This window comes from Achromobacter sp. SLBN-14, from assembly GCF_006715415.1.
In the GTDB taxonomy this organism is placed as follows: Bacteria; Pseudomonadota; Gammaproteobacteria; order Burkholderiales; family Burkholderiaceae_B; genus Achromobacter; species Achromobacter mucicolens.
On record NZ_VFNE01000001.1, the window covers coordinates 4159772 to 4215542 of the forward strand.

Below are 55771 nucleotides of genomic sequence, written 5' to 3' on the forward strand. Positions count from 1 at the left end.
CAGGCCTTGCTCGCGCAGGAAATTGGCCAGCCAGTACAGGCCTGCCTTGGGGCGGTCGTTCGGGTGGATGCCCGCGTGCTGCTCGACTTCAACGCCATCGACCGTCAACGTGATGGTCATGCAGCCGGGGGCTGCGTCGGGCGATGAAATCCGCGGGCCCAGGACGAGGCCTTGGTTGAACATGTGGTCCGCCAGCAGCTCGGGCAGGCTTGCATGTTCGGGGGCGGCGTAGCGGCAGCCCAGGACTTCGAGCGCCAGGCGGGCGCCGCCGACGGCGGCATCGATCTCGGCTTCGGTGTAGGGTGTGTCGCGCGGCGGCAGGTCGCGGACGATTTCGAACGCGATTTCGGGTTCGATGCGAACGAGGGCATCGCGGGTGGCGACCGGCCCGGCCGCGGCGTCAGCCGTGCCCGAGGCATAGATGGGCGCCACGACGGTTTTTTCGGGCGAGGGTAGCGCGCTTTTCCAGGCCGCGATGGTGTCCTGGCGCGTTTCGCGCAGAAGTTCAGCGGTGCGCTGCTGCACGGCGAAGGCCTGGCCCAGGGACTGCGGCCGGCATTCCGCAGGCAGGCGGGGGCCGGCCACGCCTGCCTGGCGCGCGGCGATCAGAAAGCGCGCGGCGTCGATGCTGCCGGGATAGTCTTCAAATCTGATTTGCATGCGTTCAGGCTCCGACGAACAGCATGATCCACAAGACGATCATGGCGATCAGGCCCAGCCAGCACGAACCCCAGAAGCCGACGATCGGCCATTTGAGGGACAGCGGAACCTTCTTGGGATCGACGTGGGCAAGCAGGTCGTTGGCATTGCCGATCAACCACATGCGCGTGCCGGGAAACATCAGGCGGAAGAAATAATCGAGCATGATCGCAGCCTGGATCGCCAGCGGGAATTGCTTGAACGGCCGATGCTGTAGATAGGGGTGCTTGAGGGCCGCATTGACCTGCTGGGTCTTGAAGAAGAACAGCACGATGCCGCTGATCGTGCAGGTGATGAAACACAGCACAAACAGGCTGAAGGCCGTTGCCATGACGGGTGAATGCATGGGGGATCTCAACGATGCGCGGCGGGACCGCGTGGGATGGACAAATTCAGGCAAAAAAAGCTGGCCCTATTGTAGAGGGCTTGGCGCGGCCCCGTGTTCAGGGCCGCGTCAGTAGCGCCGGTCGGGCGCTTGGGCTGGGTCAGCCGCGGGTCTGGCCTTCGCCGTTCAAGACCCACTTGAGCGTGGTCAGGCCTTCCAGACCGACCGGACCGCGCGCGTGCAGGCGATTGGTGGAAATGCCGATTTCGGCGCCCAGCCCGTATTCGAAGCCGTCTGCAAAGCAGGTGGGAAGGTTGACGTACACGGAGCTGGAGTCGACTTCACGCTGGAAGCGCTGGGCCGCAGACAGGTCTTGCGTCACGATCGCGTCGGTGTGGCCCGAGCCATAGCGCGCGATATGTTCGATGGCGTCGTCCAGCGTGTCGACGATGCGCACGGCCAGGATGGGCGCCAGGTATTCGGTGGCCCAGTCTTCCTCGGTGGCGGGCGTGGCGTGCGGCAGCAGCGCCAGCGTGCGCGGGCAGCCGCGCAGTTCGACGCCGTGTTCGGCGAAGGCGGCGGCCAGGCTGGGCAAGATGGACACGGCGGCCACGGCGTCGATCAGCAGCGTTTCCATGGCGCCGCAGATGCCATAGCGGTAGGTCTTGGCGTTCAGGGCGATGGCGTGGGCCTTGTCGGGGTCTGCCGCCGCGTCGATGTAGATGTGGCAGTTGCCGTCCAGATGCTTGATGAGCGGCACGCGCGCTTCCTGGGACAGCCGGGCGATGAGGCCCTTGCCGCCGCGCGGCACGATGACGTCGATGTGCTCGGTCATGGTGATGAGCGCGCCCACGGCCGCGCGGTCGGTCGTGGCGACGACCTGCACGGCATCCTGCGGCAGGCCGGCGGCGGCCAGGCCGGTCTGCACGATGCGGCCGAGCGCCACGTTCGAGTGCAGGGCTTCGCTGCCGCCGCGCAGGATGGCGGCGTTGCCGGACTTCAGGCACAGGGCCGCCGCGTCGATGGTGACGTTGGGGCGCGATTCATAAATGATGCCGATCACGCCCAATGGCACGCGCATCTGGGCGACACGCATGCCGTTGGGCCGCACGGTGGTGGCGGTGATGCTGCCGATCGGGTCGGGCAGGGCGGCGATTTGGCGCAGGCCTTCGGCCATGTGCGCCAGCGTCTTGTCCGACAGGGTCAGGCGGTCGAGCAGGGCGGGCTCCAGGCCATTTGCCCGGGCGGCGGCCACGTCCTTTTCGTTCGCGGCTTTCAGTTCGTCGTGGCTGGCGGCCAGCGCGTCGGCCATGGCGATCAGCGCCCGGTTCTTGGCGGCGCTGTCGGCGCGCATCATGGCGCGCGAGGCGCGGCGGGCGTTTTCGCCCAGGGTCAGCATGGCTTGTTCGATGGAGGACGAGGACATGGCGGCGTCGATCTTGTGGAGAAGGCGGCGCGGGCGCCGCCTGAAGAGTCAGTGTATATCCGGCGGGAGGGCCGGGCGAGATCCGGTCGGCGGACCGGATGGGGGCGGGAGGCAGGCGGCGAAGCCGCCTTCACGGTCGGCCGCCGGCGGCGGCCACGCGCAGGGCCAGCCGGGTCATTTCTTCCCAGGGGTCCGACAGGCGTCCGGGCACCGACAGGCCCTTGATCAGGCGGTCGACTTCGTGGGCGTGCTGCACGGCAGCGGGCCAGACGTTGGGCTGCACCCGGTTCAGGGCCTGCAGCGCAAGGCGTTCATGCGCGCCGAAAATGCGCAGGCGGCGCATGAGGCCGCCCGCGTCCTGGCCCAGCGCGCGTGCTTCGGCAATGCGGGCCAGCAAGCGGATTTCTTCGCCGACTGCCCACAGCACCAGCGGCAGCGCCTCGCCTTCGGCGCGCAGGCCGTCGATCATGCGGATGGTGCGGCCGATGTCGCCGGCCAGCATGGCATCGCGCAGACCGAAGACGTCGTAGCGGGCGACGTTCAGCACGGCGCGCTCGACGTCCTCGGGGGCAAGCTGGCCTTCGGGGTAGAGCAGGCCCAGCTTCTGGATTTCCTGGTGGGCGGCGAGCAGGTTGCCTTCGACCTTGTCCGCCATCCATTGCAGGGTGGCGCTGTCGGCGCGCTGGTTCTGGCGCGCCAGGCGCATGCCGACCCAGGCGGGCAGGCGGCCGCGTTCGATGTTGGCGATATCGACAGACATGCCGGCGCGGGCAAGCGCCTGCATCCAGCGGCTTTCGCGGGTGGCCTTGTCCAGACGGGGCAGCGCGATCAGCACCAGGGTGTCGGCGTCTGGCTGCTTTTCGGCCTGTTCGGCCAGTTTGGTCAGGGTGTCGGCGCCGGATTTGCCCGGCTTGCCGGTGGGTATCTTGATTTCAAGGATGCGGCGGTCGCCAAAGAGCGACACGCTCTGGGTGGCGGCAATGACCGCGCTCCAGTCGCTGCGCGCGTCCATCACCATGGACAGCCGCTCGGTGTAGCCAGCGTTGCGCGCGGCGGCGCGAAGGGAGTCGACGGCTTCGGTCACCAGCAGCGGCTCGTCGCCCGACACCGTGTACAGCGGCGCCAGGCGGTTGCCGGGCCGCTGCAGGTGTTCGGCCAGCCGATCCGCGTCCAGAGGCTGTGCCATGGACTAGCGGACGATGGCCGGATCGGTGACGGACGGCGTCTGCCAGGGCGTGGGCACGCGCGGTCGTTGCTGCTCGTTGGGGTCGAACAACGGCGCGTTTGCGTCGTCGCCGCCCGCTTGCGCGGCTTCGAATGCCTTGTGCACGTCCGGCGCGGTGATGCGGCGCAGCACGCGCGAGACGAGGTCCCGCTGCATGGCCTTGTACAGCGTTTCGATCTGGCCTTGCTTGGCCTGCACGACCTGGTCGTCGTACGGCATTTCGCGGTAGATGGACAGCGTCGTGTCGGGGACCAGGGCGCGGCCCTTGGCGTCGATCAGGCGGAACGTGTAGTTGATGCCGAGTTCGTAGGATTCGACACGGCCTTGCGCGTTCAGCGAGACCTCACGCAGCGTGCGCGTGTCGTTGACCTGCTGGAGGATCGCCTGGGCTTCCTTGCGCGAATCCACCAGTCTGGTGTTGGGCGAGGCCGCGCGCAGCGCGCGGCGCAGGTCTGCGCCGAACTGGATGTTGTCGGGAATGCCCACGTACAGTGTGTCGAAGGGCATCGGGGTGGTGCCGCGCAGCGCGAAGCCGCAGGCGGAGAGCAGCATGAACAGCGCCAGGCAGGCGCCGCGCAGCAGCCAGGTTTGGCGGGAGACTTGCGATTGTTGCCCGGCGAAGTGCATGCTTGACCTCATCAGCCTACGACGTTGACCAGTTTGCCCGGAACCACGATGACGCGCTTGGGCGGACGGCCCTCCAGGAATCGGGCGACCTCTTCCTGGCTGGCTGCCAGTTTTTCGATATCTTCCTTGGCCGCCTTGGCCGCCACGCGGATCGAGCCGCGCAGCTTGCCATTGACCTGCAGCATCAGCTCGATCTCGTCGGCGACGAGGGCGGCTTCGTCCACATGCGGCCACGGCGCGTCGAGCAGGTCGCCGAGTTCCTTGGCGTAGCCCAGATCCTGCCACAGGTGCCAGGTGATGTGCGGCACGACCGGGTAGAGCACGCGCAGCAGGACGCCGACGGTTTCGGCATAGGCGGCATCGGCCTCGGCGCCTTCGGGCAGCTTGGCATCGTCGATGGCGTTCAGCATCTTCATGCAGGCGGACACGACGGTGTTGTACTGGATGCGCTGGTAGTCGTAGTCGGCCTGCTTGAGCAGACCGTAGACCTCGCGGCGCAGGTCCTTGACCGCGGCGGGCGCTTGCGCCCAGTCCGCGCCGTGGGCCAGGCCGCGGGCGATGGCTTCGCGGCGGTTGTAGCTGATGGACCAGAGACGGCGCAGGAAGCGGTTGGAGCCTTCGACGCCGGAATCGGACCATTCGAGGGTCTGCTCGGGCGGGCTGGCGAACATGACGAACAGGCGGGCCGTGTCGGCGCCCAGCGTGTCGATCAGCGATTGCGGATCGACGCCGTTGTTCTTGGACTTGGACATCGTGCCCACGCCGCCGTAGTTGATGGCCGAACCGTCCGACTTCAGCTTGGCGCCGACGATGGCGCCGCGGTCGTCGTAGACGTTGTCGACGTCTTCGGGCCAGAAGTACTCGATGCCGCCCTGGGGCGTCTTGCGGGAATAGATGTGGTTCAGCACCATGCCCTGGCACAGCAGCTTGGTGAAGGGCTCGTCGAAGTTGAGCAGGCCCATGTCGCGCATGACCTTGGTCCAGAAGCGCGCGTACAGCAGGTGCAGCACGGCGTGCTCGATGCCGCCGATGTACTGGTCCATCGGCATCCAGTAGTCATTGCGCTGGTCGACCATGGCGTTGTCGTTGCCGGGCGAGGTGTAGCGCATGAAGTACCAGGACGAGTCCACGAACGTGTCCATCGTGTCCGTTTCGCGGCGGGCGGGCTTGCCGCACTTGGGGCAGGCGCAGGACAGGAAGGCTTCGTTCTTGGCCAGCGGGTTGCCGCTGCCGTCGGGGATGAGGTCGTCGGGCAGGACCACGGGCAGGTCCTTTTCGGGCACCGGCACCGGGCCGCAGTCGGCGCAGTGGATGATCGGGATCGGGGTGCCCCAGTAGCGCTGGCGCGAAATGCCCCAGTCGCGCAGGCGCCAGGTGGTCTGCTTTTCGCCCAGGCCCTTTTCGCCCAGGTCGGCCGCGATGGCGTCCACGGCTTCCCTGTAGGACAGGCCGTCGTACTTGCCGGAATTGATGGTGCGGCCCGACTGCTTGTCGCCGTACCATTCCTGCCAGGCGTCGGTGGAGTATTCCTTGCCGGGCACGTCCACGACTTGCACGATGGGCAGGCCGTATTTCTTGGCGAAGGCGAAGTCGCGCTCGTCGTGCGACGGCACGCCCATGACGGCGCCGTCGCCGTAGGTCATGAGCACGTAGTTGCCGACCCAGACTTCAACCTGCGCGCCGGTGATGGGGTGCGTGACGAACAGGCCCGTGGGCATGCCTTCTTTTTCGCGCGTGGCCATTTCGGCCTCGGTCGTGCCGCCGAGCTTGCACTGCTCGATGAACGCGGCCAGCGGCGCATTGTTGGCGGCGGCGTGCGTGGCCAGGGGGTGTTCCGGCGCCACGGCGCAGAAGGTCACGCCCATGATCGTGTCGGCGCGGGTGGTGAAGACGTACAGCTTGCCGTCCTGGATCAGTTGGCCATCCTGGCCGGCGATCTGGTGCGGGAAGGCAAAGCGCAGGCCCTCGGACTTGCCGATCCAGTTTTCCTGCATCAGGCGAACGCGCTCGGGCCAGCCGGGCAGGTCGTTCTGGACCGCGCCCAGCAGTTCGTCGGCGTAGTCGGTGATGCGCAGGTAGTAACCCGGGATTTCGCGCTTTTCGACGAGCGCGCCTGAACGCCAGCCGCGGCCGTCGATGACCTGTTCGTTGGCCAGCACGGTCTGGTCGACCGGGTCCCAGTTGACGACCTGGGTCTTGCGGTAGGCGACGCCCTTTTCGAGCATCTTCAGGAACAGCCACTGGTTCCACTTGTAATACTGCGGATCGCAGGCGCACATTTCGCGCGTCCAGTCGATTGCCAGACCCATCGCCTTCATCTGCTTCTTCATGTAGGCGATGTTGTCGTAGGTCCACTTGGCGGGCGGGACCTTGGACTTGATGGCTGCGTTTTCCGCCGGCATGCCGAACGCGTCCCAGCCCATGGGCATCAGGACGTTGTAGCCGCGCATGCGCAGCTGGCGGGCCATCATGTCGTTGATGGTGTAGTTGCGCACGTGGCCCATGTGCAGCTTGCCGCTGGGATAGGGCAGCATGGAGCAGGCGTAGAACTTGGGCTTTTCGGAGCCGTCGGGGTTCTTTGCGTGTTCTTGGACCAGATAGACGTCGCGGGCCTGCCAGTCTTGTTGGGCGGCCGCTTCGACGGTAGTGGGGAGGTAGCGTTCCTGCATGGGCTCGTGCGCGGTGGCGAAAAAGGGGTGAGCCGCCCCATCGCGCCGGGGCGCGGTGGCGGTCAAAACCCCTGATTATAGGAGGTGCTAGGGGCGGGCAGGGGGCGAGGGCATTTCCGGGATGCGCGCACTGGGCGCAAGGGCGCCATAAGCCAGCGTGAGGGCTGCCAGGACGGCGCCCGCCGTGACCACCGCCGGCCAGCCGAAATGGGCGTACAGCCAGGACGATACCAGCGAACCCGATGCGCCGCCGATGAAGTAGCAGGTGACGTATCCGGCGGTCAGGCGGCTGCGCGCTTCGGGCCGCAGCCGGTAGATGGAACTGGTGTTGGTGACGTGAACGCCCTGGATCGCCAGATCCTGCACCAGGATGCCCGCCAGCAGCGCAACGACCGACACCTGGCCGAACGCCATCAGTCCCCAGGAACCCAGGAGCAGCAGCAGGCCCACGCGGGTGGCGAGGTTGCCCAGTCCGCGGTCGGCAAGGCGGCCGAAGCGGTTGGCGGCGTAGGCCCCGGCGGCGCCGGCCAGGCCGAAAAGGCCAATGGTGGTGTTGCTGTATTCATAAGGCGGGCCGGCCAACAGGAAGGTCAGCGGGGTCCACAGCATGCTGAAGGCGGCGAACAGCAGTCCGCCAATCAGGGACCGGGCGCGGAACAACGGTTCCTCGACGAACATGCGCAGGATCGACCCCAGCAGACGCGGATAGCTCATTGCCGTGGGGCTTTGGTAGCGGGGCAGCACGCGCCACAGGACGGCGGACATGCACAGCATCAGGATGGCGGCCACCCAGTACACCGTGCGCCAGCTGCCCACGTCGGCCAGCGCGCCGGCCGCGGTGCGGGCCAGCAGGATGCCCAGGAGCAGCCCGCTCATGACGGTGCCGACGGCCTTGCCCCGCTCGTGGGGCGCGGCCAGCGTGGCGGCGAAGGGCACGAGGATCTGGGCGACGACGGACAGCATGCCGGTCAGGGCGGTGCCCAGGATCAGCACCGCGATGTTGCTGGCAAAGGCCGAGATCAGCAGGCCGCCCGCGGCCAGCAGGTTCATCAGCACGATCAGCGCGCGGCGCTCGAACATGTCGCCCAGCGGCACCAGCAACATCAGGCCCACCGCGTAGCTGAGCTGCGCCGTTGTGACGATGGTGCCGGCGGCGGCGTTCGAAATCGAGAACTGCTGACCGATCGTGTGCAGCAGGGGTTGCGCGTAGTAGTTGCTGGCAACTGCCAGGCCGGTCGCCACGGACATCAGGAGGATGATGGGCGCGGTGAGCGTGGGCGTGGATTGCGTAGGAGAAGTCACTGATCTGAGGCTGAAAAGGGTGATGACGGTGGGCGGCAGGCAGCTCAGGCGTCGACGCTGCCGGGCGTTTCCTGGTCCTGCTTGATCAGCAGCTTTTTCAGAAGGCCCGCCAATTGGCGGCGTTCCGCGGCGGACAGCGGTTCCAGCAGGTCGTTCAGGTCGCTCAGATAGTCCTTGAGCAGGATCTTGATCGTGCGCAGCCCATCGGCGGTGAGCGACACAATGACGCCGCGCCGGTCGTCGGGATTGGGACTGCGCACGAGCAGCCCGGCCTCTTCCAGCCGGTCCAGGCGGTTGGTCATGGCGCCGGACGTCAGCAGAAGGGCTTGCACGAGTTTTTGCGGATTCATCGCATACGGCGCGCCGGTGCGGTAGAGCGTGGCGAGCACGTCGAATTCGCCCTGATGCAGGTTGTACTGGCGAAAGGTGCGATTGACGTTGCGGGCGGCGAATGCGTTCAGGCGGAAGAGGCGGGCGACCACCGACATGGCGGCGAAGTCCTGCGCAGGGCATTCCTGCGTCCATTGCGAGATCACGAGATCGACAAGGTCATTCATGGCGGCGGGCTAGTGTGTCAATGTGAAGTATCTTCACGTAAAGACAAAATTCTAGCAGCGGCTTGCCGCCGATGCAAAGCGCGCGCCACCTGCCGAGCCAAAGACGCGCGCAAATGAAGAAGGGCCCGCCTCTTGCGAGGCGGGCCCTTCCCGGCTTGACCGGATACTGCGCGTAATGAAATTACTGCGCGGCGTCCTTCAGCTTCTTGAGCGGGCGAACCTTAACCTTGACCGAAGCCGGCTTGGCGGGGAACCAACGCTCTTCGCCCGTGAACGGATCCTTGCCGAAGCGCTTGGCCTTGGCGGGAACCTTCTGCACGGCGACCTTGAACAGGCCGGGCATCGTGAATTCGCCAGCGCCCTTCTTGTCCACGGAGCCCAGCACCGAGGTTTCCAGGCTGGCCAGGACGGCCTTGACCGACTTGGCTTCGACGCCGGATTGCTCAACGATGTAGGCGATGAGCTGGGTCTTGTTCATCGCGGCCTTGATGGCCTTGGGGGCGGCAGCGACCTTCTTGGCGGCGACGGCCTTCTTGGCAGCCGGCTTCACGGCGGGCTTGGCGGCAGTTGCCTTCTTTGCGGGCGCCTTGACGGCGGTCTTGGTGACTTTCTTGGCAGGAGCTTTAGCTTTCGTGGCCATGGTCAAAATCCGTATGTTGAGGACATGGAGCAGCGCGTGCCGGATATCGGCATTTGACGCTACGCGCCCGATGATAGCGGAAGAGTGGCGGTAAAAGCGGCTTTGCAGCGGGTTTTAAGCCACTGTTTGTTGTTTCCACGCAGAAAAGTGCCTTCTGCAAGGGGTTTCGCAAGAAGTCGTGACGTTCGCTGACGTTCTGACGGCTCGCGTTTGCGGGACGCGCACGTGGGCCAATCCAGGGCGCCACGTGCGCGCTCAGGGACCCTTGCCGCGCGTGCGGATGAACCTATCTTGTGGCGCATGTTCCAATTGCGGGCGGCGCGCGCGGCGGGCATGGGCGGAACGTCCCGTGATTCGGACTTGTCCCAAGCGCGTTGCGCGCGCCCGAAGAAAACAGAACATGGAAGTGAAGCAGCTATATGTTGATGAAGAAGTTGGCGGCGAGCCTGCTCGTTGCGACCGCCTGTATATCCAGCGCCATGGCGCAATCGATGCCGGCGCCGGCGCTTTCGGCCAAGGCGTGGCTGCTGCTGGATGAGACCAGCGGCCAGGTCATCGCGTCGCACGCGGCCACCACCCGCATCGAGCCGGCGTCCCTGACCAAGATCATGACGGCTTACGTCGTGTTCGATGCGATGACGAAGAAGGAGCTGACCGCCAGCCAGCTGGTCACCATCTCGACGCGGGCCTGGAAGGTGCCGGCAGGCAGCTCCAAGATGTTCCTGGAGCCCAACTCCAAGGTGTCGGTGGACGACCTGCTGCGCGGCCTGATGATCCAGTCGGGCAATGACGCGGCGGTTGCGCTGGCCGAGGCGGTGTCTGGCAGCGTCGAAGCCTTTGTCGCGCGGATGAACGACACCGCCGCCCGGCTGGGCTTGCACGCCACGCACTTTGCCAGCCCGCACGGGCTGCCGGATCCGAACACGTATTCCACCGCCAGCGACCTGTCGATCCTGGCCACGCGGTTCATCCGGGACTTTCCGCAGCTCTACAAGACCTACGATTCGGCCAGGCAGTTCACGTTCAACAAGATCACTCAGCCCAACCGGAACCGGCTGCTTTGGCTGGATCCCAGTGTGGACGGGCTGAAGACGGGCCATACGGCTTCGGCCGGCTATTGCATCATTGCCACGGCGCAGCGGCCCAATGGCAAGGATCAGCGGCGGCTGATCACGGTGGTGGTGGGCACTGCGTCGGACAAGCTGCGCACGCAGGAAAGCCGCGAGTTGCTGGAATGGGGCTTCCAGGGGTTCAATACCATCAAGCTGTATGCGCGCGGACAGGCCGTGGCCACGCCCGAGGTCTGGAAGGGCGAGACCGACAGCCTGAAGGTGGGATTCTCGCGCGACGCCTACGTGACGGTGCCGGCCGGCGCGAAGGTCGAATCGGCCTGGGCGCCGCAGGCGCCGTTGATCGCGCCCATTGCCGCGCAGTCGACGGTGGGCGAACTGAAGGTGACGGTGGACGGCAAGCCCGCCATGCACTTTCCGGTGGTGGCGCTGGAGCCCGTGGCCGAGGCGGGCATCGCCGGGCGCGCGTGGGATTCCATCCGTTTGTGGTGGCGCGGCACAGCGGGTTAACGCAACACGATTCGGAGGCAGGCGATGGCAGTGAGTTTTCCAGGCGGTCCGGCTGCGGCGCCGGGCCCAGACGATCCGCTGGCGCTGCTGTCGGCCTGTCATGGGCGCATCGCACGCCAATGCGCGACGCTGGCGCGGCTGGCGGCGCACCTGCCATCGCACGGCAGCGACACGGCGGCGCAAACCGCCGCTACCAGCGTCCGCCGGTATTTCGACACCGCGGCCGCGCATCATCATGAAGACGAAGAAGAAGACCTCTTTCCGGCCTTGATCGACTCGATGGCGGGGTCGGACGCGGTGTGCCTGCACGCGCTGGTGGACGGCCTGATGGCCGATCATCGCCGCTTGGCGGGCCTGTGGGAACCCTTGCGCCAGACGCTGTCCGAGATCGCGGCGGGGCGGCCGGCGCAATTGCCGCCGCAGCAGGTCCAAACCTTCACCGAGGCCTACGAAGCGCACATCCGGCGCGAAGAGGACGAGTTGCTGCCGATGGCGGCGCGGCTGATACCGGACGACGCGCTGGCTGCGATCGGTCAGGCCATGAAAGCGCGGCGCGGCGGCGAGGCCGGCTGAAAAGGCGCGTTGCGCGGGCGGGGGCGAGCGTTTACCCTTGCCGGACAGGCGGGAACGCCGATGTCAGGGAACAAGACAGGATGATGCTGGGGGGAATGAACGTCGCGCGCCGGCTGTTCGGTTCGTGGGTCGAGGACGTCAACCGGGTGACGCTGCGCGCCGACCTGGCGGCGGGGTTGTTGGGCGCGTTGCTGGTGCTGCCGCAGGGCGTCGCGTTCGCGACGCTGGCGGGCCTGCCTCCTGAATACGGCCTGTATTCGGCCATCGTGCCCTGTATCGTGGCGGCGTTGTTCGGCTCCAGCCGCCATGTGATGTCCGGACCGACCAACGCCAATTCGCTGGCGCTGTTTGCGGTGCTGGCGCCGCTGGCAGCCGCGGGCACCCCCGCCTACATCCAGCTTGCCCTTGCCGTGACCGTGCTGGTCGGGATCATGCAGTGGCTGGTGGGCACCTTGCGGCTGGGATCGCTGGCGCACTTCATTTCGCCGTCGGCGTTGTTTGGTTTTACCAGCGGTGCGGCCGTGCTGATCGCCGTGCATGCGCTCAAGGACGCGCTGGGTTTGCCGTCGACGGAGGCGCATGGTGCGGGCGCGGTGCTGGAAAGCATCGCCACGCATATCGGCCAGGCGCATCCGGGCGCCTTGCTGGTGACGCTGGTCACGCTGGGCACCGCGCTGCTGGCGCGCAGGCTGGACAAGCGCAAGCCATACATGCTGCTGGGCCTGGCGGCGGGGACATTCGCGGCGTGGGTCTTCAATTCGGTGGTCCCGCCGCAGGCAGGCACGCCGGTGCCTGTGCTGGGCGCAATCGCCCAACCGTGGCCGCCTTTTCATGTGCCCAGCGTCGACTGGCGCGCGCTGCCCGATCTCTTGAGCCTGGCATTTGCGTTGACCATCGTCGCATTGGCGCAATCCATCTCGATTGCCAAGGCGGTTGCGACGCGATCTGGCCAGCGCATCGACGCGAACCGGGAGTTCGTGGGACAGGGCCTGTCCAACATCGTGGGCGGCTTCTTTTCGTGCTACCTGTCCTGCGGCTCGCTCAATCGTTCCATTCCAAACTTCGAGGCGGGCGCGAAAACGCCGCTGGCGTCGGTGTTTTCCGCGCTGCTGCTGATGCTGCTGGTGGCGGTGTCCGCGCCGCTCCTGGCGTTGATCCCGCATGCGGCGATCTCGGGGCTGCTGTTGCTGGTGGCCTGGACGCTGCTGGACATTCCCCGCTGGCGTCACCTGTTGCGCACGCAACGCGGCGAATGCGCAATCGCCGCGGCCACGCTGGCCGCCACGATCGCCATCCGCATGGAGGTCGCGATCCTGCTGGGCACGGTGCTGTCGCTCATGGTGTACCTGCACCGCACGTCGCGGCCGGCGATGCGCACGATGGGCTTTGATTCGCGCGGGCCGGATCGCCGCTTCGTCGTCCTCGAGCACCACCCGGACGCCTTGCCGGAATGCCCGCAGCTCAAGCTGCTGCGCATGGAGGGGTCAGTCTATTTCGGGGCGGCCGCGCACGTGGCGCAGCGGCTGCACGATCTGCGTTCGGCGCCGGGCGCGCCGCGCCATCTGCTGGTGATGGCCAAGAGCATGAACTTCATCGACCTGGCCGGCGCGCAGGTCTGGGACGACGAGTTGGCGGCGCGGCGCGCGATGGGCGGAGATCTGTATTTCCATCGGCCGCGGCCCGAGGTGATGGACATGTGGCGCCGCACCGGATTTCTGGCCCGGCTGGGCGAGGACCACATCTTTCCGGACAAGGCGACGGCGTTGCACGAGATCTACGCCAAGCTGGACCGGAACATCTGCGCAGGGTGCACGGCCCGGATTTTCTGGGAATGCCAGCCGGACCGCCCGCAGCGCGACGGTTGAGGCGTTTGGCGGGTCAGGCTTTCTGCGGCGTCTCGGTGCCCAGATAAGCGGCCTTGACCCGCTCGTCGGCCGCGATGGCGGCCGGCGCGCCTTCGGCCAGCAGGCCGCCCCGTACCAGCACCGCGATGCGATCCGCGTGCTTGAACACGACATCCAGACTGTGTTCCGTGAAAAGCACCGCAATGCGCTGCGTGTCCGCCAACTGGCGGGTCAGGCGCATCAGCGCATGGCGTTCGTTGGTGGCCATGCCGGCGGTGGGCTCGTCCATCAAGAGCAGACGCGGCTGGTGCGCCAGCGCCATCGCAAGCTCCACCCGCTTGACGTCGCCATAGGCCAGCGTGCCGCACGCCTCGCTGGCCTTGTCCGCCATCTGCACTTGCGACAGCAGGGTCTTCGCTTCTTCAGCCGCATGGCGGTCGGCGCGCCGCCATGGGTTGAACAGCAACCGGTCGCGCGACAGCAGGGCGGTCTGAACGTTTTCCAGCACGGTCATCGAGCGGAACGTGGCGGCGGTCTGGAAGCTGCGGCCCACGCCCAGCCGGCAGATCTTGCCGGCGGACATGCCGACCAGTTCGCGCCCGTCCAGCCGCACCGAACCCGAGTCGGGGCGCAACTGGCCGCCCAACACATTGAAGCAGGTCGACTTGCCCGCGCCGTTCGGGCCGATCAGGGCCAGCATGTGGCCCGCGTCCAGGTCGAACGACACATCGGCCAGCGCGTCGATGCCGCCGAAGGATTTGCGCAGGTTGCGCACCTGCAGCAGGGGGGCGGCCGGGGTCATGCGGACCTCCTGCGCAGCCGGGCGGCAGCGCCCGCCAGGCCTTCGGGGAAGGCCATGACGAGGGCCAGGATCGCCAGGCCCAGCACCGCGTGCCAGTACTCGGTGCTGCGCGCCGCGGCATCCTGCAGCCAGGTGTAGGATGCCGCGCCGACAAGCGGGCCGGCCAGCGTCTGGATGCCGCCCAGCAGCACCATCACCAGTCCATCGACCGAGCGGCTGACGGCCAGCACGTCGGGTGCGATGCTGCCCTTGGAAAATGCGTACAGGGAGCCCGCCAGGCCCGCGGCGAACGAGGCGGCCACGAATCCGGCCCACTGGATGCGGCGCGTGTCCATGCCCAGCGCTTCGGCGCGCAAGGCCGAATCGCGCACGCCGCGCAGCGCGAACCCCAGCGGCGAAAACGCCAGCCGGCGCAGCCACCAGACGCCGGCCGCGCACAGCGCCAGCGTGAGGTAGTAGAACCAGGGCCCCTGCGCCAGCCAGGCCGACGGCCACAAGCCCGTCAGGCCGTTGCTGCCGCCGGTCACGTCATCCCATTGATAGGTCAGGGCCCACAGGATCTGCGCGACCGCCAGCGTCAGCATCGCCAGATACACGCCGGACAGCCGCACGCAGAACCACCCGAACACCAGGGCGCCGAACGCGGCGGCAAACGGGCCCAGCAGCAGCGCCGCCTCCATGGGGATTGCGGCCAGTTTCAGGAGCAGCGCCGCGCCGTAGGCGCCCAGTCCGAACCAGGCGGCGTGGCCGAACGAGGTCATGCCCGCCAGCCCGGTCAGAAAGTGCAGGCTGGCGGCGAACAGGGCGGCGATCAGGATCTCGGTCATGAGGATGCTGAGGTAGGGCCAGTACAGCGTCGCGACGGGCACCAGCGCCAGCAAGGCCAGCAGCACGCCGTAGGCCAGACGCAGGCGCGGACCCGCCGGGGATATGGGGCGCTCCGGCATGCCCGCGTGCGAAGTAGGGGCGGGGGGCTTGCCCATCAGGCCCCACGGCCGCACGACCAGCACCACGGCCATCACGGCGAATTCGGCCAGCAGCGTGAGCTTGGACAGGTTGAATACCCACGGGCCGATGGCGACCTGGCCCAGGAACACGAACAGCGCCTTGACCGAGCAGATCAGCACGGCCGCCAGGAACGCGCCCGGCACCGATCCCAAGCCGCCCACGACCACCACGACAAAGGCGCTGGCGATGATTTCAAGGTCCAGGCCGAGGGTGGCGGGCACGCGCGGCGCCGCTAGCGCGCCGCCCAGGCCGGCGAGGAACGCGCCCAGCGTGAAGGCGGACGTGAACAGCCAGGCCTGATTCACGCCCAGCGCCGCCAGCATGGTGCGGTTTTCAGCGGCGGCGCGCAGCAGCCGGCCCCAGCGGGTGCGCATGAGCAGCAGCCACAAGAGCCCCAGCACGATGGGGCCGGCGGCAATCAGCAGGAGGTCGTATTCAGGGTAACGGCGGCCCAGGATCTGCACGGCGCCCGACAGGCCCGGCGCGCGTGCCGAGAACAGGTCTTCGGGGCCCCAGATGGCCAGGGCCGCGTCGCCGATGATGAGGACGAGGGCGAAGGTCGCCAGCAGCTGGAAGAGTTCGGGGGCGCGGTAAAGGCGCTTGAGCACCAGAAGCTCGGCCGCCGCGCCGATCAGGCCGGTCGCCAGCGCCGCCAGCAGCAGGCCGAACCAGTAACCCGCGCCGCTGCCGAAATGGCTGGTGAAGGTCCAGGCCAGGTAGATGCCCAGCATGTAGAACGAGCCGTGCGCGAAGTTGACCACGCGGGTTACGCCAAAGATCAGCGACAGGCCCGCGGCGACCAGGAACAGCGCGCTGGCGTCGGCCAGGCCATTGAGCAGCTGCAGCAGCAGCCCGGATACATTCATCAGTGTGCCGGCCGCATCTTGCGCACCTGTTCGTCGGGCGGCTGCAGCCGCGCGCCGTCGATGTAGGCAAAGTCCTTCATGATGCCCTTGCCGTCCTCGACCGCGGTCACGCCCACGTAGACGCCCATCGTGGATTGATGGTCGATCTTGCGGTACTGGATCGGGCCGTAGGGCGTGTCCACCTTCAGGCCGGCAAAGGCGTCGACGAGCTTTTCCGTGTCCACGGAACCGGCGGCCTTCAGGCCCTGTGCGATCGACATCAACGATGCATAGCCGACCACCGACCCGACCTTGGGCGTTTCGTTGAAGCGCTTCTTGTAGGCCTCGACAAAGGTCTTGTTGGCCGGCGTGTCGATGGCATACCAGGGGTAGCCGGTGACGATCCAGCCGGTGGGGGTGTCGGCGCCCAGCGGTTCCAGATATTCGGGTTCGCCTGACAGCAGCGAGACGACCGGCATGTTTTCAAAGAGGCCGCGCGTGTTGCCTTCGCGCACGAAGCGCGTCAGGTCGGCGGCGAACAGCACGTTGAAAATGGCGTCGGGTTTGGCGTCGGCCAACGCCTGCACCACCGCGCCGGCATCCACCTTGCCCAGCGGCACGGCCTGTTCCGCGACGAATTCCACGTCGGATTGGAACGACTGCATCATGGCCTTGAACGTGGCCACGGCGGATTGCCCGTATTCGTAATTGGGGTAGACGATGGCCCAGCGCTTCTTGCGCAGGGCCAGCGCCTTGGGCGCCACTGCCGCCACGTGCATCCACGTGGACGGACGCAAGCGGTAGGTGTAGCGGTTGCCTTCCTGCCAGGTGATCTTGTCGGTCAGCGGTTCGGCGGCCAGGAAGAACACCTCTTGCTGCTTGGCGAAATCGGTCAGCGCCAGGCCGGTGTTGGAAAGGAACCCGCCGAACAGCAGCTCGACTTTTTCGCGCGCCAGCAGTTCCTGCGCGGCGCGGACCGAATCACCCGGATTGCCGTTGTCGTCGCGCGAGATGACTTCGAGTTTTCGGCCCAGGACGCCACCCGCGGCGTTGACCTCTTCAAGCGCCAGTTGCCAACCCTTTTTGTACGGGCCCAGGAAGGCGGGAATGGCCTTGTAGCTGTTGATCTCGCCGATGCGGATGGGCGGTTCCTTGTCTTTGGCGGCGGCGGGGGCGGCCGGAGCCAGGGCCAGGGCCAGGATCGCGGGCGCAAGCGCGCGGCGCAGCAAAGTGAGGCAGGGACGGATCATGGTGGAGTAATCGCAGGCTGAAGATGAATCGGGCCTCGCGCGCGCCTGGGGCGCCGCCGGTGCGGCCTAATTGAAACATGGGCCTTGGCGCAGCGGCAAATTAATGGCAATAAAAAGCCGGCAACAAAAAGCGGGCGACAAGAAGCCGGCAATAAAAATGGCCGGCAATAAAAAAGGCCCTGCATGACAGGGCCTTTTTTGCGGGATACCGGCTGAATTACTTCAGCTTGGTTTCCTTGTAGTCGACGTGCTTGCGAGCGACCGGATCAAATTTCTTGATCAGCATCTTCTCGGGCATGTTGCGCTTGTTCTTGGTGGTCGTGTAGAAATGACCCGTGCCGGCGGTCGACTCGAGCTTGATCTTTTCGCGGATACCTTTGGCCATGTCGTGCTCCTAGTATGTAGATTGGCGGGGCGGCCGATTAGGCCATTTCGCCGCGGGCACGCATTTCGGCCAGCACGGCTTCGATGCCGTTCTTGTCGATCGTGCGGATGGCCTTGGCAGAAACACGCAGGCGAACCCAGCGGTTTTCGCTTTCAACCCAGAACCGGCGCGATTGCAGGTTGGGCAGGAAGCGACGCTTGGTCTTGTTGTTTGCGTGCGAAACATTGTTGCCCACCATCGGGCCTTTGCCGGTCACTTGGCATACGCGTGCCATGGATGCACCTCTTTAGTGTCGTTCTTGCCGCGCATCGCTTCGGGGGAGTAGACGGGGGTTTAGCCGCCGGGCTGTGAAGGCTGCTGTACGCTGCCTTGGCCGGCCACCCAGTCTTAGTGGATGAGGGGGAAAGTGATTTCACCCCAGTGCTTATACCCGCTGCCTGCCGCCCGCTTGCATTCACAACACGCGGTTGGGGGTCAGAGTGCTGAACTACAAAGCATAGTAGTCCTGCACGGGAAACTTCATGTGAAGACCGCGATTCTAATACGAAAATCTTAAGTAAATCAAGCTGCAGGGCTACGCGGTGTGCGAACGCGCCACACGCCCGGCCGTCCAGGACAGGCATGCGCAGGCCGCCAGGGTGGTGGTCAGGGGCAGGGCGGTGTCGGATTGCCAGGCGCTGACGGCGAAACCCGCGAGGGCGCCGCACGACAACTGAAGCGTCCCCAATAGCGCAGACGCCGCGCCCAGCCGCTTGCCCTGGTCCGCCAGCGCAAGCGCCGCCGAGTTGGGGTTCACGAAGCCCTGGCTGCCCATGTAGCAGATCAGGCACAACATCAGCAGCGGCAGCGTCAGCAGCCCGGCCAGCGTCAGCGCGACGGCGGCGAGGCTGGCGCAGGCCAGCGTGACCAGCGCGCGGCTTTGCAGCTGGCGCGGGGTGTAGGTGCGCAGCAGCCGCGCGCTGATCTGCGAGCAGATGATGAGCGACAGCGCATTGGTGCCGAACAGCAGGCCGTAGTATTGCGGCGGCACGCCGTAGAGTTCGATGAAGACGCGGGGCGAGCCGATGATGTAGGCAAACATGCCGGCCTGGCCAAAACCGCCCGCCAGGCTGTGCGACATGAAGCCGCGGTGCGCGAACAGGCCGCGATAGTTCTGCAGGATGGTGCTCCAGCGCAGCGGCACCACGCGCTCGGGCGTGAGCGATTCCTTCATGATGAGGATGACGGCCGTCATCAGCATCGCGCCGCCCGCGAGCATCACCCAGAAGAGGCTGCGCCACGAGGTGATGGCCAGCAACTGGCCCCCGATCAGCGGCGCGAGGATCGGCGCCAGGCCCATGATGAGCATCAGCAGCGACATGGCGCGCGCCGCTTCGTGGGTCTCGTAGTGGTCGCGGATGACCGCGCGCGGAATCACGATGCCGGCCGCGCCACCCATTGCCTGCACGACGCGCCAGCCGGTCAGGGCTTCGACCGATCCCGACAGCGCGCACCCCAGCGAGGCGATCATGAACAGGGTCAGGCCCACCAGCAGCGGCGGCTTGCGGCCGTAGCGGTCGGCCATCGGGCCGTAGAACACCTGCGCCATCGCCAGGCCGATCAGGTACGCCGCCAACGTGCGCTCGACATCGCCGCGGGAGACGCCGAGATTGGCCGCGATCGTGGGGAACGCGGGCAGGTACATATCGATGGCGAACGGGCCGATGGCCGTCAGCGCGCCCATGAGGATGAGCCAACCGGGCAGGCTGCTGCGGGATGTCTGTGATGGGGGCATGTAGATCGCGATGAAGCGCAGGGACAGGGCGCGTGGCGGTGCAGGAGCTGTACTGGCCGCGCCAAGCCGGGGACTTTATCATGGGCGGGCTTACAGGAAAATTGCGGGTGCTTTCCGAAAGCGTCCCTGGCGCCACTACGCATCCGGAGGAGAAGCCGTGAATCCTTTGCTATCTGTCGTGGAACGCAAACTTCAGGCCCTGCCTGTCCCTGTGCAGCTTGTGCTGCCCGATGGCGCCGTGCTCGGCGCGCCGGCGCCCCGCGTGCGGTTCGTGACGCACGACAAGAGCGCGCTGGCCCATCTTGCCGAAGGGGCCGTCGGCGTGCTGGGCCAGGATTACGTCGAAGGCCGCATCGATATCGAAGGGCGCATGCGCGACGTCATGGCGGCCGCGGCAAAGCTGCTGCCCGGTTCGCCCATGGACGCCGCGCGGGGCGGATGGCTGACCGAGCTGGTGCGCAAGGTGATGTCCGTGTGGCGGCATTCGGTCGAGCGCGACGCCAAACAGATTCAGTTCCACTACGACCTGTCCGACGACTTCTACGCGCTGTGGCTGGATCCGCGCCGCGTCTATTCGTGCGCCTACTACCGCGAACCGGGTATGACGCTGGCGCAGGCGCAGGAGGCCAAGCTCGATCTCATTTGCCGCAAGCTGCGTCTGTCGGCCGGCGAGCGGTTCCTGGACGTGGGCGCGGGATGGGGCGGGCTGCTGCTGTGGGCCGCCGAGAACTATGGCGTCGACGCCACCGGCATCACGCTGTCGCGCAACCAGCATGCGCACGTCAGCCGGCTGATCGAAGAGAAGGGGTTGTCCGGGCGGGTCCGCATGATGCTGCTGGATTACCGCCAGCTGGACGAATCCCAGCCCTACGACAAGATCGCATCGGTCGGCATGTTCGAGCACGTGGGGCGCGCGCAACTGGAAAGCTACTTCGCCAAGCTGCGGAGGCTGCTCCGTCCGGGCGGGCTGATCATGAATCACGGCATCACCGCGGCCGGCGTGTACAACGCCGAACTGGGCAATGGCATGGGCGAGTTCATCGAGAAATACATCTTCCCAGGCGGCGAGCTGACGCACGTCAGCGTGGTGATGCAGGCGCTGGCCAATGGCGGGCTGGAAGACCTGGACGTGGAGAACCTGCGGCCGCACTATGCGCGCACGCTCTGGGCCTGGAGCGATGGACTGGAGGCACGGTTGCCCGAAGCGGCCCGCATCCTGGGCGGGGACCAGGGCGAGCGGTCGCTGCGCGCGTACCGGCTGTATCTGGCCGGCTGCGCCATGGCCTTCGAACATGGGTGGATCGCACTGCATCAGATTCTTGTCCAGCATCCGGCGTCGGGCCGCGCGGACGAACTGGATGGGCCTGGGGATCTGTCTTATCCGTGGCGGCGGGACTATATGTATGGATCGCGGTCCGGGGAGTGAGGGGCCGCGGTGTCAATTGGAGCCATCGTAATAGCATAAAAGTTCGCAATTTCTGGAACCAATTCCCGTGTTGCAGTGCACTCTGGAACGCGCTGAACGTATTAATAGGCACATAATATTAACTAAATGTATCGGCTTTTTCGGGTTTGGTCTTCCTAGGAGAAATCTGCCGTTTCCCCCTGATCTACTGGGGTTTTCCCGGAGCAATTTGGCCGCGAATGTATCTGTTTCATTCACCCTTGGGGTTGGGCAGCGCAGCAATTTCGTTTAAGATGCTGCCTTCTTCGTTCAGTTTGTTCTCTTTCTGTGAGTATTCAAAAACCCGTTTTTGAAGCTCCCTGTCTTGCAAGACGCCGCATCCCTCGCGGGCAGTCTTGTTGCTAGTGTCGGTTTGTATTGGCGGTTCAGCCCGTCTTCCGCACAACCCCCTTAGCTCCACGGTGCCGCCCAGGCTTTCATCCTGGCGTGAGTGCCTGAACCTATGGAGGCAAAAGCCAATGCGTTTTACCCCTGTCAAGTCCCTGGCCGCCGCGGCCGTTTTGTTTGCGTTTGCTGGCACGGCTCAAGCCGCCGACGCTCCGCAATGTGAACTCAAGCGTCCGGTCATGTTCGGCGCCATGAACTGGGAATCCAACCTGGTCCTGGTCGACGTCGAGCGATTCATCATGGAAAAGGGCTACGGTTGCAAGACCGAAACCCTGCCCACCGAGACCTTGCCCGCCCTGGCCGCCCTTGAGCGCGGCGATCTGGACATCAACACCGAGATCTGGCTGAACAGCGTGGCCGATCCCTGGGCCCGCGCCGAAAAGACCGGCAAGGTCAAGCGCATTGGCGACCTGTACATGGGCGCCGAAGGCTGGTACATCCCCAAGTACACGGCCGAGCGTCTGCCCGAGCTAAAGTCGGCGGCGGACCTGCCCAAGTTCAAGGATGAATTCAAGGATCCGGAAGAACCCGGCAAGGGCCGCTTCTATGGCTGCCCGGCCGGCTGGGGTTGCGAAGTCACCAGCAACAACCTGTTCCACGCCTTGAAGCTGGACGACACCTACACGCTGTACTCGCCCGGCACGGGCGCGGCGCAGAAGGCGGCCCTGATGTCGGCCTACAAGCGCAAGCAGAACGTGGTCTTCTATTACTGGTCGCCCACGCCGCTGGTCGGCGCCATGGATCTGGTCAAGCTGGACCTGCCGGCCTACGATGCTGAAAAGCACAAGTGCCTGACGTCGCCCAAGTGCGCCAAGCCCGAGCCCAGCGCCTACCCCGACAACCCTGTCTTTACCGCGGTGAACACCAAGTTCTCCGAAGATGCGCCCAAGCTGACCGAATTCCTGTCCAAGGTCTCGGTGCCGCTGCCGGTCATCAATGAAACCCTGGCCCACATGGAAGAGTCCGGCGATGAGTCCAACGCCGTGGCCAAGTGGTTCCTGAAGAACAAACCCGACGTCTGGACCAAGTGGGTCCCCGCCGACGTCGCCGGGCGCGTCCAAAGCGCGCTGTAAAGCACTGTGATCCTGGCTGCGCGCCGCGGTGGCGCGTACCGGCCCGTCAAGGGGCCGGAACTCTTTGCCGGGATGGCCGCCGGCCGGGCGCATGCGTCCGGCCCGGCAAGCGTGCTTGTGCCGCCACCCGCGGTGGCAGTGATTCCGGTGCCGGGCACCGATGCGGAATGGATTTGCGCAATCAGCGGTCCTTCCGGGTGCCTGGCGCCAGTCTCAGTCTCGATGTCTTGTCCTGCGCCAGCGTGCCCGGTGGCGACACGGGCGGCGAGCGCGCCAGAATGGAGTCGAATGTATGTTTCCTGAAATTATTCCCGCCCGTCAGGTACGGGGGGCGATCGACGGTTTCGTCGATCACCTGGTCACCAACTACGCGGACACGCTGGAAAAGATGTCCCAGCCCGTGCTGCACGCGTTGGTGTGGCTGGAGCAACTGCTGCGCAATTCGCCCTGGTGGGCGGTGGTCGCGGTCACCATCGCGATCGCCTACGGCGTGAGCCGCCGCATCGGCCTGAGCCTGGCGATGGGCGCGCTGCTGTGCGTCATCGGGGTGCTGGGCTTGTGGGACGCCGGCATGCAGACGCTGGCGCTGATGATCATGGCCGCCGGCCTGTCGGTGCTGATCGGCATTCCGCTGGGCGTGCTGATGGCACGGGTGAACTGGCTGCGCTCGGGCATGCTGCCCGTGCTGGACGTGATGCAGACGATGCCCAGCTTCGTGTATCTGATTCCTGTCGTGATGCTGTTCGGCCTGGGCAAGATCCCCGCCATCATCGCAACCGTCATCTACGCCGTGCCGCCGCTCATCCGCCTGACCGACCTGGGCATCCGCCTGGTCGACCGCGAAGTGCTGGAAGCGTCGCGCGCCTTTGGCGCCAACCCGCGCCAGCAGCTGTTCGGCGTGCAGCTGCCCCTGGCGCTGCCCAACATCATGGCCGGTATCAACCAGACCACGATGATGGCGCTGTCGATGGTGGTGATTGCGTCGATGATCGGCGCGCGCGGCCTGGGTTATGAAGTGCTTCTGGGCATCAACCGCCTGGAAGTGGGCCGGGGCCTGCTCGCCGGCCTGGGTATCGTGGTGCTGGCCGTGCTGTTCGACCGGATCACGCAATCGTATGGACAGCGCATGCGCACGGGAGGCCAGCGATGAGCAAGATCGAAGTCAAGAACATCTACAAGATTTTCGGTGCGCATCCGAAGAAATGGCTGCAAGCCGCGCAGGGCGGCATGAGCAAGGAAGAGCTGCTGGCCAAGAGCGGCCACACGCTCGGCCTGCGCGACATCAGCCTGTCCATCGAAGAAGGCAGCATCTACGTCATCATGGGGCTGTCCGGTTCGGGCAAGTCCACGCTGATCCGCCACTTCAACCGCCTGATCGAGCCCAGCGCGGGCCACATCCTGGTCGACGGCGTGGACGTGGTCAGCCTGAACAAGCGCGACCTGGAAATCTTCCGCCAAAAGAAGATGAGCATGGTGTTCCAGCGTTTTGGCCTGTTTCCGCACCGCACCGTGCTGGACAACGCCGCGTACGGCCTGACCGTGCAGGGCGTTGGCAAGGCCGAACGCGAGAAGCGTGCCCGCGAATGGCTGGAACAGGTGGGCCTGTCGGGCTTCGAGAACCAGTATCCGCACCAACTGTCGGGCGGCATGCAGCAGCGTGTCGGCCTGGCGCGGGCGCTGGCCACCGATGCCGAGATCCTGCTGATGGACGAAGCGTTTTCCGCGCTGGATCCGCTGATTCGCCGCGAAATGCAGGATCAGCTCCTGCAGCTTCAGGCCAAGCTGAACAAGACCATCGTCTTCATCACGCACGATCTGGACGAAGCGCTGCGCCTGGGCAACCGCATCGCCATCCTGAAGGACGGCGAACTGGTGCAGGAGGGCACGCCGGAAGACATCCTGCTGAACCCGGCCAACGATTACGTGCAGTCGTTCCTGCAGGACGTGAACCGCACCAAGGTGCTCAACGCCACGCACGCCGTGAATCCGGCGCGCCTGACGCTGACGATGCGCTCGCGCCCGGCGCACGCCGTGGACCGCATGAAGGCGCTGAACTACGAGTATGCGCCGGTGCTGGATGGCAAGCGTCTGGCTGGCGTGCTGACCGCCGAGGCCGCCGAGAAGGCGATGCAGGAAGGCGTGCGCGACGTGTCCCGCTTCGTCGAGGACCTGGCGTCGGTGCCCGCAACCGCGGGACTGGGCGAGGTGCTGGCGCAACTGGTGCACAGCGACCAGCCGGTCGCCGTGACGGGCGAGGACGACGAGTTCCTGGGGATGCTGTCGCGCAAGAAGGTCGTGGAGCTGGTGACCCCGGCCCTGACCGAGACGCAGGTGGCGGGCGACACCGCCGCCACGCCCGATGCCGCTGCGTTGACGGCCCAGCCCGAACAGGAAAGCGAGGGCAAGGCCGCCGCCTGATCCCCGCATCGTCGGCATGACCCCATGCGCCCGCGTGCACCCGCTTGCATGCGGGCGCAGTCACGATATGATGGCTTGCCGGCCGGTTTGGCCGGCTTTCCTCGTCATGCACCCTCGGAACCTGCCATGCCCCTCTTGAACGTCCAGATCATGCAAGGCCACTCGGCCGCCCAGAAAGCCGCCCTGTTGAAGGCGGCGTCCAACGCGGTGGTCGAAAGCATCGCGGCCCCGGTGCCCAGCGTGCGCGCCGTGCTGCACGAAATCCCGGCGGAACACGTGATCGTGGCGGGCGAGATCGGCAAGCGCATGGCGCGCGTGGACGTGGACCTGATCGAAGGGCGCGACGAGGCCAAGAAGGCGGCGCTGATCGCGGCGCTGAACCAGGCCGTGTGCGCCAGCCTCGACATGTCGGGCGAAGACGTGCGCGTGATCCTGCGCGACGTGCCCAAGACGGACATGGGCGTGGCCAATGGACTGAGCGCCAAGGCCGCCGGACGCTGATCCGGCCCGCCCTCAGAACAGGAAACGCCCGCTTGCCGCGGGCGTTTCTCATGGGCGAATACGTGGGCTGTGCAGTCAGTCCAGCTTCACGTTTGCCGCCTTCACCACCTCGCCCCACCGCGCGATCTCGCTCTTGATGTAGGCGGCGTACTCCTGCGGTGTCGACCCCAGCGCCTGCGCGCCCTGCACCTTGAGCTGCTTCTGCATTTCCGGGGATTTGAGCGCGCGCAGGATCTCGGCGTTGAGCTTGTCGATGATGGGCGCGGGCGTGCCTGCCGGCACGACGACGCCTTGCCAGGCGCCCATGCCAAAGCCCGGCGCCACCGTCTCAGCCACCGTCGGCACGTTGGGCAACTGGTCGCTGCGGGTCTCGCTGGTCACCGCCAGGGCGCGCAGCTTGCCTTCGCGGATGAATCCCAGCGAGTCGTTCAGCGTGTTGGTCATCACCTGGACCTGGCCGCCGACCAGGTCGGTCATGGCCGGAGCGCTGCCGCGATAGGGCACGTGGACCGCGTCGATGTTCAGCGACTTCAGGAGCAGCAACGCGCCCAGGTGCGTGACGTTGCCCGCGCCCGCCGATCCATACGACAGCTTGCCGGGATGCTTGCGGGCGTAGTCGACAAACGCGGATGCGGTGTCGGCGGGCACCGAGGGATGCACCAGGAGGACGAGTGGAATGACGGCCGTGCTGGAGACGGGCGCAAAGTCCTTGACCGGGTCGAACGCGAGCGAGCGGTACAGGTTGGGGCTGAGTGCGATGGACGAGGTGTTGTACAGCACCGTGTAGCCGTCTGGCTTGGCCGCGGCTGCGTATAGCATGCCGATGTTGCCGTTGGCGCCGCCCTTGTTTTCGACGACGACGGTCTGGCCGAGCTGGTCGGTGAGCTGTTTGGCCAGCACGCGCGCCACCAGGTCGGTCGGCCCGCCGGGCGGGAAGGGCACCACCATCGTGATCGGGCGGTCGGGCCATGCGGCCTGGGCGCTTGCGGCGCCTCCCAGCGCCAGGATGGCCAGCGTCGCGGCCAGCATTGCTTTTTTCATGGTTGTCTCCTTGTGCTGTTATGGATACTGCGAACTGGCGGCCGCGTCCTCTGGCGGGACCCGTGCCGCCGCAGGGCATTCAGCCGGGTCTGCCGGCCAGCATGCGCACGGCCGTGTAGGCCATCACCGGCTGGCCATGCTGGTTGCGGACGTCGATCTCGGACGTGACCACCGCGCGGTTGTGCTGCGAGGTGGGGCGCACGCCGGTCACTTCGATCTCGGCCCAGATCGTGTCGCCGGCCACCACGGGCGCGATCATTTTCTTGTGGACTTCCAGCAGCGCCAGGCCCGTTCCTTGCACCATGCCCTGCATGATCAGCCCTTCGATCAGGCCGTAGGTAAGCGCGCCGGGGGCGGGCCGGCCCTTTATCGCGCCGTGGCTGTAGGTGGCGTCGATGAAGATGGTCTCCAGCATGCCCGTGACGCTGATGAAGTTCACGATGTCGGTCTCGGTGACCGTGCGGCGAAACGTCTGGAAGCGCTGGCCGACGGTAAGGTCCTGCCAGTAGTAGCCCTGGCCCAGTTGGGCGGCGGGCGCGGCGTTGCGGTCTTGGGTCATGCGGTGTCCTTGGCGTTGTCGGAAGAGGGGGAGGGCGCTTGGCCGGCGGCGCCCGCTTGCAGCAGGGCGTCGATGGCGGCCGGTGCAAGGCCGGCCTGGCGAAGCACTTCGTGGGTGTGCTCGCCCAGGCGCGGCGGCATGGCGGGCGGCACGCTGGACTGCTGCAGGCGCACCGGGTTGCGGGGAAAGCGGTATTGGCTGCCGGACGCGCTTTGCAGCGGCACGAAGAAGCCGACGCTCTCCAGGTGCGGATCGGTCTCCAGGTCTTCCAGCCGGTTCACGGGTGCGGCCGGAATCTCCAGCCGCTCGCACAGGGCAAGCCAGTACGCGGTGTCGTGGGCCGCGACGATGCCGGCCTGCAGTTCGTACAGCGTCTCGATGTGCCGGGTGCGCGCCGAGATGTCGGCAAAGCGCGGATCCCGCGCCAGGTCGGGGCGGCCTGCGGCGTTGAAGAAATCGCGCCAATGGGCGTCCGTATAGGGCATCAGGCAGACGTGTCCATCGGCGGTCTGGCAGGGCCGGCGCCACGGCGTCAGCACCCGCGGATAACCGGCGGGGCCGGGCGCATCGGCCAGATGGCGGCCGTAGTAATGCTCCACCAGCGCAAACGACGCCATGCTTTCGAACATGGGCACTTCCAGCTGCTGGCCGCGGCCCGTGCGCTCGCGCTGGAACAGCGCGGCCAGGATGGCGTGCGCGGCGATGAGGCCGCAAGTCTTGTCGGCGGCGACGGTGGGCAGGTAGCGCGGCGCGCCGGTCTGGCGGCCCACCAGGTCGGCAAATCCGGACAGGCCCTGGATGATGTCGTCGTAAGCCGGGCGGCCGTCGTAGGCGCCGCCTTCGCCAAAGCCATACAGGCCGGCATACACCAGCCGCGGATGGCGGGCGCACAGCGTGGCGGGGTCCAGCCCCAGCGCGGCCATCTTGGCCGGCCGCATGCTGTGCATCAGCACGTCGGCCTGGTCCACCAGCGTCAGCAGCGCCTCGCGCGCGGCCGGCTGCTTCAGGTCCAGCACGATGCTGCGCTTGTTGCGGTTCAGCCCCAGGAAGATCGCGGACAGGCCGGGCTCCTGCGCGGGGCCGGTGTGCCGGGTGGAATCGCCGCCGGGCGCTTCGACCTTGATGACGTCCGCCCCGTAGTCGGCCAGGATCTGCGAGGCATAGGGGCCGAACACGACGGAGGTCAGGTCCAGGATGCGGATGCCGTCCAGCGCGGAGGCGGTCGGGGAGGGAGGCGTGGTCATGGCGGAAATCCTATCGGTGCCGCACATACGCGTCTAATATGGCTTCGGTATTGCTTGATACGGAATCTGTTATGGCTATAGATTTGCGCCAGCTTCGGCAGTTCGTCACGATTGCCGAACTGGGCAGTTACCGCCGCGCGGCCGACGCGCTGCACATCGCGCAGCCGGCGCTGTCGGTGTCGATCCAGAAACTGGAGCACGCGGTGGGCGTTCCGCTGCTGGTGCGGGGCGCCAAGGGCGTCTCGACGACGCCGGCGGGCGATGCGCTGATGGCGGACGCGCGCCGCGCGCTGTTTCATACCGACCAGGCGCGCCAGGCCGCCCGCCGGGTGGCGCTGGGCGAATGGGGGACGTTGCGGCTGGGCTTCGTGGGCTCGGCCACCTACATGCTGCTGCCGCGTTGCCTGCCCGCCTTCCGGACGCAATACCCGGACGTGCAGCTGGATCTGCGCGAGGACAGCACGGTCGGCCTGGTGGCGATGCTGCGCGCCAACGAAATTGACGCCGGCCTGGTGCGCGGTCCGCTGGCCGAAGACAACGAACTGGATTCGTGGGTGGTCGAGCGCGACGACCTGATCCTGGCCGTGCCCGCCGGGCATCCGCTGGCCGGCGCCGGCCCGATCGCGCTGGAACGCATGCGGTCCGAGAACTTCGTGCTGTATTCGCCGGCCAAGGTGCCGGGGCTGAACGGGGTGACGCTGGCGCTATGCCACAAGGCGGGGTTTTCGCCCCGCATCAGCCAGGAAGCGATCCAGGTGCAGACGCTGGTCAGCCTGGTCGCCAGCGGCCTGGGTGTGGCGCTGGTGCCCGGCGTGACCCGCGCCTATTCGACGCCGCATGTGGCCTTTGTGCCCTTGACCGACGCGGACGCGCAGGGTGCGTTGTCCCTGTCTCTGGTGACGCATCGCGACACCTCCTGCGCGTCCGTGCTGCGGCTGCGGGACAGCATGCTGGCGCCGGCCCCAGCCTGACCGGCGCTACACCGCGTAGACGACGCGGTGCGCCTCGGTCGGCAGCGGCAGGTCCCAGCGGTGCAGCATGCCCGTCAGCGTCTTGTTGGACAACGACGTGTCGCGCCGGGCATTGCGCCGCAGCAGCTCGGCGCGCGGCTTTTCCAGATACACCAGCTCAACGTCGGCCTGATACGCGTACAGCAGGTCCAGCGTCTTCTTGCGCATCAGTTCGCTGAGGTTGGTGGCGTTCCACACGAAGGGCGCGCGGGCGCGCAGCAGGGCCTTCGCGCGGTCGACGGCCAGGTGCGCCACCATGCCCTCGTTCTTGCCATGGCGCAGCCCCAGTTCCTCGCGCGCATCGTCGAACGACACCACCGGCAGGTCGGGATGATGCGCCGCCACCCAGGTGTTCTTGCCGGAAGCGGGCAGGCCCGACATTACGATGACGCGCGAACCGGGCTCCTGGAACAAGGCGTAGTCCGGATGCACGTCCGCGCCGCGGAAATAGCTGACGGCGGTGTGCGCATCGGCAAAGGCGCGGGGCTGGCCGAAGCACGCTTCGTCGCGCGCCAGTTCGCAAAAGAGGGCGATGTTGTCCAGCACGCGGCCCGCGTCTGCGCAGAGGCGGCCGCGCATGTCGGCCTCGGCCAGCATGGCAAGCAGCGGAAGGGACACCTGCCAGGACAGCTCGCGCACGATGAATTCGGGCGAGCGGCCGCGGCGCGAGCCTTCCAGCGCAAAAAACGGCACCTGATGCGTGGCAATCAGCCGGCAGATGGCTTCGCGCACCGCGAAGGGGACGCCGGCGTCCCACAAGGCGATGCGCGCATCGATCGCGCCCTTGCGCGAATGGCCGGGCTGGCCGATGGCCCCCGTCACCGGGTCGATCACCGTGGTGCTGTGCTTGGCCACGTCGTGCAGCAGCGCCGCCAGGAACACGATCTCCTGGTCGGCGCGAGACGCAGCCTGGTACTGCGGCAGCGCGAGCAGCGCGTCCACGACCATCTGCGTGTGCGTCCATACGTCGCCCTCGCCGTGATAGCGCGGGTCCTGCGGCGTGGTCTTGGCCAGCTCCAGCGCGGGAAAGGCCGCCAGGCACGCGGCATAGTCCGCACCGCGCGCAGGCGTGGGAACCAGTGCCCGGATCTGTTCGTAATTCATGATGTCTCTCCGTCGCGGGTGGCGCCGCGCAAGGTGTCCCAGTCCACCGCAAGGCGCGGCGCGTACAGGTCGACGCCGTCGGCGAGCAGATTGGGGATGTAGGGCTGCTCCGAATGGTGCATGTCCGAATCCAGGATGGCCTGCACGAAGTCGCGGCGCACCCACTTGTAGCGGGCGAGCGTCTTGCCGTCGGCTTCGGCCTTGATGTAGAGGCCTTCTGACAGATCCGACTTGTCGCACTGCTTCCAGGCGCGCGCCAGGTCCAGGCCTTCGCGCAGCACGGTGGCCTCGAACGCGTCGCGCCAGCCGGTCGTCTTGGCCAGCGAGGGCTTTAGCAGGGCCTTCAGATCGGCCAGCCGCGCGGGCGCCGGGCCTTCGTACAGCACGGGCACGGACAGCACCGGGCCGCCGGCCAGCAGCGCGCGGCGCGCGCCGGTCGACAGGAATTGGCCGGTGCGGCGGTCCAGTACATCGAATTCAAAGAAGTGATGCGGCAGCGCGTCGTAGAACACGGAGTGCTTTTTCGACAGGGTTTCGCCGTACATCACGTAGCGGTCTTCCAGCCGGTCCAGCAGCCAGTCCGCATGCGCGGCGGCCCAGGCCTTGATGAAGCTGAACTGCCGTTCGCGCCCGCCGCCCACCAGATAGTGGCCGCGCGATTGCAGCAGCAGTTCGCCCGACGGGCTGAAACTGATGCCCGTGTTCGCGCCGTCGAGCTTTTCTTCAACGACAAGGGTCTGGCCCGCCAGCGTGCGATAGGGCACGTGGCCGTGGCCTTCGTCGCCTTCCTGCAGGCGCGAGCCTTCCAGGTGGGGCGTTCGGGGATATCGGAACAGGTCCAGCGATTGCGCGTAGGCGCAGAAATCCAGCGTCATGGGTCTTCTCCAGCAGATGGGAAAAGCCGACAACGCAGTCTTTACGGGAGGGGAAGCAGAGATGGGGTGGTGTTGCGCTTCCTGGATCCGCGCCTGCCGGGCGGGGTGTGCTCATGACATGGCGTTGAGCAGCGAATGCGGGCAGGCTGACCGCGGTACCAGGACGGTACTCGTCGGCGTTCAGGCGAATTGACGAATGGCAGACACGGTTGCACCCAGAAAATGGCAAGGATTGAAAAAGCAGGGCCGAATGCTAAGTCAGCGCGGCGGCGCTTGTCAATGCGCCGCCGCAGTGGCCCGCACGCCAGCGTCAGGCGGGGGGCGCGGCGCGCAGCACGATCTGCGTGATTTCCGACGGCCGTCCGAGCCGGATGGGAAAGCCCGGCCACAGGCCCGCGCCGTTGCTCACGTAGAGCTGCATGCCGCCGACCTGATACATGCCGGACACATAGCCCTCGTTGGCCAGTTGGGTGATGAAGTGCGGACCCAGGATCTGGCCGCCGTGCGTGTGGCCCGACAGCTGCAGGCCGGCGCCTGCCTGCGCGTGGCGCTTGGCGCCGACCGGCCGGTGGCTCAGCAGGATCACCGCCGACGACGGCGGCACACCCTTCATGGCCGCGTCGATATCCGGCAGCGGCTGGCCGACGCGCGCGGCCACGCTGTCGGTGATGCCCGCCAACACGAGCGGCTGGCCGTCGCGGTCAAGGACCATGTGTTCGTTCAGCAGCATGCGCAGGCCCAGCTTCTCGAAGGCCTGCAGCCAGCCCAGGTATTCGGCGTAATACTCGTGGTTGCCGGGGATCGCCACCACGCCATGGGGCGCGCGCAGATCGGCCAGCGGTTGCACGTCGGCGGCGCGGGCCGCGGGCGTGCCGTCGACCAGGTCGCCGGTGATGAGCGTCAGGTCCGGATCAAGCGCATTGGCGCGCGCCACGACGGCCTGCATCCAGTCGCGTTGCAGCAGGCGGCTGGCGTGCAGGTCGGTCAGATGCACGATGCGAAAGCCGTCATAGGCGCGCGGCAGATTGGGCAGGGCGACCTCGATGGTTTCGACCTGCGGCACGCGCACCGCCTGCCAGACACCCAGCGCGGACAGCGCCAGCGCGGCCACGGCGGACACGGCGCGCAGGCGCGGGCAGCCCAGCAGCGCGCGGCCGCGGCGGCGCGAAAACAACGACACGGCAAGCCCCGCCACGTCCGAGACGAACAGGAGGACGGCCAGCAGGATCAGCGCGCCAAACGCCCAGCCCAGCGCCATCAGGACGGCGGCGGGCACCTCGGGCGAGGCCATGGTGCCGAAGAAGGTGCGGGTGATGAGGTGATGTTCGGCGGCAAGCAGCACCAATGCCGACAGCAACAGCTTGCCGGCAGCCGGCCAGCGCAGACGCCAGACGAAGCGCCAGATGACGTAGAGCGCGATAAACGCGGTGATGACATGAAACACGTGCGACATCCTGAATCTTGTTGTTGGAATCGCCGGGGCCAGCCTATTGCGGCCGCCCGGGCGAAGTGTCCCGCGAGGGATCGCCGATTAAACAACGGATTGCGGGGGGGGGATTGAAACAGGGCGCGGCGTAGAATCGCTGGCGCCTGCATTTGGAGATTCCTGCGCCCCATGTCGATCCGTTTCGCCCGTCCCGAAGATGCCGTCCTCTTGCCCGCCATCGAACGATCCGCGGCGGCGGTGTTTCGCGCCGCGCCCGGGCTGGAATGGATCGCGGACGATGCGGTCATGTCTGAATCCGAGCATCGGCGCCTGATCGCGCAGGGCACGGTGTGGGTGGCGCAGGACGCCGAGCGCGTGTGCGGATTTCTATGCGCGGAGCGCTTTGACGACGACCTGCATGTGTGGGAACTGGCGGTCGATGCCGAACATCAGCGGATGGGGCTCGGTCAGCGTCTGGTGCAGGCCGCGTGCGGCCATGCCGCGGCGGCGGGGCTGTCCGCGGTCACGCTGACGACCTTTCGCGATCTGGCCTGGAACGCGCCGTGGTATGCGCGGATGGGATTTCGCGAGGAGACCGCGTTGCCCGGAACGCGGCTTTACGCGGTGCTGCAAGAGGAAGCCGGGCACGGGCTGCCCGCGCAGCGGCGTGTGGCGATGCGCCTGCCGGTTGCCGGCGGCGCGTGACTGGCCGGGGCCGCCGCCTAGCGCCCAGCGCCCGTCAGCCCCGCAAAAAAACGCGTCGCATTCGATTCCAGCCCATCGATGTAATAGCCCCCTTCCTGCACGATCAGTGTGGGCAGGTTCAGGCCGCCGACCTCGCGGCCCAGGCGCTCGAAACCGTCTTCCGTCACGCTGACCATGGCCTGGGGATCCTTCTCGAAAATGTCAAAGCCCAGCGACAGCACCAGGGCATCGGGCTGGAACAATGCGATCGCACGGCGCGCCTGCGCCAGCCGCTCGAAGAACACGGATTCCGGAGAACCGTGCGGCATGGGCAGGTTGATGTTGTAGCCATAACCCGCGCCGGCGCCGCGTTCGTCCTCGAAGCCCGCCACCACGGGATAGAAGTTCTCGGGATCGCCGTGAATGGAGACGTACAGCACGTCGCTACGTTCGTAGAAGATTTCCTGGATGCCCTGGCCGTGGTGCATGTCGGTGTCCAGGATGGCGACGCGGGGAAACCGGCGGGTCAGCCGCTGGGCGGCGATAGCGGCGTTGTTCAGGTAGCAGAAGCCGCCCGCGGCATCGCGCCGCGCATGGTGGCCGGGCGGGCGGCAGATGGCGTAGGCGCCGCGGTCGCCGGCCAGCAGCGCATCGGCGCCCGCGATGGCGCATTGCGCCGACCAGTAGGCCGAATGCCAGGTCTTCGGGCCAACCGGGCAACTGCCGTCGGCCAGGTACCGCCCGGCCTTGGCCAGCACGCCACGCAGCGCGTTGGGCTCGCGCACGAAGACGTTCGACACGACCTCGCCGCCCCAGTCTCCGGGCAGCTTCATCCAGTCTTCATGCGCATCCTGCAGAAAGCGCAGGTAATCCAGGCTGTGCACCGCCGCGATTGCGCCCGCCCCGTCGTCGGCCGGCGCCTGGACGTCGAAGCCCAGCTTGCGCGCCGCCTGCACCAGGCCGTCCAGCCGCGACGGCACCTCCTGCGGCGTGCGCATCTTGCCGCGCGAAAAATAGGTCTGCGGATGGTGAAGCTTTTGATCGTCGTGAAAGAACGCCTTCATGCCTGGGACCTCTGGACTGGTTGGCTCGCAAACCATGAATTCTTATCCAGCGGCGCGGCGCTGCTTATGGGGGATTACCCGCGCCGCGCGTGCCCGCGTCCGGACTGAAGGTCTTTGCGGCCCGCCTTTACCACTACTGCGGCTTGATTTGCGCCGCCTTGACGATGTCCCGCCACTTTTCGCCTTCCGACACGTTGAATCGGGCAAACGTCGCAGGGTCCGATCCCACCGGCTTGGCGCCCAGGCCCGCATACTGCGTCACGACATTGGGCTGGCGAAGCGCCCGGGCCGCGTGCTCGGACAGCTTGGCCACGATGGCCGGCGGCGTGCCTTTGGGCGCCCACAGGCCGTACCAGGTGCTGATGTCAAAGCCCGGAAATCCGGACTCGGCCATCGTGGGCACGTCGGGCAGCTCATCCACGCGCCGGCTTGTGGTGACCGCCACCGCGCGCAGCTTGCCGGACTTGATGAAGGGCATGGCCGACGGCATGGAATCGAACATCAGCTGAATCTGTCCGCCCACCAGATCCGTCAGCGCGGGCGCGCTGCCTTTGTAGGGCACATGCTGCATCGGCAGGCCGGTGCGCACCTTGAAGGACTCGCCCGCAAGCTGCTGCGCAGACGCCGAGCCGGCCGAACCGAAGTTCAGCGGCTGGGTCTTGCCCTGCGCCACCAGGTCCTGCACGGTCCGCACCTTGGACGTCTGCGGCACCACCAGCACCAGCGGCACGTCCGCCAGCTGCGTGATGGGCACGAAGTCCTTGAAGGCGTCATAGCGCATCGACGCGTAGATGTACGGGTTGATGACATGCAGCGAGGCGTTGGCCAGGAATGTGTAGCCGTCGGGCGCGGCGCGCGCCACCAGGTCCGCGCCGATCATGCCGCTGGCGCCCGGCTTGTTGTCGACGACGATGTTCTGGCCGATGGTCTTGGACATTTCCGCGGCCACCAGCCGCGCCACGATATCGGTCGGGCCGCCCGGCGGGTAGGGCACCACCATGGTGATGGGCTTGCTGGGGTAGGCATCGGCAGCCTGCGCCGCGACCGTAATGCAGGCGCAACTGGCCGCCAGGGCCAAGGCTGCAAGCTGGCGAACGCGGGGCGCTACATCGATCGCTGCGCGGGCGCGGCGCGGCCAGGCGGCGCGCCGGAAGTCGTGGGTACGCATGGGGTTGTCTCCGTCGTTATGGTGATCGCCACCTTGCCGACGACTTGTCGGCTTTCCAGGGCGGCGAGTGCTGCGGCAAGACCGGTGATCGGATAGATCGCCGTTACAGCCGGCCGGATCCGCTGGCGGCGGGCCCAGTCGAAGAGGGTGGACATGGTGCGCTGCACGGCGGGCGCGTGGACGATGCGTTCGTCCGCGGGCGTCCAGCCGATGTAGCGGCCAAAGAAAAACCCATGCAGGGCAATGTTCTTCACAAGCAGCAGGTTCAGCGGCACGTCGGGAATGCGGCCGCTGGCGAAACCCACCGACACCATGCGCGCGTTGGCCGCCGCGGCGCGCACGCTGTGTTCGAAGGCGTCGCCGCCCACGGCGTCCAGCACCACGTCCGCGCCATGCCCGTGGCTGGCTGCCTTGACGGCCTGCGGCATGTGCGCATCGGCCGCGAACGCATGGGCCGCGCCCGCGTCCAACGCGGCCTGGCGCTTTTCCGGCGTGCTGGCGCAGGCGATCACGTTCGCGCCCAGTGCCGAGGCAATCTCGACGGCCGCAAGCCCCACGCCGGAGCCGGCACCCAGCACCAGCACCGTCTCGCCGGGCTGCATGGCGGCGCGCCAGAGCAGCGCTGTCCAGGCGGTGCCGTACGAAATCGGGATGGGCAGCGCGGTCAGGAGCGGCAAGTCCTCGGGCACCGGATAGACGGTGTATTCGGGCACGGTCAGGCGTTCGGCGTAGCAGCCCCAACGCGCCAGCGCCACCACCCTGTCGCCGGGCTTGAGGCGCGTGACCTTGGCGCCGCAGGCGACGACGCGGCCGGCGGCCTCCGTGCCGGGCGCAAAGGGCAGGGGCGGACGGCTTTGATAGCGCCCCTCGATCAGCAGCTTGGTTGCATGGCTGACGCTAGCATGCTCGATGGCGATGGTGACCTCGTCGGGGGCGGGGGCGGGCGCGTCGGCAAGCTCGCCGGGCACGACGTCCTCGACCGGACCGTGGCGATGGCAGACCAGGGCGCGCATCAGACGGCCTCCTTGCTGCAAGCAGCCTGGCGCAGCACGCCGGCCTCAAGCAGGGCCTGGATCTGCCCGCGCGGCACGCCCCAATCGGTCAGCGCCTCGACCGTGTGCTCACCGACCGCGGGCGCGGCGGCAAGGGGCCGGCGCGACAAGGCGCCAGCCGCGCGCGCATAGGGCAGCGGCTCGCCGCCCGGCTGCGCCAGCGGTTCCAGCAATCCCAGGTGCGCGGCCTGCGGATGCGCGGCCAGACCGTCGTAATCGCGCACGCGGGCATGCAGCACGTCTTCGCGCGTCAGGCGTTCCACCCAGTGCGCGGCGGGATGCAGCGCCAGTTGCTCGGCCATTTCCCGATGCAGGCGGTCGCGCTGCGCCATGCGCCCCGCGTTGGTGGACAGGGCCGGATCGGCAAGCCAATCGGTCCGCTCCAGCGCACGGCACAAGCGCGCGAACTGATCGTTGTTCAGCGCCAGCACCGACAGGCGCGCGTCGGCGGTGTCGAACACGCCATTGGGCGCGCTGACCGCCACCGCCTCGCGCTGCCCCGCGATGCCGTAGGCAAGAATGTCGTTCACCTGCAAGGCCGCGCAGGCCGCAAGCAGACTGAGCTGCACATGCTGGCCGCGGCCGCTGCGCGCCTGCTGGTAGAGCGCGGCACTGGCGGCTTGCACGGCGTACAGCGCGGTGGCGATGTCCGCCATCAAGAGGCCGATGCGGCGGGGCTCGCCGGCGGGCGTCTGGTTGGCGAACATCAAGCCGCTGTCGGCCTGCATCACCGAGTCCGAAGCCGGCGCGTTGGCGTATGGGCCGTCCGGTCCGTAACCGCTGATGGACACGTAGACGAGGCCCGGGCAACGCGCCGCGAGGCTGTCGTAGCCCACCCCCATGCGCTCGGCCACGCCCGGCCGGAAGTTCTGGATCACCAGGTCCGCGCGTTGCGCCAGCTCCGCCAGAAGCGCCTTGCCGCGCGGCTGGCGCGCGTCCACGCACACGCCGCGCTTGCCGGCGTTGTAGGCAATGGACAGCGCGCTCTGGTCGTCGCGCACAACGCCCACGTGCCGGCCCCAGTCGCCGTCGGGCGGCTCCACCTTCATGACGTCGGCGCCTTGCTGCCACAGGATCTGCGCGCAGTACGGGCCCGCGATGCCCTGGCTCAGGTCCAGCACACGCAGTCCGGCGTAGGGGCCGCAAGAAGCGTCAATGGGCGGGGTCTGCATGGGGATCGGGCGCTCCTCGGCAAGGGGTCTAGGGCAATGAAGACGATGCTAGACTCGGCCGACGCATTGGACAATCCATCGGTTTGTGCCGGGAATGGTGAATCATGATTGACAATATGCCGGACCTGAACCTCGTCAGGCTTTTTGTCGCGATGGTCGAGTCGCGCAATCTCAGCGCGGCCGCCCAGCGTTGCGGCATGACGCGGTCGAACATGTCGCACCGGTTGAAGCGGCTGGAACTCGACCTGGGCGCGCAACTGTTCCGGCGCACCACCCGCCATGTCGAACTGACGCAGGCGGGGCAGTTGCTGTACCAGCACGGCATCCGGCTGCTGGACGAGATGCGCGCGGTGCAGGCGGCCATCGACAGCCTCGATGGCGCGGTGCGCGGCGACGTGCGCATCCGCCTGCCCACGGGACTGGGCCATCTTTATCTGGCGCCGGTGCTGCTGGAATTCGCGCGCGCCCATCCCGACATCGCGCTGCGCGTGCACATCAACGATGGCATCGGCGACCTGATCTCCGCCGAGGTCGACATTGCGCTCAAGATCACCTCGTCTCCGCCCGAGGATCACGTGGCGCGGCGGCTATGCGGCATCCAGTGGTGCCTGTGCGCATCGCCCGGCTTCCTGGCGCGCAACGGGCCGGTGCAGCACATCGAACAGTTGGGCCGTTGCGACCTCATCGCGCCGCAATCGCTGGGCCGGCGCTTCGATCTGCGGCTCAAGCAGGCGCACGGCGATCCGTTGATCCTGCGTGTGGCGCCGAGGCTGCAGTCGGGCGATTATCCGTTCCTGCGCGACGCGGTGCTGGCGGGCCTGGGCGTGGCGCTGCTGCCGCGCTACGCCGTGTGGGAAATGCTGCGCGATCAGACGTTGGTTCAGGTGTTGCCCACGTTCGAGCCCGAGGGCGTGGGCGATGCCATCTATCTGCTGACTGCACCGAACCGCTTTCCGTCGATGGCCACGCGCGTGCTTGCCGACTTCATCCGCGAGCACATCGAGCGGCATGCGCGGGACTGGGGCGGGACGCTTGCCGCCGCGCAGTAATGCGCAGGACCTGGCGCGTGCGCAGCGGTCAGGTCTTTACGCCGTCCTGACCCAACCGCGCGATGGCCGCCTCAAGATCGTCGGCATGCACCATCAACGCCCGCACCTGCTGCAAGCACGGAAACTGATTGAGCACGGGGCTCCAGCGCGGCTGCGCAAGCAGTTGATGCCATAGCGGCGCAAGCGTCTGCGAATCTGGCGCTTCGCCCGCAATCGTCTGGCTGGCATAGTCCAGGCTTTCTTGCGCGGAAAGCAGCTGCATGCGGCTCGCGGCGCTGAGCAGCCGGGGCGCGGTTTCCGCGGGCGCGTCCGAGAAATACAGGATCGTGCTGGCCAGTTCGTCCGGGTCCGCCGGCAGCGCGGCCAGCGCCGCGCCGCGCAGCCGCAGGGGCCCTTGATGGCTGTCGAACACATAAGTGGTCTGCGCATCGGCATGCTTGAGCAGCCGCAGGCCGCGCAGCAACCGCGGCAGATCCGTGGTGGCGGCATCCGTGGAAGCCTTGGCCTCCACCAGCAGACACACGTCCCAGACGGGCTCCGCCGCATCGCCACCCGACTGGCGCAGCAGGGCCACGTCCCATTCGGTCTTGGCGCGGTCCGCATTGCCGGGTATCGATGCCGGTACGCGCAGGGACGTCGCCACCCGGTAGGTCTCGCCAGCCGCCTGCGCAAGGTGTTGGGCCAGCGCAGCGATTGACGATTCCGCGCGCGCCTCGACGGCCACACCGCGGCGCCGGGCGTCCATCCCCTGGGCGGCGGCCTCGGGCGTGCCGGTGCGCGGGCCTTGGCGCTGCCACAGGGATTGATAGCGTTGAACCTGGGGCTCCGACGCCAAGTCGTCCTGCCGCCGCAGACGCGCCAAGGCGGGATCGCGAAGCAACCCCTCCAGTTGACCGGCAAGCGCCGCGTCCGCTTTTTCATCGGACGCCAGTGCGGAAAGCAGCGTTTGCACGCCTTGCGTCAGCGCGCGCCATTCGCCGGCGGCGCAGGCGCCATCCAAGTCAGCGAGCGCATCCGCCAACGGCCCGCCCGGCATCCGGCGACGCTTGCCGGGATGCGCAAACGCAGCCACCGCCGTGCGCACGGCGCGCCGGTCCGCGCCCGCGTGCGCCGACAGCGAAGCATGTTCGCGCACCTGCGCACTTTGATGGCGCAGGACCATGGCCTGGAAAACGGGATCTCCGCCCGGGTCCCGCAGGGCATCACGGATCAACCGCGACAGCGCAGCGACAAAGAAATGCTGATGTTCGCACTGCGGCTCGGCGCCGGAAGTCAGCGCCGCGCGGCCCGCTTCGATGGCGGCGGCAAGCGCCGCCGCCGGGTCGGAATCTTCAAGCCCGCGCGTGGGTGCGGACATCGCCGCGACGCGGTAGCGGCGCGCCACGGCGCGCAGCGTCTGTTCGATCAAGGCGGGCGGTAAGGCAGCGGGCATGAAGGTTCCGTGGCATGCCCGGCCTCGTCGCTAGATAACTACCAGGGTACGACCGACACGGCGATCGATACCACGACGACCAGGGCAATGATGGTGAGGATGTGATTTGTACGCATATTTTCTCCTTTGAGCCACCGCTACACACTACTTGCTTGCGACGCCCTTCGTCTGCAACTGAAGTTTTAAATTCTCATCGGATGTTAGCGGCGCGCGTTTCGCGCGGATTTCCCGCGGCGGCGCGGGGTATAACCAAGGCAAGCGGCCGCGAACCCCGTGCGCCGCGCCGATCGGGAGGTGCCATGCGCGATATCGTGCAATTGCGTCCGGAAGGGCTGTACTGTCCGGCCGGCGGCTTTCATATCGATCCCTGGCGGCCGGTGGACGTGGCCGTGCTGACGCACGGTCACGGCGATCATGCGCGTTCGGGCATGGGCCGCTATCACACCAGCGCAGAAGGCTTGCCCATTCTGCAATGGCGCCTGGGCGACCAGGATTACCGGGTCCATGCGTACGGCGAGACCTTCACGTTGGGCGACGCGCGCGTGTCGCTGCATCCGGCCGGCCACGTGCTTGGATCGGCGCAAGTGCGCATCGAAGTCGGTGGCGAAGTCTGGGTTGTGTCCGGCGACTACAAGCGCCAACCCGATCCGACGTGCAGCCCCTTTGAAGTCGTGCCGTGCGACACCTTCATCACCGAGGCCACCTTTGGGTTGCCCATCTATCGCTGGCCCAGCGCCTCGGACGTGGCGCGCGACATCGTGCAGTGGCGCGACCACTGCGCCGCGCGTGGCGAGGCGGCCATTCTGTATTGCTATGCGTTAGGCAAGGCGCAACGCGTGCTTGCGGAATTGATCCCGTTCATCGACCGCCCGGTCTACCTGCATGGCGCAATCGCCGCAGGCGTGGACGTGTACCGCAAGGCGGGCGTGCCGCTGGCCGAGACGCGGCTGGTCATCGACGCGGACGGCCCTGCCGCCTCGGGCACGGGATTTGCTGGGGAGCTGATCCTTGCGCCGCCGTCAGCTGCCGGCAGCCCGTGGCTGCGGCGCTTTCGCAAGGCGCAGCATGGGTTTGCGTCCGGGTGGATGCGGCTGCGGGGCAATCGGCGGCGGCGCAACATGGATCGGGGTTTCGTGGTGTCGGACCATGCGGATTGGCCCGATCTGGTGCGCACGATCCGCGACACCGGCGCCAAGCGGGTCATCGCCACGCACGGCGACACCGAGGCGCTGGTGCGGACGCTGAATGATTCGGGCATCGCCGCGGAGACGCTGGTGACGCAGTACGGAGAAGACGACTAGGACGGACACGAACATCCTGGATCATCGACAGGGGAACGGACGCAGGCATGAAGCGATTCGCGGGGTTGTATCAGGAGCTCGACCGCAGCACAGCCACCTTGGACAAGCGCGCGGCGCTGGTGGCGTACTTCCGCGATGCGCCGCCGCGCGACGCGGTCTGGGCGCTGTATCTGCTGGCGGGCGGCAAGATCACCAGCGCGCGCAAGAAGATTGCCGGCGTGGGCGAGCTGCGCGCTTGGGCGGCCGACGCCTCCGGCACGGCGCCGTGGCTGCTGGACGCCTGCTATGACCAGGTCGGCGACCTGGCCGAAACCTTGGCGTTGCTGGTGCCGGATCCGGTACAGGCCGCGCCCGATCGCGGGCTGGCCGATTGGATCGAAGAGGTCTTGCTGCCTGTGGCCAATCGCGACGAGACCGAGCGGCGCGAGGTCGTCGTGTCGGCGTGGCTGGGCCTGCCCTATGCCGAACGTCTCGTGTTCAACAAGCTGCTGACCGGCGCGCTGCGCGTCGGGGTGTCGCAGCGCATGGTGCAGCAGGCGCTGGCCGAGATGTCGGGGGTGCCCATCGCCCGCATCGCGCAGCGCATGCTGGGCGCGTGGTCCCCCAGCCCGGCGTTCCTGCGCGACTTGCTCAGCGTCGAAGAGCTGCCCGGTGATCGCCAGCAGCCTTACCCCTTCTTCCTGGCCTCGCCGCTTGAAGGCGAGCCCGCCATTCTGGGCCCCATCGACGAGTGGCTGCTGGAATGGAAGTGGGATGGGATCCGCGCGCAGCTGATCCGGCGCCACGGCGAAGTGTCGCTGTGGTCGCGCGGCGAAGAGCGGCTGGACGGGCGTTTTCCGGAAGTGGAAGCGGCCGCCGCCGCGCTGAACGTGGACTGCGTCATCGATGGCGAGTTGCTGGCCTGGCAGGATGGCCAGACGGACCCCATGCCGTTTTCAGCACTGCAAACCCGTATCCAGCGCCTGAAGCCCGGCCCCAAGTGGCTGGCCGAGGCGCCGGTGCAGATGCTGGCGTACGACCTGCTTGAACTGGAGGGCGAGGACCTGCGCGAATTGCCGCAGGCACAGCGGCGTGAGCGACTGGAAGCGCTGCTGCGCCGCCACCCCGATCCGCGGCTGCGCATGTCGCCGGCCGTGGCGCCCTCGGACTGGGACGAGGCCCTCGCACTGCGCGCGGAATCGCGCGAGCGCGGTGTCGAAGGCTTCATGCTCAAGCGCCGCAGCGCGCCCTATCAAAGCGGGCGGCGGCGCGGCGACTGGTGGAAGTGGAAAATCGATCCGCTCACCATCGACGCCGTGTTGTTGTACGCGCAATCCGGTCATGGCCGGCGCAGCACGCTCTACACCGACTACACCTTCGGGCTGTGGGATGGCGATGCGCTGGTGCCGATCGCCAAGGCATATTCGGGGCTGGACGACAAAGAGATCCTGGAACTGGATCGCTGGCTGCGCGCCCACACGCGCGAGCGCTTCGGGCCGGTGCGCTCGGTCGAGCCGGTGCAGGTCTTCGAACTGGGCTTTGAGGGTGTCAACCTGTCCAAACGGCACAAGTCCGGCGTGGCGGTGCGCTTTCCGCGCATCTTGCGCTGGCGGCACGACAAGCCTGCGGGCGAGGCCGATCAGCTTGACACCCTGAAGGCGCTGGCGCGATGAGTGGCGGGGCCCGGGGCAGGGACGCGCCGCTGATCGCGTGGTTCAAGACACGCGGCTGGAAGCCCGCGCCCTTTCAGCGCGAAACGTGGCGCCGTTATCTGGATGGCGAGTCGGGGTTGCTGCATACGCCGACGGGCAGCGGCAAGACATTGGCGGCATTTGGCGGCCCGCTGCTCGAAGCGCTTGAAGACGACACACCGGTGCGCGCGGCAGCGGGCGAGGGACCGCGCGTGCTGTGGGTGACGCCGCTGCGCGCGCTGGCCGCCGATACGACGCGGGCATTGACGCAGACGGCGAGCGAATTGGGCATCGACTGGACGGTCGCGTTGCGCACCGGCGACGCCAGCGCGCGTGACAAGCGGCTGGCGCGGCAGGGCAAGGCGCACGTGCTGGTCATCACGCCCGAATCGTTGGCGTTGCTGCTGTCGTACGCCGACGCGTCGCTGCGCTTTCGCGCGTTGCGCTGCATCGTGGTGGACGAATGGCACGAGCTGCTGGGCAACAAGCGGGGCGTGCTGTTGCAGCTATGCCTGGCGCGCGTTCGGAAGCTGTCGCCGGCCGCACGGACCTGGGGGCTGTCCGCCACGCTGGGCAATCTGGAGCAGGCGCGAGCGGTGCTGCTGCCGCAGGCGCCGGACAGCGCGCTGGTGGCGGGCGCCAAGCCGCGCAAGATCCAGATCTCGACCTTGCTGCCGGAACGCAGCCGCTCGCTGCCTTGGGCGGGCCACCTGGGGCTGTCGCAGCTCGAACGCGTCTTCAAGCGCCTTTTCGACGTGCGCGCGACGCTGCTGTTCACGAATACCCGGGCGCAGGCCGAGCTGTGGCATCGCGCGCTGGAATCGATCTGGCCGGAAGCCCCGGGCACGCTGGCCTTGCATCACGGGTCGCTGGACCCCAAGTTGCGCGCGGCGGTCGAGCAAGGGCTGCGCGACGGCACGGTGCGCTGCGTGGTCGCGACGTCCAGCCTGGATCTGGGCGTGGATTTCCCGGCGGTGGACCAGGTGCTGCAGATCGGCAGCCCGAAGGGCGTGGCGCGCCTGTTGCAGCGCGCCGGCCGCGCCAAGCATCGGCCGGGCGAATCGGGCAACGTCGTCTGCGTGCCCGCACAGGCGCTGGAACTGATCGAATATGCCGCGGCCCGCCAGGCGATCGCGCGCGGTGAGATCGAATCGCGCATGCCGCCCATCGGCAGCCTGGACGTGCTGGCCCAGCACGCCGTGACGCTGGCGCTGGGCGGCGGGTTCGACGCCGCCGAACTGTACGAGGAAGTTCGCGGCACGCATGCCTACGCCACGCTTGACGCTGCAACGTGGCAGGCCGTGCTGGACTTCATCGTGCAAGGAGGGCGCGCGCTGGCAAAGTACCCGGACTACCACCGCGTGGTGCGCGACGAGGATGGCTGCTACCGCGTGCACGACCGGCGCATCGCCTTCCGTCATCGGTTGTCCATCGGCACCATTACGTCCGACGGCGCGGTGGCGGTGAAGTATCTGCGGGGCGGCAGTCTGGGGTCCGTCGAGGAAGGGTTCCTGGCGCGTCTGCGGCGCGGCGACCGCTTTCAGTTCGCCGGCCGCACGCTGGAGCTGGTGCGGCTGGAGGGCATGGTCGCCTACGTGCGCCGCGCAAAGGCCGGCGACGGGCCCGTCGCGACGTGGCAGGGCGGCCGCATGCCCTTGTCGACGCAGTTGGCGAGCGAAGTGGAAAGCCTGTATTCCCATCCCGGCGACCATCCAGAAATGCGTGCGGTCGGGCCGCTGCTGCGGATTCAGGAAGCGGCCAGCGCGCTGCCCGACCACGGCCGGCTGGTGGCCGAGCTCATCAAGACGCGGCGCGGCACGCATCTGTTCCTGTTTCCGTTCGCCGGCCGCGCCGTGCACGAGGGCATCGCCGCGATGGTCGCGCTGCGCTGGGGCCGGCGCCAGCCCAACACGATTTCCTACACCGTCAATGACTACGGCCTGATGCTGACCTTGGCCGAACCCGCCGCGCTGGACGACGCGCTGCTGCGCGCGCTGCTCAGTCCCGACAACATGGCCGAGGACCTGCGCGACGGCGTCAATCTTGGCGAAATGGCGCGCCGCCAGTTCCGGGAGATTGCCCGCGTTGCCGGCCTGCTGACGCCGTCGTTGCCGGGGCAGGCGGCGCGCTCGCTGCGGCAGGTGCAGGCGTCCAGCGGTCTGCTCTACGACGTGCTGCGCCGCTACGATCCCGATCACCTTCTGCTGGCGCAGGCGGAGCGCGAAGTCTTTGAATTGCAACTGGAGGCGCCGCGCCTGCTGGCGGCGCTGCAAGACTGCCAGCGCCGCGATCTGGCCTTGTGCGAACCGCGCGCGCTCACGCCGCTGTCGTTCCCGCTGTGGACCGAAAGCCTGCGTGGACAGCTCAGCACCGAGACGTGGCAGGCGCGTGTCAAGCGCGCCGCCGAGCGACTGGAGAAGCGTTATGCACGCGTCGCCTGACGCAGGCCTGGCGATGGCGCTGGCGGGCGAACGCGTCGTCCTGCTGGGCGCGCGCGCCATGCACTGGCCGGCGCGGTCCCGGCTGGTGATTGCCGACCTGCATCTGGGCAAGAGCCATGTCTTTCGCCAGGCGGGCATCGCCGTGCCGCGCGGCGCGACGATGGATGACTTGAATCGCTTGTCGGCGCTGATCGCGGCGACGCAGGCGACCGAACTGCTGATCGTGGGCGACGTGCTGCACGGCCCTGCTGCGCAGGCGGCCTGGCGCGATGCGTGGATTGCGTGGCGCGAGGCGCATGCCGGCGTGGACGTGGCGGTGCTGGCCGGTAACCACGACCGGGCCCTGGACGCGCCGGCGCTGGGCATGCGCCAGCTTGGGCAGGCGTGGGCCGACGGCCCATTTCTTTTCCGGCATCTGCCAACGCCGGACACGCAGGGCCGGCACGTCATTGCCGGCCACGTGCATCCGAAGACGCGCGTGCCGGGCGTGCCGCGCAGCTGGCCGGCCTTCTGGCTGCGCCCCGGCATCACCGTCCTGCCGGCGTTTTCCGACTTCACGGGCGGACATCCGGTGCAAGGCGGGCAGGGCGCGTCGTTAGTCGCATGCGTGGAAGGCGATGCGCTGGCGCTGGGGTGGTCCCCACCCCGGCCGTGACGCCCCGCCGTGACGGGCACGACGCTTGCTGAACAGGGCGCATCTTCTCGCGCACCTTGTGTCCCAATCTTCATGACAGACCATCACGGCCCTGCCGCTCAGCCGTCCTGCCTGCACATCCTCGATCAGGCACTTTCAGATGCCCATGCGCCGCTCGATCCCGGGCGGTGGCTGCGGATCCTTGTCGACCAGGGTTGCGGCCGGTTGCCGCTGCCCGCCTCGGGCCGCACGCGCGAACGGTGGCAGGCGCTGGCCCGCGTGGCGGCAGCGGATCTCAGCCTGGCCAAGCTTTTCGAGGGCCACACCGATGCGCTCGCCATCCTGGCGGAGTTACAGGCGTCGCCCGCGCCCTCGATGGCGAATAGCCGCTGGGCCGTGTGGTGCGCCGAACCCCCGGATCACCGCGTCCAGATCACGCAGCGCGCCGATGGTTCGGCGCTGCTGCACGGCGTCAAGGCCTGGTGTTCCGGCGCGGCATCCGTGACGCACGCGCTCGTCAGCGGTTGGAATCCGGCCGGAGAACCCTGTCTGGTCGCGGTGGCAATGGATCAGGATGGCGTCAAGGTGACCGATGCCGGCTGGCACGCCGTGGGCATGCGCGCGTCGGCCAGCGTCGACGTGGCCTTCAGTCACGTGCCGTGCACGCTGGTAGGCAAGCCCGGCGCCTACGTGAATCGCCCCGGTTTCCTGCACGGCGGCGCCGGTGTCGCGGCGTGCTGGTATGGCGGGCTGGTGCACATTGCGCAGTCGTTGCGCGCGGCGTTGCCGGTGACGTCCGCCGACCAGCATCGCCTCGCGCATCTGGGCGCCGTTGACGTCGCCCTGGCGCAGGCGCGGGCAGTGCTGCGCGAGACCGCTGCCGAGATCGATGCGCATCCGCGCCAGTCGTGCGCGATGGCTTGCGCGCGAGCCCGCTTGGCCGTGGAGGCGGCGGCGGCCGTGGTGGTGGAACGGGCGGCGCGCGCGCTGGGCGCGGGGCCGTTGTGCCGCGACGCCGGCTTTGCGCAGGTGATGGCCGATCTGCCCGTCTTCATCCGTCAGAGCCATGCCGAACGCGACCAGGCCGCGCACGGACAAGCGGTGCTTAACCACGAGGGCGCGCCATGGGCGCTGTAGCCGCGGATCACTTCGAACGGCTGTACCGCGCCGACGCCGACCCGTGGCGCGTGGCAAGCGCTTGGTACGAACGCCGCAAGCGCGGCCTGCTGCTGGCGGCGCTCGGCCGCGAACACTATCGCCACGCCTTTGAGCCGGGTTGCGGCACGGGGGAGTTGACCCGATGCCTGGCGCTGCGGTGCGCGCAGGTCTGCGCCGTCGACGTCGCGCCTGCGGCAGCCGCGCGTTGCGGCGAGCGCATGGCGGGCGAGGGCCTGGACCACGTCGCGGTGCTGCCCTTGGACCTGCCGCGGCAGTGGCCTGACGTGCCGCCGGACGGCTTTGACCTCATCGTGCTGTCGGAAGTGGCGTATTACCTGGACGACGCGGCGCTTCGCGCTTTTTTGCATGGCGTGGACGCGTCGCTGGGCGCCGGCGGCGAACTCGTCGCCTGCCACTGGCGCCCGGACTTCGATGACCGTCTCCAGCCCACGGATGCGTTGCATGCCGCGCTCGGCGCGCTGCCCGGCCTGGTGTGCACGGCGCGGCACGAAGAGCCCGAGTTCCGCCTGGATGTATGGCGCAGACAATCTCAAGGAAGCGATTCATGATCGGCGTGTGTATTCCGGCGCACAACGAAGAGCGCCATATCGAGGACTGCCTGCGCGCCGTACTGCGCGCCTCGCGCCATGCGCGGCTGGGCGGCGAAGCGGTGCGGATCGCGGTGGTGCTGGATCACTGCGTGGATCGCACTGCGGGAATCGTCGCCGGCTGGCCGGTGGATCTGTTGACGGTCCACGCGCGCAACGTGGGCGTTGCGCGTGCCGCCGGCGCGCATCATCTGCTGGATGCCGGCGCGCGGTGGCTGGCCTTCACCGATGCCGACACGAACGTGTCGCCCGATTGGCTGGCCGACCAGCTTTCCTTGGACGCGGAAGTGGTGTGCGGCACGATATCGGTCGCGGGATGGGAAGCGCACGGCGCGTTTGCGCAGCGGGCGCGCGGTGCGTTCGCCGCGCATTACCAGGACCGCGATGGCCACCGGCATGTGCACGGGGCGAACCTGGGCGTCGCGGCGCACGTGTACCGGCGCATTGGCGGTTTTGCGGCGTTGACCTGCAGCGAGGACCAGGCCCTGGTCGACAAGCTGGAAGCCGGCGGCGCGCACATCGCATGGTCTTGCCTGCCGCGCGTGACCACCAGCGCCCGGCCGTATTCGCGCGTCGAAGGCGGATTCGCGACCGCGCTGCGCAGAGGGTGGGACGCGGCGGCAGGCGTCGAGGTCGCTCAGCCGGACCCGGAGCCGGACGGGGAGGCCGGGACGCCGTTCTGCCACTGCTCGTGATAGGCAATCATCCGGACCAGCGCGTGCTGCGCGCTGGCCCGCCGGATCGCGTTGCGGTCGCCTTCGAAACGCGTCGTCTCGGTGTATACGGCGGGCGCGCCATCGGCGGGGCCAGCCTTGAATACCCATGCGTAACACTGCGTGCCGGCGGGAATGTCGGGGTCGGTGCCGTCGGTGACGCCCGTGTTTGAAATTGCGACGTTCGCCGGACTGTTGCGGGCGGCGCCCAGCGCCATTTCCCTGGCCACCGCTTCACTGGTCAGATTGTGGCGCTGCAGCGTACGCGCCGCCACGCCCAGGCACTTCTGCTTGGCCTGCGGCGAGTAGGTCACGAACGCGCAATCCAGCAACGCGCCCGCGCCCGGTATGTCGGCAAGCGTGGCGGCAATCAGCCCTGCCGTGCACGATTCGGCCGTCACCAGTTGCAGCGAGTGTTCGTGCATGTACGCGGCGACTCGTTCGATGGCATTCATTCGCGTCCCTCCTGGCGTGAATGCCCGGGCGGCCAGCAAGCTGCGTGCCGCCCGCGTGCCAACTGCCTGCCCCGTCACCTGTCAGGCGGTTTGTGCGCCACCGCCACCCCCACCGACCCGCACGGCAGCCGGTATTTGCCTCCCCCCAGCCACGTGACGGGCTCGCCGGTCGGAAGGGTGCAGACGTAGATGGGGACACCGGATGCCTCTTGCGTTCTCCTTGCGATCAAACGCCGTTCTACGCGGCAGGTGGAGCGATCGGGGAGTTTTACGATTACATCGGACAGCCTGGATCCTGAAGCCATATTTCATCTCCTGAATGTCGTGTGTCGTGTTGCCGGATGCGGTTGTTGGGCCTTGCCACGGCGTTCTGACCGCATGCTCCATTCTTAGCACCGCGACCGCCTTTGGCCTATCGGCCATACAGCGTGGACCTGGTGCGGTCCGGCCGGCCGCGTCCTTCCGGCACAGCACTTGCTGCCCTGACAAGTCGGGCAGGCGAGGGCGCGCAGTTGCCCCCGAAGCCGGCCCGCTTGATGTGCAACTTGCAACGGGAGAGACGATATGAGTAGAGACCCGAGGAACACGCCGGCATTTCGCGGCGAGCGGGAACCGTGGCAGGATCCCGCGCCTTCGTTCGGCTACCAGAGCGAAGGCACGCGCCAGGGCGGCGCGCGCGAGACGCGAGAGCCTGTGCGCAGCCGCAGCGCGGATCCTGGCCAGAGCAGCTACGGCGGATTCTCGAACGAAGATCCCTCGTTTCAGCGTCAACAGGTGTATGAGGGGCAGGGTCGCGGGCGTGGCGGCGATGACCGCCACCATGACGCGCGAGACCGATATGGGGATCAGCGCCGCGGCGCGGGCGGCCAGGGCCGCGATCAGGGCGGTCGGGACCGCGCCTACGGCCGCGATCAGTCCTACGACGGCCCCACGTCCTTTGGCGACGACGAAGGCGGCTATTACGGCGACCGTCCGGCCTGGCGCGAGGAATCCATGTCCTTCGAAACCGCCGAGCGCGGCGGGTACAACCGTGGCCCGACGGCGTGGCGCGACCGCGCATCGCGCAGGACCGATCCCAAGGGCTACATCCGTTCGGACGACCGGATTCGCGAGAACGTCTGCGAGGCGCTCGCCCATAGCGGCCTGGACGTGAGCGACGTGTCGGTTTCGGTCACCGATGGCCGGGTCGTGCTGGAGGGCACCGTCCCCAACCGCCGCATCAAGCATCACATCGAGGATTGCACCGTGGAGTGCGCCGGTGTCAACGACGTCGACAACCGGATCCGCGTCAGTGAAAGGAGCAAATCATGACCAAGCAGATGGACGACAAGCACAACGAGACCGGCGCGGACCGCACCCAGGACGATACGCCCCGGCAATCGCAGGCGAGCCACGGCGACACGCAGAACCGCACCAAAAAGGAGGGCCATACCACGCAGATCGGGACTGGCCAGGACCAGCAGAGCCAGCGCAACCGCGGGCAGGGCGCGCGGTCCAAGCCTTGATCCTGTCCTGTGCATTGAGCAGGAACCGTAGCCGATGACGCTGGACGCGTTTTGGGACTTCCTGCAATGGCCGGCCATGGCGGCGTCGCTTGCCGCCGCCTGGCTGGTCGCCTCGCGCAGCCCTGCCCGGCGCACGGCCGGTTTCTGGGTATTTCTTGCCAGCAACGTGTTGTGGGTGGCCTGGGGGCTACACGACGACGCGTGGGCGCTTATTGCGCTGCAACTAGGATTGGCCGTGCTCAACGTGCGCGGCGTCCTGAAAAACGATTCATAGGGCGCCTGACGGCCGGGCCAAAGGCCTATACTTTTTCCATCACGCACGCTCCGGCGCACGACACAGGGCGTCTGCCGCCTTCCCCCCGCGCGGCGTTCGCCGGGCATTCATGTGCACAGGGTCATGGCCCCTTTTCCAAGGAGGCAATTCCCATGTCGCGCCCCAGCAGATAGACGGCTTTACACGCGGTTTGTAAAGACATCGCCATCAAGGAGATGTGTGATGAACAACCTGTCCAGCAGTAGTTTGGACGATCTGCGGGCGGCGGCCCGGGGTCAGATCCTGTCGGCCGGCGATGCCGGTTACGACGAGGCCCGAAAAATCTGGAACGCCACGGTGGACCGGCGGCCTGCCGTCATCGCGCGATGCGCCGGGCCGGCCGACGTGCGTCGCGCCGTGGATTACGCGCGCGAACACGGCCTGGTGATTTCGGTGCGGGGCGGCGGCCACAATATCGCGGGCACCGCCGTCTGCGACGGCGGCATGATGATCGACCTGTCGCCCATGAAATCGGTGCGTATCGATCCGGCGCGCGCCAGGGCCTACGTGGAACCGGGCGCCACGTTGTCCGACCTGGATCACGAAGCGCAGGCGTTCGGCCTGGCGGTGCCCTTGGGCATCAACTCCACGACCGGCGTGGCGGGCCTGACGTTGGGAGGCGGTTTTGGCTGGTTGACGCGCAGGTTTGGCTTGACTATCGACAATCTGGTGTCTACGGATGTCGTCACCGCCGACGGCCAGATGCTGCGCGCCAGTGAATCGGAGAACCCGGATCTGTTCTGGGCGCTGCGCGGGGGCGGCGGCAATTTCGGTGTGGTCACGATGTTCGAGTTCCAGCTTCATCCCGTGGGCCCCGAGGTTTACGGCGGTCTGGTGGTGATGCCGCTCGAGCAGGGCCGCAAGGCGTTGGCGCGCTACCGCGACGCATTGCCATCGATGCCGCCGGAGCTGACCGTGTGGGCCGTGCTGCGCCAGGCGCCGCCGCTGCCGTTCTTGCCGGCGTCCGTGCACGGAAAGCCCATCGTCGCCTTCGCCGCGTGCTACACGGGCGGGGTGGACAAGGGGCCGCAGGCGCTGGAGGCGGTGCGGGCCTTGGGCGAACCCTATGGCGAGCACCTCGGGCCGATGCCTTATGCAGCCTGGCAGAAGGCGTTCGATCCCTTGCTGACGCCCGGCGCGCGCAACTACTGGAAGTCTCACAACATCGGTGAGCTGCAGGACGGGCTGATCGACGCCGTCGTGTCGGCGGTCCAGAACGTGCCGTCACCGCAATGCGAGATTTTTTTCGGCCACATTGCCGGCGCGGCGATGCGTGTGCCCGTTTCCGCCACGGCCTATCCGCACCGGTCCGCGCAGTTCGCCATGAATGTGCACGGACGTTGGGACGATCCCGGAGACGATGCGCGGTGCATCGCCTGGACGCGCGACATTTTCAAGGCGACCGAGCCCTGGTCGCAGGGCGGTGTGTACGTCAACTTCCTGACGCAGGACGAGACGGCAAGGGTGGGCGCGGCCTATGGTGAAAACTTCGACCGGCTGGTGCAGGTAAAGACCCGCTACGATCCGCACAACCTCTTCCGGCACAACCAGAACATCAGGCCGTCCGCGCCTTGAGGCATGCGGGGCGGCGTGTCAGCCCGGCCGGCGCATTGCGGCATGCGACCGGCCCCGCTGCTTGCGCCGCCAGATCAGCACGCCGGTCACGGACAGCATGACGACGATCAGCCCGAGCAGGCAGGCGAAGATCCGATAGGGCAGGCCGAAGACATGCGCCATGTGCAGCGCGCCCAGCCAGTTGCTGAAGGTGTCGCCCCATGCGCCGCGCGTGGGCAGGTACATGCCGCGCCGCTCGCCCGTGTTGGCGTCGATCAGGATGGCGGTGTTGCCCACGTGGCGACGCAGGTCGGCGTCGCTATGCGCCAGGTACGCGTACACGCCGCGCCGCCGGTCCAGCATCAGCGACTCCTCGCCATCCACGGTAAAGCCGCGCTCTTTTGCCAGTTCGCCCATCGCGCGGCGCGCGGCCGCAAGGGCGGCCGGGCCTTCCAGCGCGGGCGTGGAAAGCGGCTGCGGCAGGACGGGCGCGCCGCGCCACGATGTGTCGAACGGCATGATGACCGACATCACCGGCTGGTACACCTGGGCCCGCAGGTTGAACATGACGCTGGACCATGCATACACCAGCAGCAGGGCCCACAGCCAGAGGCCGAAGGCGCGGTGCAGATCCAGCGTGACGCGCGCCGCCGAGGCGCCTTGCTTGACCGACCAGGCGGGCCGCCACCCGCGCCAGAATCCCGCGCGCTTTGCGCCCTTGGACGGCAGGGTCAGGTAAAAGCCTGCAAAACAGTCCAGCGTCCAGATGAGCGCGATCATGCCGTACAGCAAGCGGCCCCAGACGCCGGGCAGCGTCAGATCCAGATGCAGCCGGTAGATGAAGGGCAGCAGGTTCTCGCGCGCGAGCGACACCGCACCCTCGTTGCGCCAGCCCAGTACCTTGCCGCTGTAGGGATCCGCGAAGGCATGCGTGGCGGGCAGCGGCAGCATGCGCCCGGTGGCCGCATCCTGCCGCGGCGTCAGCCGAAAGACCACGGCCCGGTCCGCCTCGCGCCGCAGCGGCACCTGCTCGATGCCGGCCCACGGCAACTGCGCGCGAACCGTGTCGCGCAGGACGAAGGGATCCAGCAGCGCGCGTCCCTCGGCGGGCGCCAGGAACAGCTGCGGATTCAACCAGACGTCCAGGTCTTCCTTGAACGCCAGGATGCTGCCCGTCAGCCCGGCCACGCACAGGAACAGGGCGGTGGCCAGCCCCGCCCATCGGTGCACGCGGACCCAGAACGGGCGCGCTGCGATCGCCATGCCGCGCTCAGTACTTGGCGCGCAGCGTCAGCAGGAAGGCCTGCGGCTCGCCAAAGATGTTCTGCGAGCGCGGCGAGCTGATGGTCGCGTAATACTTGCGGTCGAACAGGTTGGTGATGTTGAGCGCCACATCCAGGTTGCGGTTGATCTCGTAGCCGATCTTCATGTCGACCGTCGCATAGCCACCTTGCTCCAGCCGCGCGCCGTTGTACTGCGGCAGGGCAACGTAGGTGCCGCTTTGCACGTTGACGCCGCCGCCGATGGTCCACCGGTTTGCCACGCCCGGCAGCCGGTAATCCGTCCACAGCCGCAGCAGATGGCGCGGCGCGACGGCGGTCACGTTCGAGTCGTACGAGGCGCTTTGGTCCACGCGCGTTTGCAGCCACGTGTAGCCGGCGTAGACGTTCCAGCCCGGCTGGATCTCGCCGTTGACCTGCAGTTCGAAACCGCGGTTGCGCGTCTTGCCGTTGGCCGTGTAGACCGTGGTGGAATCCGGCGAGAGCGTGGCGCGGTTCTCGTCGCGGATCTCGAACACCGCAAACGAGGCATTGAGCGCGCCGTCCAGGTATTCGCCCTTGATGCCGGCCTCGATCTGCTTGCCTTCCAACGGCTTGAGCATGCTGCCGTCCGCCGTGGTGTATCCGTTCTGCGGCAGGAAGATCTCGGAGTAGCTGGTATAGACCGAATAGGTGTCGTTCAGGTCATAGATCAGGCCCAGGTTGGGCGTGAACTTGCCGTCGTAATTGGCCTGCTGCGCCTTTTCCGCGGTGAGCGTGCGCTGGTTCGAAGTCAGGTCCCACCAGCTGAAGCGCCCGCCCGCCACCAGCGTCAGCGGCTCGGCCAGACGCAGGCGCAGGTTGCTGTAGAGGCCCCATTGCTTGGTGCGCGCGTGGTTGCTGTTGTTGAAGGCATAGTCCAGACGGTCGAAGTCCGAGCGCGGGTTGGTGATGTCGATGCGCGGCGCCCAGTTCGGCGTCGGATAGTTCCACGCGTTGTCAAAGCGCGAGTCGGTGTAGTTGGCGCCCAGCGTCAGATTGTGCTGGCGGCCGAACAGCTGGAAGGGGCCGTCGGCATAGGCGTCGTAGGACGTCTGCGCCTGCCGCGTCGGGCCCTTGGCCGACAGCAGCTGGATCAGGTTGTTCGAGGTGTTGGCCGGCCCCCAGCCGTACGCCTGTTCGCGGTCCAGCTTGTTTTCGGCGTAGCGGCCGGACAGCTTGGCGGTCCAGCCATTGTGCAGGCGGTGCTCCACGTCGGCGAAGGCTTCGGTGGACGTGAACTGGTCACGGTTCCAGTCGGCGCCGATGAAGGTGGAGCGCTTGATGTCGGCCAGCGAAAAACTGGGCTGGCCGCCGGGGCCCACGGTCATGAGCGCCGGGATCGACCACATCGACGCGTGGATGTCGCGTTCCTGGCGGCCGCCGCCCACCGTCAGCGTGGTGCGCGGCGTGAAGTCATACGCCAGCGCACCGTACAGCACGGAATGCTGCTCGTTGGTTTTGTCGTAGAAGAAGCGGCGGTCCTGGTAGACGCCAACCAGCCGCCCGCGTAGCGAGCCGTCCTCGTTCAGGCCGCCGGTCAGGTCGACCTCGGAGCGGTAGTTGTCCCACGATCCCGCCGAGACGCTGCCTTCGAAGCCGAATTCCTTTTGCGGGCGCTTGTGGACCAGGTTGATCGCGCCGCCCAGCCCGCCCGCGCCGTTGTACAGGCCCGCCGGGCCTTTCAGGACCTCGACGCGGTCGTAGATGGCAAGGTCCGTCGAGGACAGCATGCGCCAGTCGTATTGCGTGGGAATACCGTCGATCTGATACGACGTCATGTCAAAGCCGCGCGAATGGAAGATCGAGCGGCTGTTGTCGCGGCGTTCGACGGTGACGCCCGCCGTGTTGCGCATCGCGTCGTCC

51 protein-coding genes (2 of these 51 cut by a window edge) are annotated in these 55771 nt (G+C 67.4%); 22 read left to right on the plus strand and 29 right to left on the minus strand.

From position 1 onward, the window contains the following. From FBY20_RS18930 to FBY20_RS18970, 9 genes are all read right to left on the minus strand, one after another. Positions 1-660: the 5' portion of a 2-keto-4-pentenoate hydratase gene (locus tag FBY20_RS18930; RefSeq protein WP_142053964.1), read on the minus strand. It extends 126 nt beyond the left edge of the window; only the first 660 of its 786 coding nucleotides appear in the window; it begins with the start codon at positions 658-660; its stop codon lies off the left edge, out of view. A gap of 4 nt (positions 661-664) precedes the next feature. After that, positions 665-1045, minus strand: coding sequence for a hypothetical protein (locus FBY20_RS18935; RefSeq protein ID WP_174245430.1), 381 nt, complete (start codon positions 1043-1045; stop codon positions 665-667). Between the two features lie 139 nt (positions 1046-1184). After that, the gene (locus FBY20_RS18940) at positions 1185-2450 is read right to left on the minus strand and encodes a glutamate-5-semialdehyde dehydrogenase (RefSeq protein ID WP_056322805.1); all 1266 of its coding nucleotides are present in this window, start codon (positions 2448-2450) and stop codon (positions 1185-1187) included. A gap of 130 nt (positions 2451-2580) precedes the next feature. Continuing rightward, positions 2581-3636, minus strand: a complete 1056-nt coding sequence (gene holA / locus FBY20_RS18945) for a DNA polymerase III subunit delta (protein ID WP_056322808.1) — start codon at positions 3634-3636, stop codon at positions 2581-2583. Positions 3637-3639: 3 nt separating this feature from the next. Continuing rightward, on the minus strand, positions 3640-4302 hold the full coding sequence (gene lptE / locus FBY20_RS18950; protein ID WP_056322811.1) for an LPS assembly lipoprotein LptE: 663 nt from the start codon (positions 4300-4302) through the stop codon (positions 3640-3642). Between the two features lie 11 nt (positions 4303-4313). Further along, on the minus strand, positions 4314-6971 hold the full coding sequence (gene leuS / locus FBY20_RS18955) for a leucine--tRNA ligase (RefSeq protein WP_056324495.1): 2658 nt from the start codon (positions 6969-6971) through the stop codon (positions 4314-4316). 87 nt (positions 6972-7058) lie between these two features. Continuing rightward, on the minus strand, positions 7059-8219 hold the full coding sequence (locus tag FBY20_RS18960) for an MFS transporter (RefSeq protein WP_142056080.1): 1161 nt from the start codon (positions 8217-8219) through the stop codon (positions 7059-7061). A gap of 98 nt (positions 8220-8317) precedes the next feature. Next, positions 8318-8830 carry a MarR family winged helix-turn-helix transcriptional regulator gene (locus FBY20_RS18965; protein ID WP_056322814.1) on the minus strand — a complete coding sequence of 171 codons (513 nt, stop codon included), beginning with the start codon at positions 8828-8830 and terminating at the stop codon, positions 8318-8320. Between the two features lie 181 nt (positions 8831-9011). Beyond that, complete coding sequence (locus FBY20_RS18970) at positions 9012-9470, minus strand: HU family DNA-binding protein (RefSeq protein ID WP_056322817.1); 459 nt, start codon at positions 9468-9470, stop codon at positions 9012-9014. A gap of 419 nt (positions 9471-9889) precedes the next feature. Between FBY20_RS18970 and FBY20_RS18975 the strand changes: the two genes are divergently transcribed. The 3 genes from FBY20_RS18975 (at position 9890) to FBY20_RS18985 (ending at position 13488) form a co-directional block, all read left to right on the plus strand. Next, a complete protein-coding gene (locus FBY20_RS18975; RefSeq protein ID WP_082586281.1) occupies positions 9890-11050 on the plus strand; it encodes a D-alanyl-D-alanine carboxypeptidase family protein in 1161 nt (386 codons plus the stop codon). Between the two features lie 24 nt (positions 11051-11074). Next, on the plus strand, positions 11075-11623 hold the full coding sequence (locus FBY20_RS18980; protein WP_142053966.1) for a hemerythrin domain-containing protein: 549 nt from the start codon (positions 11075-11077) through the stop codon (positions 11621-11623). A gap of 95 nt (positions 11624-11718) precedes the next feature. Beyond that, positions 11719-13488 carry a SulP family inorganic anion transporter gene (locus tag FBY20_RS18985; RefSeq protein WP_142053968.1) on the plus strand — a complete coding sequence of 590 codons (1770 nt, stop codon included), beginning with the start codon at positions 11719-11721 and terminating at the stop codon, positions 13486-13488. A 13-nt stretch (positions 13489-13501) separates the two neighbouring features. Here FBY20_RS18985 and FBY20_RS18990 read toward each other — a convergent pair whose 3' ends face one another. From FBY20_RS18990 to FBY20_RS19015, 6 genes are all read right to left on the minus strand, one after another. Next, positions 13502-14269, minus strand: coding sequence for an ABC transporter ATP-binding protein (locus FBY20_RS18990; protein ID WP_142053970.1), 768 nt, complete (start codon positions 14267-14269; stop codon positions 13502-13504). Beyond that, positions 14266-16143 carry an ABC transporter permease gene (locus FBY20_RS18995; protein ID WP_142053972.1) on the minus strand — a complete coding sequence of 626 codons (1878 nt, stop codon included), beginning with the start codon at positions 16141-16143 and terminating at the stop codon, positions 14266-14268. Before FBY20_RS18995 ends, FBY20_RS18990 begins: the two co-directional genes overlap by 4 nt. Further along, entirely contained in the window at positions 16143-17372 is a 1230-nt protein-coding gene (locus FBY20_RS19000) for an ABC transporter substrate-binding protein (protein ID WP_056322828.1), read from the minus strand. The genes FBY20_RS18995 and FBY20_RS19000 overlap by 1 nt, the downstream gene beginning before the upstream one ends. Positions 17373-17589: 217 nt before the next feature. Beyond that, positions 17590-17757: a 50S ribosomal protein L33 gene (rpmG, locus tag FBY20_RS19005; RefSeq protein ID WP_003810296.1), complete on the minus strand. Its 168-nt coding sequence runs from the start codon at positions 17755-17757 to the stop codon at positions 17590-17592. A 37-nt stretch (positions 17758-17794) separates the two neighbouring features. Next, the gene (gene rpmB, locus FBY20_RS19010) at positions 17795-18031 is read right to left on the minus strand and encodes a 50S ribosomal protein L28 (RefSeq protein ID WP_050447723.1); all 237 of its coding nucleotides are present in this window, start codon (positions 18029-18031) and stop codon (positions 17795-17797) included. Between the two features lie 300 nt (positions 18032-18331). Beyond that, positions 18332-19531, minus strand: a complete 1200-nt coding sequence (locus FBY20_RS19015) for a Bcr/CflA family multidrug efflux MFS transporter (protein WP_081101158.1) — start codon at positions 19529-19531, stop codon at positions 18332-18334. A gap of 157 nt (positions 19532-19688) precedes the next feature. Here FBY20_RS19015 and FBY20_RS19020 point away from each other — a divergent pair, with 157 nt between their 5' ends. From FBY20_RS19020 to FBY20_RS19040, 5 genes are all read left to right on the plus strand, one after another. Continuing rightward, the gene (locus tag FBY20_RS19020; protein WP_142053974.1) at positions 19689-20957 is read left to right on the plus strand and encodes a class I SAM-dependent methyltransferase; all 1269 of its coding nucleotides are present in this window, start codon (positions 19689-19691) and stop codon (positions 20955-20957) included. Between the two features lie 497 nt (positions 20958-21454). After that, positions 21455-22456, plus strand: a complete 1002-nt coding sequence (locus tag FBY20_RS19025) for an ABC transporter substrate-binding protein (protein WP_062842264.1) — start codon at positions 21455-21457, stop codon at positions 22454-22456. Between the two features lie 292 nt (positions 22457-22748). Next, positions 22749-23606 carry a proline/glycine betaine ABC transporter permease gene (locus FBY20_RS19030; RefSeq protein ID WP_056322838.1) on the plus strand — a complete coding sequence of 286 codons (858 nt, stop codon included), beginning with the start codon at positions 22749-22751 and terminating at the stop codon, positions 23604-23606. Further along, entirely contained in the window at positions 23603-24874 is a 1272-nt protein-coding gene (locus FBY20_RS19035; protein ID WP_142053976.1) for a glycine betaine/L-proline ABC transporter ATP-binding protein, read from the plus strand. The genes FBY20_RS19030 and FBY20_RS19035 overlap by 4 nt, the downstream gene beginning before the upstream one ends. A 126-nt stretch (positions 24875-25000) precedes the next feature. After that, the gene (locus FBY20_RS19040; protein ID WP_056322842.1) at positions 25001-25375 is read left to right on the plus strand and encodes a tautomerase family protein; all 375 of its coding nucleotides are present in this window, start codon (positions 25001-25003) and stop codon (positions 25373-25375) included. 75 nt (positions 25376-25450) lie between these two features. Here the strand turns inward: FBY20_RS19040 and FBY20_RS19045 are convergent, their stop codons facing one another. The 3 genes from FBY20_RS19045 to FBY20_RS19055 form a co-directional block, all read right to left on the minus strand. After that, positions 25451-26416 (minus strand): tripartite tricarboxylate transporter substrate binding protein, encoded by a 966-nt coding sequence (locus tag FBY20_RS19045; RefSeq protein ID WP_142053978.1) that lies wholly within the window; start codon positions 26414-26416, stop codon positions 25451-25453. 79 nt (positions 26417-26495) lie between these two features. Next, a complete protein-coding gene (locus FBY20_RS19050; RefSeq protein ID WP_142053980.1) occupies positions 26496-26975 on the minus strand; it encodes a MaoC family dehydratase in 480 nt (159 codons plus the stop codon). Next, on the minus strand, positions 26972-28219 hold the full coding sequence (locus tag FBY20_RS19055) for a CaiB/BaiF CoA-transferase family protein (RefSeq protein WP_142053982.1): 1248 nt from the start codon (positions 28217-28219) through the stop codon (positions 26972-26974). The genes FBY20_RS19050 and FBY20_RS19055 overlap by 4 nt, the downstream gene beginning before the upstream one ends. A gap of 71 nt (positions 28220-28290) precedes the next feature. Here FBY20_RS19055 and FBY20_RS19060 point away from each other — a divergent pair, with 71 nt between their 5' ends. Beyond that, positions 28291-29190, plus strand: a complete 900-nt coding sequence (locus tag FBY20_RS19060; RefSeq protein WP_142053984.1) for a LysR family transcriptional regulator — start codon at positions 28291-28293, stop codon at positions 29188-29190. Between the two features lie 6 nt (positions 29191-29196). On the opposite strand, the gene FBY20_RS19065 is transcribed toward FBY20_RS19060, so the two are convergent. The 3 genes from FBY20_RS19065 to FBY20_RS19075 all read right to left on the minus strand — a co-directional run bounded on the left by FBY20_RS19065 (position 29197) and on the right by FBY20_RS19075 (position 32652). Further along, positions 29197-30333 (minus strand): AAA family ATPase, encoded by a 1137-nt coding sequence (locus tag FBY20_RS19065; protein ID WP_142053986.1) that lies wholly within the window; start codon positions 30331-30333, stop codon positions 29197-29199. Next, complete coding sequence (locus FBY20_RS19070) at positions 30330-31208, minus strand: RNA ligase family protein (RefSeq protein WP_142053988.1); 879 nt, start codon at positions 31206-31208, stop codon at positions 30330-30332. Before FBY20_RS19070 ends, FBY20_RS19065 begins: the two co-directional genes overlap by 4 nt. Before the next feature lie 310 nt (positions 31209-31518). Then, positions 31519-32652 (minus strand): metallophosphoesterase, encoded by a 1134-nt coding sequence (locus FBY20_RS19075; protein ID WP_142056082.1) that lies wholly within the window; start codon positions 32650-32652, stop codon positions 31519-31521. 171 nt (positions 32653-32823) lie between these two features. Here FBY20_RS19075 and FBY20_RS19080 point away from each other — a divergent pair, with 171 nt between their 5' ends. Continuing rightward, the gene (locus FBY20_RS19080; RefSeq protein ID WP_142053990.1) at positions 32824-33339 is read left to right on the plus strand and encodes a GNAT family N-acetyltransferase; all 516 of its coding nucleotides are present in this window, start codon (positions 32824-32826) and stop codon (positions 33337-33339) included. Positions 33340-33356: 17 nt separating this feature from the next. Here FBY20_RS19080 and FBY20_RS19085 read toward each other — a convergent pair whose 3' ends face one another. The 4 genes from FBY20_RS19085 to FBY20_RS19100 form a co-directional block, all read right to left on the minus strand. Continuing rightward, the gene (locus tag FBY20_RS19085; protein ID WP_142053992.1) at positions 33357-34382 is read right to left on the minus strand and encodes a histone deacetylase family protein; all 1026 of its coding nucleotides are present in this window, start codon (positions 34380-34382) and stop codon (positions 33357-33359) included. A gap of 133 nt (positions 34383-34515) precedes the next feature. After that, positions 34516-35550 carry a tripartite tricarboxylate transporter substrate binding protein gene (locus FBY20_RS19090; RefSeq protein ID WP_142053994.1) on the minus strand — a complete coding sequence of 345 codons (1035 nt, stop codon included), beginning with the start codon at positions 35548-35550 and terminating at the stop codon, positions 34516-34518. Beyond that, entirely contained in the window at positions 35487-36563 is a 1077-nt protein-coding gene (locus tag FBY20_RS19095) for an NADPH:quinone oxidoreductase family protein (protein WP_142053996.1), read from the minus strand. The genes FBY20_RS19090 and FBY20_RS19095 overlap by 64 nt, the downstream gene beginning before the upstream one ends. Further along, positions 36563-37774, minus strand: coding sequence for a CaiB/BaiF CoA-transferase family protein (locus tag FBY20_RS19100; protein ID WP_142053998.1), 1212 nt, complete (start codon positions 37772-37774; stop codon positions 36563-36565). The genes FBY20_RS19095 and FBY20_RS19100 overlap by 1 nt, the downstream gene beginning before the upstream one ends. Positions 37775-37878: 104 nt before the next feature. Between FBY20_RS19100 and FBY20_RS19105 the strand changes: the two genes are divergently transcribed. Next, positions 37879-38823, plus strand: a complete 945-nt coding sequence (locus FBY20_RS19105; RefSeq protein ID WP_062842251.1) for a LysR family transcriptional regulator — start codon at positions 37879-37881, stop codon at positions 38821-38823. A 28-nt stretch (positions 38824-38851) separates the two neighbouring features. Here the strand turns inward: FBY20_RS19105 and FBY20_RS19110 are convergent, their stop codons facing one another. Continuing rightward, the gene (locus tag FBY20_RS19110; RefSeq protein WP_142054000.1) at positions 38852-40255 is read right to left on the minus strand and encodes a 3-deoxy-D-arabino-heptulosonate 7-phosphate synthase; all 1404 of its coding nucleotides are present in this window, start codon (positions 40253-40255) and stop codon (positions 38852-38854) included. Between the two features lie 299 nt (positions 40256-40554). Here FBY20_RS19110 and FBY20_RS19115 point away from each other — a divergent pair, with 299 nt between their 5' ends. The 7 genes from FBY20_RS19115 (at position 40555) to FBY20_RS19145 (ending at position 48762) form a co-directional block, all read left to right on the plus strand. Continuing rightward, positions 40555-41556 (plus strand): ligase-associated DNA damage response exonuclease, encoded by a 1002-nt coding sequence (locus FBY20_RS19115; protein ID WP_056322871.1) that lies wholly within the window; start codon positions 40555-40557, stop codon positions 41554-41556. Between the two features lie 47 nt (positions 41557-41603). After that, complete coding sequence (locus FBY20_RS19120) at positions 41604-43208, plus strand: ATP-dependent DNA ligase (protein WP_142054002.1); 1605 nt, start codon at positions 41604-41606, stop codon at positions 43206-43208. Next, on the plus strand, positions 43205-45667 hold the full coding sequence (locus FBY20_RS19125) for a ligase-associated DNA damage response DEXH box helicase (protein ID WP_142054004.1): 2463 nt from the start codon (positions 43205-43207) through the stop codon (positions 45665-45667). The genes FBY20_RS19120 and FBY20_RS19125 overlap by 4 nt, the downstream gene beginning before the upstream one ends. Further along, positions 45651-46322 carry a ligase-associated DNA damage response endonuclease PdeM gene (gene pdeM / locus FBY20_RS19130; protein WP_142054006.1) on the plus strand — a complete coding sequence of 224 codons (672 nt, stop codon included), beginning with the start codon at positions 45651-45653 and terminating at the stop codon, positions 46320-46322. The genes FBY20_RS19125 and pdeM overlap by 17 nt, the downstream gene beginning before the upstream one ends. A 72-nt stretch (positions 46323-46394) precedes the next feature. Continuing rightward, entirely contained in the window at positions 46395-47438 is a 1044-nt protein-coding gene (locus FBY20_RS19135; RefSeq protein WP_142054008.1) for an acyl-CoA/acyl-ACP dehydrogenase, read from the plus strand. After that, positions 47426-48028: an SAM-dependent methyltransferase gene (locus tag FBY20_RS19140; RefSeq protein ID WP_056322883.1), complete on the plus strand. Its 603-nt coding sequence runs from the start codon at positions 47426-47428 to the stop codon at positions 48026-48028. Before FBY20_RS19135 ends, FBY20_RS19140 begins: the two co-directional genes overlap by 13 nt. Next, positions 48025-48762 (plus strand): glycosyltransferase family 2 protein, encoded by a 738-nt coding sequence (locus FBY20_RS19145; RefSeq protein WP_082586286.1) that lies wholly within the window; start codon positions 48025-48027, stop codon positions 48760-48762. The genes FBY20_RS19140 and FBY20_RS19145 overlap by 4 nt, the downstream gene beginning before the upstream one ends. Here the strand turns inward: FBY20_RS19145 and FBY20_RS19150 are convergent. Further along, complete coding sequence (locus FBY20_RS19150; RefSeq protein WP_142054010.1) at positions 48705-49235, minus strand: CinA family protein; 531 nt, start codon at positions 49233-49235, stop codon at positions 48705-48707. The genes FBY20_RS19145 and FBY20_RS19150 overlap by 58 nt on opposite strands. Before the next feature lie 564 nt (positions 49236-49799). Between FBY20_RS19150 and FBY20_RS19155 the strand changes: the two genes are divergently transcribed. From FBY20_RS19155 to FBY20_RS19170, 4 genes are all read left to right on the plus strand, one after another. After that, positions 49800-50546, plus strand: coding sequence for a BON domain-containing protein (locus FBY20_RS19155; RefSeq protein WP_142054012.1), 747 nt, complete (start codon positions 49800-49802; stop codon positions 50544-50546). Continuing rightward, on the plus strand, positions 50543-50740 hold the full coding sequence (locus tag FBY20_RS19160) for a hypothetical protein (RefSeq protein WP_082586287.1): 198 nt from the start codon (positions 50543-50545) through the stop codon (positions 50738-50740). The genes FBY20_RS19155 and FBY20_RS19160 overlap by 4 nt, the downstream gene beginning before the upstream one ends. Positions 50741-50774: 34 nt before the next feature. Further along, positions 50775-51014: a hypothetical protein gene (locus FBY20_RS19165; RefSeq protein ID WP_370458345.1), complete on the plus strand. Its 240-nt coding sequence runs from the start codon at positions 50775-50777 to the stop codon at positions 51012-51014. Positions 51015-51236: 222 nt separating this feature from the next. After that, the gene (locus FBY20_RS19170; RefSeq protein ID WP_056322891.1) at positions 51237-52628 is read left to right on the plus strand and encodes an FAD-binding oxidoreductase; all 1392 of its coding nucleotides are present in this window, start codon (positions 51237-51239) and stop codon (positions 52626-52628) included. An 18-nt stretch (positions 52629-52646) separates the two neighbouring features. Here the strand turns inward: FBY20_RS19170 and FBY20_RS19175 are convergent, their stop codons facing one another. Continuing rightward, positions 52647-53870 carry a PepSY domain-containing protein gene (locus FBY20_RS19175; RefSeq protein ID WP_142054014.1) on the minus strand — a complete coding sequence of 408 codons (1224 nt, stop codon included), beginning with the start codon at positions 53868-53870 and terminating at the stop codon, positions 52647-52649. A 7-nt stretch (positions 53871-53877) separates the two neighbouring features. Beyond that, a protein-coding gene (locus FBY20_RS19180) for a TonB-dependent receptor (RefSeq protein ID WP_142054016.1) crosses the window boundary here: on the minus strand, positions 53878-55771 show its 3' portion. It continues 497 nt past the right edge of the window; only the last 1894 of its 2391 coding nucleotides appear in the window; the start codon falls outside the window, past its right edge; it ends in the stop codon at positions 53878-53880.

What these genes read in the sequence shown, in the direction of transcription:
- FBY20_RS18935 (WP_174245430.1), bottom strand. Translation starts at nt 1,045, where the DNA reads ATGCATTCACCCGTCATGGCAACGGCCTTCAGCCTGTTTGTGCTGTGT.
- FBY20_RS18940 (WP_056322805.1), bottom strand. Translation starts at nt 2,450, where the DNA reads ATGTCCTCGTCCTCCATCGAACAAGCCATGCTGACCCTGGGCGAAAAC.
- holA (WP_056322808.1), bottom strand. Translation starts at nt 3,636, where the DNA reads ATGGCACAGCCTCTGGACGCGGATCGGCTGGCCGAACACCTGCAGCGG.
- lptE (WP_056322811.1), bottom strand. Translation starts at nt 4,302, where the DNA reads ATGCACTTCGCCGGGCAACAATCGCAAGTCTCCCGCCAAACCTGGCTG.
- leuS (WP_056324495.1), bottom strand. Translation starts at nt 6,971, where the DNA reads ATGCAGGAACGCTACCTCCCCACTACCGTCGAAGCGGCCGCCCAACAA.
- FBY20_RS18960 (WP_142056080.1), bottom strand. Translation starts at nt 8,219, where the DNA reads ATGTCCGTGGCGACCGGCCTGGCAGTTGCCAGCAACTACTACGCGCAA.
- FBY20_RS18965 (WP_056322814.1), bottom strand. Translation starts at nt 8,830, where the DNA reads ATGAATGACCTTGTCGATCTCGTGATCTCGCAATGGACGCAGGAATGC.
- FBY20_RS18970 (WP_056322817.1), bottom strand. Translation starts at nt 9,470, where the DNA reads ATGGCCACGAAAGCTAAAGCTCCTGCCAAGAAAGTCACCAAGACCGCC.
- FBY20_RS18975 (WP_082586281.1), top strand. Translation starts at nt 9,890, where the DNA reads ATGTTGATGAAGAAGTTGGCGGCGAGCCTGCTCGTTGCGACCGCCTGT.
- FBY20_RS18980 (WP_142053966.1), top strand. Translation starts at nt 11,075, where the DNA reads ATGGCAGTGAGTTTTCCAGGCGGTCCGGCTGCGGCGCCGGGCCCAGAC.
- FBY20_RS18985 (WP_142053968.1), top strand. Translation starts at nt 11,719, where the DNA reads ATGAACGTCGCGCGCCGGCTGTTCGGTTCGTGGGTCGAGGACGTCAAC.
- FBY20_RS18990 (WP_142053970.1), bottom strand. Translation starts at nt 14,269, where the DNA reads ATGACCCCGGCCGCCCCCCTGCTGCAGGTGCGCAACCTGCGCAAATCC.
- FBY20_RS18995 (WP_142053972.1), bottom strand. Translation starts at nt 16,143, where the DNA reads ATGAATGTATCCGGGCTGCTGCTGCAGCTGCTCAATGGCCTGGCCGAC.
- FBY20_RS19000 (WP_056322828.1), bottom strand. Translation starts at nt 17,372, where the DNA reads ATGATCCGTCCCTGCCTCACTTTGCTGCGCCGCGCGCTTGCGCCCGCG.
- rpmG (WP_003810296.1), bottom strand. Translation starts at nt 17,757, where the DNA reads ATGGCCAAAGGTATCCGCGAAAAGATCAAGCTCGAGTCGACCGCCGGC.
- rpmB (WP_050447723.1), bottom strand. Translation starts at nt 18,031, where the DNA reads ATGGCACGCGTATGCCAAGTGACCGGCAAAGGCCCGATGGTGGGCAAC.
- FBY20_RS19015 (WP_081101158.1), bottom strand. Translation starts at nt 19,531, where the DNA reads ATGCCCCCATCACAGACATCCCGCAGCAGCCTGCCCGGTTGGCTCATC.
- FBY20_RS19025 (WP_062842264.1), top strand. Translation starts at nt 21,455, where the DNA reads ATGCGTTTTACCCCTGTCAAGTCCCTGGCCGCCGCGGCCGTTTTGTTT.
- FBY20_RS19030 (WP_056322838.1), top strand. Translation starts at nt 22,749, where the DNA reads ATGTTTCCTGAAATTATTCCCGCCCGTCAGGTACGGGGGGCGATCGAC.
- FBY20_RS19035 (WP_142053976.1), top strand. Translation starts at nt 23,603, where the DNA reads ATGAGCAAGATCGAAGTCAAGAACATCTACAAGATTTTCGGTGCGCAT.
- FBY20_RS19040 (WP_056322842.1), top strand. Translation starts at nt 25,001, where the DNA reads ATGCCCCTCTTGAACGTCCAGATCATGCAAGGCCACTCGGCCGCCCAG.
- FBY20_RS19045 (WP_142053978.1), bottom strand. Translation starts at nt 26,416, where the DNA reads ATGAAAAAAGCAATGCTGGCCGCGACGCTGGCCATCCTGGCGCTGGGA.
- FBY20_RS19050 (WP_142053980.1), bottom strand. Translation starts at nt 26,975, where the DNA reads ATGACCCAAGACCGCAACGCCGCGCCCGCCGCCCAACTGGGCCAGGGC.
- FBY20_RS19055 (WP_142053982.1), bottom strand. Translation starts at nt 28,219, where the DNA reads ATGACCACGCCTCCCTCCCCGACCGCCTCCGCGCTGGACGGCATCCGC.
- FBY20_RS19060 (WP_142053984.1), top strand. Translation starts at nt 28,291, where the DNA reads ATGGCTATAGATTTGCGCCAGCTTCGGCAGTTCGTCACGATTGCCGAA.
- FBY20_RS19065 (WP_142053986.1), bottom strand. Translation starts at nt 30,333, where the DNA reads ATGAATTACGAACAGATCCGGGCACTGGTTCCCACGCCTGCGCGCGGT.
- FBY20_RS19070 (WP_142053988.1), bottom strand. Translation starts at nt 31,208, where the DNA reads ATGACGCTGGATTTCTGCGCCTACGCGCAATCGCTGGACCTGTTCCGA.
- FBY20_RS19080 (WP_142053990.1), top strand. Translation starts at nt 32,824, where the DNA reads ATGTCGATCCGTTTCGCCCGTCCCGAAGATGCCGTCCTCTTGCCCGCC.
- FBY20_RS19085 (WP_142053992.1), bottom strand. Translation starts at nt 34,382, where the DNA reads ATGAAGGCGTTCTTTCACGACGATCAAAAGCTTCACCATCCGCAGACC.
- FBY20_RS19090 (WP_142053994.1), bottom strand. Translation starts at nt 35,550, where the DNA reads ATGCGTACCCACGACTTCCGGCGCGCCGCCTGGCCGCGCCGCGCCCGC.
- FBY20_RS19095 (WP_142053996.1), bottom strand. Translation starts at nt 36,563, where the DNA reads ATGCGCGCCCTGGTCTGCCATCGCCACGGTCCGGTCGAGGACGTCGTG.
- FBY20_RS19100 (WP_142053998.1), bottom strand. Translation starts at nt 37,774, where the DNA reads ATGCAGACCCCGCCCATTGACGCTTCTTGCGGCCCCTACGCCGGACTG.
- FBY20_RS19105 (WP_062842251.1), top strand. Translation starts at nt 37,879, where the DNA reads ATGATTGACAATATGCCGGACCTGAACCTCGTCAGGCTTTTTGTCGCG.
- FBY20_RS19110 (WP_142054000.1), bottom strand. Translation starts at nt 40,255, where the DNA reads ATGCCCGCTGCCTTACCGCCCGCCTTGATCGAACAGACGCTGCGCGCC.
- FBY20_RS19115 (WP_056322871.1), top strand. Translation starts at nt 40,555, where the DNA reads ATGCGCGATATCGTGCAATTGCGTCCGGAAGGGCTGTACTGTCCGGCC.
- FBY20_RS19120 (WP_142054002.1), top strand. Translation starts at nt 41,604, where the DNA reads ATGAAGCGATTCGCGGGGTTGTATCAGGAGCTCGACCGCAGCACAGCC.
- FBY20_RS19125 (WP_142054004.1), top strand. Translation starts at nt 43,205, where the DNA reads ATGAGTGGCGGGGCCCGGGGCAGGGACGCGCCGCTGATCGCGTGGTTC.
- pdeM (WP_142054006.1), top strand. Translation starts at nt 45,651, where the DNA reads ATGCACGCGTCGCCTGACGCAGGCCTGGCGATGGCGCTGGCGGGCGAA.
- FBY20_RS19135 (WP_142054008.1), top strand. Translation starts at nt 46,395, where the DNA reads ATGACAGACCATCACGGCCCTGCCGCTCAGCCGTCCTGCCTGCACATC.
- FBY20_RS19140 (WP_056322883.1), top strand. Translation starts at nt 47,426, where the DNA reads ATGGGCGCTGTAGCCGCGGATCACTTCGAACGGCTGTACCGCGCCGAC.
- FBY20_RS19145 (WP_082586286.1), top strand. Translation starts at nt 48,025, where the DNA reads ATGATCGGCGTGTGTATTCCGGCGCACAACGAAGAGCGCCATATCGAG.
- FBY20_RS19150 (WP_142054010.1), bottom strand. Translation starts at nt 49,235, where the DNA reads ATGAATGCCATCGAACGAGTCGCCGCGTACATGCACGAACACTCGCTG.
- FBY20_RS19155 (WP_142054012.1), top strand. Translation starts at nt 49,800, where the DNA reads ATGAGTAGAGACCCGAGGAACACGCCGGCATTTCGCGGCGAGCGGGAA.
- FBY20_RS19160 (WP_082586287.1), top strand. Translation starts at nt 50,543, where the DNA reads ATGACCAAGCAGATGGACGACAAGCACAACGAGACCGGCGCGGACCGC.
- FBY20_RS19165 (WP_370458345.1), top strand. Translation starts at nt 50,775, where the DNA reads ATGACGCTGGACGCGTTTTGGGACTTCCTGCAATGGCCGGCCATGGCG.
- FBY20_RS19170 (WP_056322891.1), top strand. Translation starts at nt 51,237, where the DNA reads ATGAACAACCTGTCCAGCAGTAGTTTGGACGATCTGCGGGCGGCGGCC.
- FBY20_RS19175 (WP_142054014.1), bottom strand. Translation starts at nt 53,870, where the DNA reads ATGGCGATCGCAGCGCGCCCGTTCTGGGTCCGCGTGCACCGATGGGCG.